Source organism: Streptomyces sp. NPDC001219 (genome assembly GCF_053597915.1).
In genome coordinates, this window is record NZ_JBSFJF010000012.1 from 112,038 (window position 1) to 159,105 (window position 47,068).

At 71.5% G+C, this 47,068-nt stretch carries 42 protein-coding genes and 4 pseudogenes (1 of these 46 running past the window's edge); 21 read left to right on the plus strand and 25 right to left on the minus strand.

The features are described from left to right. The 3 genes and pseudogenes from ACWC9R_RS10560 to ACWC9R_RS10570 form a co-directional block, all read right to left on the minus strand. Positions 1-609: the 5' portion of a phosphotransferase family protein gene (locus ACWC9R_RS10560; RefSeq protein ID WP_450730333.1), read on the minus strand. The gene continues 420 nt to the left of window position 1, outside the view; the window shows 609 of its 1,029 coding nt (coding positions 1-609); its start codon is at positions 607-609; its stop codon lies beyond the left edge, outside the window. Between the two features lie 251 nt (positions 610-860). After that, positions 861-1,319, minus strand: coding sequence for a hypothetical protein (locus ACWC9R_RS10565; protein WP_450730335.1), 459 nt, complete (start codon positions 1,317-1,319; stop codon positions 861-863). Positions 1,320-1,334: 15 nt separating this feature from the next. Beyond that, positions 1,335-1,517: pseudogene (locus tag ACWC9R_RS10570) on the minus strand (hypothetical protein); the annotation flags it as partial. Between the two features lie 452 nt (positions 1,518-1,969). Between ACWC9R_RS10570 and ACWC9R_RS10575 the strand changes: the two are divergent. Beyond that, complete coding sequence (locus ACWC9R_RS10575) at positions 1,970-2,491, plus strand: putative immunity protein (RefSeq protein ID WP_450730337.1); 522 nt, start codon at positions 1,970-1,972, stop codon at positions 2,489-2,491. 158 nt (positions 2,492-2,649) lie between these two features. Beyond that, positions 2,650-3,006 (plus strand): hypothetical protein, encoded by a 357-nt coding sequence (locus ACWC9R_RS10580; RefSeq protein WP_450730410.1) that lies wholly within the window; start codon positions 2,650-2,652, stop codon positions 3,004-3,006. A gap of 257 nt (positions 3,007-3,263) precedes the next feature. Here the strand turns inward: ACWC9R_RS10580 and ACWC9R_RS10585 are convergent, their stop codons facing one another. Beyond that, positions 3,264-3,920, minus strand: coding sequence for a TetR/AcrR family transcriptional regulator (locus ACWC9R_RS10585; protein WP_450730339.1), 657 nt, complete (start codon positions 3,918-3,920; stop codon positions 3,264-3,266). Between the two features lie 135 nt (positions 3,921-4,055). On the opposite strand from ACWC9R_RS10585, the gene ACWC9R_RS10590 reads away from it, so the two are divergent. The 3 genes from ACWC9R_RS10590 to ACWC9R_RS10600 all read left to right on the plus strand — a co-directional run bounded on the left by ACWC9R_RS10590 (position 4,056) and on the right by ACWC9R_RS10600 (position 6,495). Further along, entirely contained in the window at positions 4,056-4,691 is a 636-nt protein-coding gene (locus tag ACWC9R_RS10590; RefSeq protein WP_450730341.1) for an MSMEG_1061 family FMN-dependent PPOX-type flavoprotein, read from the plus strand. 2 nt (positions 4,692-4,693) lie between these two features. Beyond that, positions 4,694-5,602, plus strand: coding sequence for a PDR/VanB family oxidoreductase (locus ACWC9R_RS10595; RefSeq protein ID WP_450730343.1), 909 nt, complete (start codon positions 4,694-4,696; stop codon positions 5,600-5,602). Positions 5,603-5,970: 368 nt separating this feature from the next. Next, on the plus strand, positions 5,971-6,495 hold the full coding sequence (locus ACWC9R_RS10600; protein ID WP_450730344.1) for a hypothetical protein: 525 nt from the start codon (positions 5,971-5,973) through the stop codon (positions 6,493-6,495). A gap of 19 nt (positions 6,496-6,514) precedes the next feature. Here the strand turns inward: ACWC9R_RS10600 and ACWC9R_RS10605 are convergent, their stop codons facing one another. Further along, entirely contained in the window at positions 6,515-7,462 is a 948-nt protein-coding gene (locus ACWC9R_RS10605; protein WP_450730346.1) for a hypothetical protein, read from the minus strand. A gap of 701 nt (positions 7,463-8,163) precedes the next feature. On the opposite strand from ACWC9R_RS10605, the gene ACWC9R_RS10610 reads away from it, so the two are divergent. After that, positions 8,164-9,204: an NADP-dependent oxidoreductase gene (locus tag ACWC9R_RS10610; protein ID WP_450730348.1), complete on the plus strand. Its 1,041-nt coding sequence runs from the start codon at positions 8,164-8,166 to the stop codon at positions 9,202-9,204. Positions 9,205-9,216: 12 nt separating this feature from the next. Here ACWC9R_RS10610 and ACWC9R_RS10615 read toward each other — a convergent pair whose 3' ends face one another. Both ACWC9R_RS10615 and ACWC9R_RS10620 read right to left on the minus strand, forming a co-directional pair. Further along, the gene (locus tag ACWC9R_RS10615) at positions 9,217-9,579 is read right to left on the minus strand and encodes a DoxX family protein (protein WP_450730350.1); all 363 of its coding nucleotides are present in this window, start codon (positions 9,577-9,579) and stop codon (positions 9,217-9,219) included. 134 nt (positions 9,580-9,713) lie between these two features. Next, positions 9,714-10,712, minus strand: coding sequence for a DUF5937 family protein (locus tag ACWC9R_RS10620; RefSeq protein WP_450730352.1), 999 nt, complete (start codon positions 10,710-10,712; stop codon positions 9,714-9,716). Between the two features lie 65 nt (positions 10,713-10,777). Between ACWC9R_RS10620 and ACWC9R_RS10625 the strand changes: the two genes are divergently transcribed. The 6 genes and pseudogenes from ACWC9R_RS10625 to fes all read left to right on the plus strand — a co-directional run bounded on the left by ACWC9R_RS10625 (position 10,778) and on the right by fes (position 19,118). Further along, on the plus strand, positions 10,778-12,028 hold the full coding sequence (locus tag ACWC9R_RS10625) for an MFS transporter (RefSeq protein WP_450730354.1): 1,251 nt from the start codon (positions 10,778-10,780) through the stop codon (positions 12,026-12,028). An 82-nt stretch (positions 12,029-12,110) separates the two neighbouring features. Then, positions 12,111-13,607 (plus strand): M28 family peptidase, encoded by a 1,497-nt coding sequence (locus ACWC9R_RS10630; RefSeq protein ID WP_450730356.1) that lies wholly within the window; start codon positions 12,111-12,113, stop codon positions 13,605-13,607. Positions 13,608-14,000: 393 nt separating this feature from the next. Then, on the plus strand, positions 14,001-15,158 hold the full coding sequence (locus tag ACWC9R_RS10635) for a cytochrome P450 (protein WP_450730358.1): 1,158 nt from the start codon (positions 14,001-14,003) through the stop codon (positions 15,156-15,158). A gap of 189 nt (positions 15,159-15,347) precedes the next feature. After that, positions 15,348-16,041, plus strand: a pseudogene (locus ACWC9R_RS10640) (YncE family protein). Positions 16,042-16,393: 352 nt separating this feature from the next. Then, positions 16,394-17,698: an enterochelin esterase domain-containing protein gene (locus ACWC9R_RS10645; protein ID WP_450730360.1), complete on the plus strand. Its 1,305-nt coding sequence runs from the start codon at positions 16,394-16,396 to the stop codon at positions 17,696-17,698. 142 nt (positions 17,699-17,840) lie between these two features. Beyond that, positions 17,841-19,118 carry an enterochelin esterase gene (fes, locus tag ACWC9R_RS10650; protein WP_450730362.1) on the plus strand — a complete coding sequence of 426 codons (1,278 nt, stop codon included), beginning with the start codon at positions 17,841-17,843 and terminating at the stop codon, positions 19,116-19,118. Positions 19,119-19,253: 135 nt separating this feature from the next. On the opposite strand, the gene ACWC9R_RS10655 is transcribed toward fes, so the two are convergent. The 7 genes from ACWC9R_RS10655 to ACWC9R_RS10685 form a co-directional block, all read right to left on the minus strand. Beyond that, positions 19,254-23,096: an amino acid adenylation domain-containing protein gene (locus ACWC9R_RS10655; protein ID WP_450730412.1), complete on the minus strand. Its 3,843-nt coding sequence runs from the start codon at positions 23,094-23,096 to the stop codon at positions 19,254-19,256. Between the two features lie 77 nt (positions 23,097-23,173). Continuing rightward, on the minus strand, positions 23,174-23,404 hold the full coding sequence (locus ACWC9R_RS10660; RefSeq protein ID WP_450730364.1) for a phosphopantetheine-binding protein: 231 nt from the start codon (positions 23,402-23,404) through the stop codon (positions 23,174-23,176). A gap of 6 nt (positions 23,405-23,410) precedes the next feature. Continuing rightward, the gene (locus ACWC9R_RS10665) at positions 23,411-24,043 is read right to left on the minus strand and encodes an isochorismatase family protein (RefSeq protein ID WP_450730366.1); all 633 of its coding nucleotides are present in this window, start codon (positions 24,041-24,043) and stop codon (positions 23,411-23,413) included. Between the two features lie 11 nt (positions 24,044-24,054). Further along, entirely contained in the window at positions 24,055-25,707 is a 1,653-nt protein-coding gene (locus ACWC9R_RS10670) for a (2,3-dihydroxybenzoyl)adenylate synthase (RefSeq protein ID WP_450730368.1), read from the minus strand. Beyond that, positions 25,704-26,918, minus strand: a complete 1,215-nt coding sequence (locus tag ACWC9R_RS10675) for an isochorismate synthase (protein ID WP_450730370.1) — start codon at positions 26,916-26,918, stop codon at positions 25,704-25,706. Before ACWC9R_RS10675 ends, ACWC9R_RS10670 begins: the two co-directional genes overlap by 4 nt. A 62-nt stretch (positions 26,919-26,980) precedes the next feature. Continuing rightward, positions 26,981-27,775, minus strand: a complete 795-nt coding sequence (locus ACWC9R_RS10680) for a 2,3-dihydro-2,3-dihydroxybenzoate dehydrogenase (protein WP_450730372.1) — start codon at positions 27,773-27,775, stop codon at positions 26,981-26,983. Then, entirely contained in the window at positions 27,772-28,746 is a 975-nt protein-coding gene (locus tag ACWC9R_RS10685) for an ABC transporter substrate-binding protein (protein WP_450730374.1), read from the minus strand. The genes ACWC9R_RS10680 and ACWC9R_RS10685 overlap by 4 nt, the downstream gene beginning before the upstream one ends. A 151-nt stretch (positions 28,747-28,897) precedes the next feature. On the opposite strand from ACWC9R_RS10685, the gene ACWC9R_RS10690 reads away from it, so the two are divergent. From ACWC9R_RS10690 to ACWC9R_RS10700, 3 genes are read left to right on the plus strand one after another with little or no spacing between them, the layout of a single operon-like run. Then, positions 28,898-29,983 carry a FecCD family ABC transporter permease gene (locus tag ACWC9R_RS10690; RefSeq protein ID WP_450730376.1) on the plus strand — a complete coding sequence of 362 codons (1,086 nt, stop codon included), beginning with the start codon at positions 28,898-28,900 and terminating at the stop codon, positions 29,981-29,983. Next, positions 29,980-31,047, plus strand: coding sequence for a FecCD family ABC transporter permease (locus ACWC9R_RS10695; protein ID WP_450730378.1), 1,068 nt, complete (start codon positions 29,980-29,982; stop codon positions 31,045-31,047). Before ACWC9R_RS10690 ends, ACWC9R_RS10695 begins: the two co-directional genes overlap by 4 nt. Further along, positions 31,044-31,847 (plus strand): ABC transporter ATP-binding protein, encoded by an 804-nt coding sequence (locus ACWC9R_RS10700; protein ID WP_450730380.1) that lies wholly within the window; start codon positions 31,044-31,046, stop codon positions 31,845-31,847. Before ACWC9R_RS10695 ends, ACWC9R_RS10700 begins: the two co-directional genes overlap by 4 nt. A gap of 96 nt (positions 31,848-31,943) precedes the next feature. Here the strand turns inward: ACWC9R_RS10700 and ACWC9R_RS10705 are convergent, their stop codons facing one another. Beyond that, the gene (locus ACWC9R_RS10705) at positions 31,944-32,156 is read right to left on the minus strand and encodes a hypothetical protein (RefSeq protein ID WP_450730382.1); all 213 of its coding nucleotides are present in this window, start codon (positions 32,154-32,156) and stop codon (positions 31,944-31,946) included. A gap of 821 nt (positions 32,157-32,977) precedes the next feature. On the opposite strand from ACWC9R_RS10705, the gene melC1 reads away from it, so the two are divergent. Continuing rightward, positions 32,978-33,454, plus strand: a complete 477-nt coding sequence (gene melC1 / locus ACWC9R_RS10710) for an apotyrosinase chaperone MelC1 (protein ID WP_450730384.1) — start codon at positions 32,978-32,980, stop codon at positions 33,452-33,454. A gap of 40 nt (positions 33,455-33,494) precedes the next feature. Further along, positions 33,495-34,313: a tyrosinase MelC2 gene (melC2, locus tag ACWC9R_RS10715; RefSeq protein ID WP_450730386.1), complete on the plus strand. Its 819-nt coding sequence runs from the start codon at positions 33,495-33,497 to the stop codon at positions 34,311-34,313. A 244-nt stretch (positions 34,314-34,557) separates the two neighbouring features. Here the strand turns inward: melC2 and ACWC9R_RS10720 are convergent, their stop codons facing one another. From ACWC9R_RS10720 to ACWC9R_RS10745, 6 genes are all read right to left on the minus strand, one after another. After that, positions 34,558-36,117 carry an alpha/beta hydrolase gene (locus ACWC9R_RS10720; RefSeq protein WP_450730388.1) on the minus strand — a complete coding sequence of 520 codons (1,560 nt, stop codon included), beginning with the start codon at positions 36,115-36,117 and terminating at the stop codon, positions 34,558-34,560. A gap of 243 nt (positions 36,118-36,360) precedes the next feature. Then, positions 36,361-37,014: a response regulator transcription factor gene (locus ACWC9R_RS10725; RefSeq protein WP_362606155.1), complete on the minus strand. Its 654-nt coding sequence runs from the start codon at positions 37,012-37,014 to the stop codon at positions 36,361-36,363. Positions 37,015-37,111: 97 nt separating this feature from the next. Beyond that, complete coding sequence (locus tag ACWC9R_RS10730; protein WP_450730414.1) at positions 37,112-38,848, minus strand: sensor histidine kinase; 1,737 nt, start codon at positions 38,846-38,848, stop codon at positions 37,112-37,114. A 214-nt stretch (positions 38,849-39,062) separates the two neighbouring features. Next, positions 39,063-39,641 carry a TetR/AcrR family transcriptional regulator gene (locus ACWC9R_RS10735; RefSeq protein WP_450730390.1) on the minus strand — a complete coding sequence of 193 codons (579 nt, stop codon included), beginning with the start codon at positions 39,639-39,641 and terminating at the stop codon, positions 39,063-39,065. Positions 39,642-39,705: 64 nt separating this feature from the next. Next, on the minus strand, positions 39,706-41,103 hold the full coding sequence (locus ACWC9R_RS10740) for an amidase (protein ID WP_450730392.1): 1,398 nt from the start codon (positions 41,101-41,103) through the stop codon (positions 39,706-39,708). Next, positions 41,090-41,296: a hypothetical protein gene (locus ACWC9R_RS10745; RefSeq protein ID WP_450730394.1), complete on the minus strand. Its 207-nt coding sequence runs from the start codon at positions 41,294-41,296 to the stop codon at positions 41,090-41,092. Before ACWC9R_RS10745 ends, ACWC9R_RS10740 begins: the two co-directional genes overlap by 14 nt. A 223-nt stretch (positions 41,297-41,519) precedes the next feature. On the opposite strand from ACWC9R_RS10745, the gene ACWC9R_RS10750 reads away from it, so the two are divergent. Next, positions 41,520-42,467 carry an MBL fold metallo-hydrolase gene (locus ACWC9R_RS10750; protein WP_450730396.1) on the plus strand — a complete coding sequence of 316 codons (948 nt, stop codon included), beginning with the start codon at positions 41,520-41,522 and terminating at the stop codon, positions 42,465-42,467. A gap of 55 nt (positions 42,468-42,522) precedes the next feature. Next, positions 42,523-42,753 carry a hypothetical protein gene (locus ACWC9R_RS10755; protein ID WP_450730398.1) on the plus strand — a complete coding sequence of 77 codons (231 nt, stop codon included), beginning with the start codon at positions 42,523-42,525 and terminating at the stop codon, positions 42,751-42,753. A gap of 48 nt (positions 42,754-42,801) precedes the next feature. On the opposite strand, the pseudogene ACWC9R_RS10760 reads toward ACWC9R_RS10755, so the two are convergent. Continuing rightward, positions 42,802-43,185, minus strand: a pseudogene (locus ACWC9R_RS10760) (VOC family protein). A 128-nt stretch (positions 43,186-43,313) separates the two neighbouring features. Here ACWC9R_RS10760 and ACWC9R_RS10765 point away from each other — a divergent pair. Further along, positions 43,314-43,964, plus strand: a complete 651-nt coding sequence (locus tag ACWC9R_RS10765; RefSeq protein WP_450730400.1) for a class I SAM-dependent methyltransferase — start codon at positions 43,314-43,316, stop codon at positions 43,962-43,964. A gap of 354 nt (positions 43,965-44,318) precedes the next feature. Here the strand turns inward: ACWC9R_RS10765 and ACWC9R_RS10770 are convergent, their stop codons facing one another. Continuing rightward, the gene (locus ACWC9R_RS10770; RefSeq protein ID WP_450730402.1) at positions 44,319-44,771 is read right to left on the minus strand and encodes a hypothetical protein; all 453 of its coding nucleotides are present in this window, start codon (positions 44,769-44,771) and stop codon (positions 44,319-44,321) included. Between the two features lie 626 nt (positions 44,772-45,397). On the opposite strand from ACWC9R_RS10770, the pseudogene ACWC9R_RS10775 reads away from it, so the two are divergent. Continuing rightward, positions 45,398-45,625: pseudogene (locus ACWC9R_RS10775) on the plus strand (AbgT family transporter); the annotation flags it as partial. A gap of 40 nt (positions 45,626-45,665) precedes the next feature. Here the strand turns inward: ACWC9R_RS10775 and ACWC9R_RS10780 are convergent. Together ACWC9R_RS10780 and ACWC9R_RS10785 are read right to left on the minus strand one after the other, a co-directional pair. Continuing rightward, a complete protein-coding gene (locus tag ACWC9R_RS10780) occupies positions 45,666-45,797 on the minus strand; it encodes a hypothetical protein (RefSeq protein ID WP_450730416.1) in 132 nt (43 codons plus the stop codon). A gap of 130 nt (positions 45,798-45,927) precedes the next feature. Then, the gene (locus tag ACWC9R_RS10785; protein WP_450730404.1) at positions 45,928-46,755 is read right to left on the minus strand and encodes a DUF3159 domain-containing protein; all 828 of its coding nucleotides are present in this window, start codon (positions 46,753-46,755) and stop codon (positions 45,928-45,930) included. Positions 46,756-47,068 lie beyond the last annotated feature (313 nt).

Below are 47,068 nucleotides of genomic sequence, written 5' to 3' on the forward strand. Positions count from 1 at the left end.
TCCGCTGCCGAGCGACGCTTGCTCGAAGTCGATGAATCTGATTCCGGTGGCGGTGTGGAGATCGTTACCGGGACAGGGATCGCCATGGAGAAGGGCATGCCCGGGTGCCTGGTCGAGCCGGTTCACCAGGTCCTGGAGTTCGCCGGACACGCCAGGCGTGACAGGGGCCTCCAGCGCCGCGGCAAGCCGTAGGAAAGCGTCGGCATCGGCCTGGCTCGGGCCCTGCCACCGGGGAAGTACCCCGGCGTCCTCGGGCCGGGCGGTGGCATGCAGCCGTGCCAGCGCGTCTGCGTAGTCGACGATCCAGTCGGCGGCGGGGCGTCGGTGCTCCAGATGTTCCAGCACCAGCACCCGCCGGCCGGGATCGGTGGCCAGCACCGCGGGTACCACGGGAGACTCGGCTCGGGCGGCGCACCGCAGCGCGGCCACCTCGCGGGCGAATCGCTCGTCGGCATCAGCACCGCCGACGCTCTGCTTCACCACCGCCATCGCCGTCGGCAACTCGACGCGCCACACACGCGAGCGCGGACTGCTGTCCAGCCTGCGAGAGCTTCTGGGCGCTCCCAACTCATCCCGTAGCCTGTCCCCGAACGGCAGCCGCAGCAACATGAGTTCATCCTGGCACGCGGCCGAACGGGCATGTCGGCCAGGCGTGGACCGGCCGTCCGGAATCGGCCGCCCGCCCACGCCAGGGACTGGCGGCGTGGGCAGCCTCATTCGGCCGCTACGTGAACGCGCCGCCGCATTTCGCCTTCATCTGGGATAGGCAGGAAAGGCCGGTTGCTTGTATTCCCGGTCACGTGACGACGCTCCGTCAGTCCAGGGACTGACGGAGCGTCGTCACGTCTCGCTAAGTTGCTTCAGCCGGCACGGAAGCTGCCCATGGCTGCCTTACCCGTGCTGGCACTGCCGACGGCGACCCCGATTTGAGTACCCTTGCGGAAGGACATGTGCCAGTCCTCGGTGTCACCAGGGGTGAGCACCTGATCCACTGAGGTGTGGGCTTTCCCGGAGCTGTCCTTCCACTGCAGCAGGTAGCGAATCTTGCGATCCGTGTAGTTGAAGACTTCGAGCGTCCCGCTCTTGTAGTTGAAATATGCCATGGCCCGCCACTCGGAGTTGTCCTCCATATTGATCTGCACCCTGCCTGTGTGATTGTCGCCGAAGTGGCGGCTGCAGACCGAGTAGTAGCCGCTCTTCATCTGGCTGACATCGCAGTTGATGTTGTCAGCGTGAGCGGCGGGCGCCATGGCGAGACCGGCGAGGGCGGCGGCCGAGACGGCCGCGCCAAGGGTGGCGCTACGCCTGGAGTTTTTCATGTAAACATCCCCCTGTTATACGGTACTTGCGGTCATGCCCCTGAAGCACAAGAGCATGATCATCCTATCCGATCGGCATGTACTCGTCCTCCGGAAGTCATCCTCGCGCAGGCTGATCCGCGGGTTGACGTGGCGCAGAAGGCCACGTGCGCGGTGATGGGCGGTCACGTACGCCTGGTCCAGGTCGCTCTGTTCGTCACGAGAGCCTCCGCCGGCCTGACGTTCTTGCGCACCCGTTCTTGTGCCAGGGCGCGTCTACCGTTCTGCACCCCAGGAGTTATCTCCTGGACGAACTCAAAACCGATGGACGACAGCCCCTTGCGTTTGCGCCAGTAGATCCAGCCCCGCGCTTCCATCCATAACAGGACGCGGCCCGCGAGGAACACGGCCATGCCCAGTCCACCGACAATCCCAGCGATATGCCACGCCGTGCTTACCATGCCCAGTGAACTGATCAGGGGTGCGCACGGCGTTCCGTCCTCACCGCTTTCGTCCTCGCAGGTCTCGCCCTCGCATGTCTCGGTGCTTCCTGGGAGAAAGCTGTCGCGAAGTCGGCGACGGCTGACCTGCGTCGCGTAGTGTCTCCCGCGCCTTCGCGGCCAGTGGATGCCCTCAGGTGTGGGCGGATTACAGCAGAAGGAGCGCCAACCATGATCCTCCCGAAGGTCCGGGACCCTCGCTTCGTGACGATCCGCCGTGGTGGGACCCTCGCTGACGCGGATCACCATCTCCTCGCTCTCTGGGCGGCCTCCTGCGCCGAGCACGTCCTTGACCTCTTCGAGTCGGCTCGGCCCGAGGACCCACGGCCGCGTCAAGCGATCGAGCAGGCCCGTGCCTGGGTGCGCGGCGAGGTCAAGATGATGCAGGCTCGTGCGGCGGGCGGCCATGCCATGGGCGCGGCCCGGGAGCTGCGGGGCGCGGCACGGCATGCCGCGTACGCCGCCGGCCAGGCCGCGGTCGTCGCACACGTCGCCGCGCACGAGCTGGGTGCGGCCGCCTATGCGATCAAGGCCGTACGTGCTGCCGCTCCGGACGGCGAGGGCGAGACCGCGGGCCGACGCGAGTGCCGGTGGCAGCGTGACCAGCTCCCGGAGGAGATCCGCGAACTCGTACTCGACGATCAGCGACTGCGGAACGACATCTGCTGGTCGGTGTTCGACGTCGACTGCTGAGCGCGCGCCCGGGGCGGCCCGCCTCCACGCCGCCCCGGCCACACGGCCCGTACGGACAAGAGGCAGGTGCAGCTCACTGGTCAACTCGCCTGAAATGGCTGTCCGTTGACCCAACCCTGTGACATTGTCCGCAGGTGAATGACACCGCTGAGGGAGAGATGACCTCGGGGCGCCCCGACGACCGCGTCGCTTCCGCCGTGCGTTTCGCGACGGAACTTGTCGCGTGGGTGGCCACCCCGTGGGCCCTGTCCAGCCACTCATGGATGCTCGCCGGCCTGTCCGTGGTGGTCCTGATCGGGCTTCCGACGCTCTTGTCCACCCCGGGGGACAAGGCCCACGTGATCATCGCGGTGCCGGGCTGGGTCACGGTACTGCTGGTGCTCCTCCAGCTCGCTGCGGCCGTGACCTCCTCATGGCTGGCCTGGCCCGCTTGGGCGGCGGTCCCGGTGACCGTGCTGGCCACCACAGCTGTCCTCACGGAGCGCCGCCGCTGGCGCCGGCTGGCCTCCCACTGACGGAGCATCAGTTGAAGCGTCGCCCCATACTCCCGGCGGCGGCCGTCCACGTCAGTGCCGGTGGGTCAGGGCCGGCACGCGTCACATGATCACGGTCGTGGGTCCGCCGCCGTGGTACGAGCGTGGGAACTGGCCGGCCCGGCATAGGAGTAGACGGTGCCGTCGAGGTCGAGCATGACCCAGACTCGGCCGATCTTGGTTGCCGCGTACGGTGTGGTCAGGTAACGGAAGGCCAGCGGCTGGACCTCGAACGACCGTCAAGTGGAATGCGGTGTACGGGATTCGTGCTCCCCCGAACCGCCCTTGAGGTAGCGGGTGAGCATGGTGACCAGTTCGCTCTCCAGGCGCGTGGGGGCGAGGGGGTCGGGGGCGGCGATGAGTGGGTGCACGACCAGTTCGACCGTGGCGACGAGGAGCCGGGCGGCGACCTCCCTGTCCGCGACCCGGACCTCCGGGTGGTTCTCGATCAGCTCGCGGGCATGGGCGGTCCGTGTCTGCTGGTACTGGGACAACTTCGCCAGCAACTCCGAGGAACGCGGCGGCTGTTCGAGCATGACGCGGAGGAGCTGTGGGTCGTCCTGGTGATTGTCGATCGTGCGGCGCACATAGCGGCGGATGCCGTCTTCGAGGGAAGAGGGCGCCGTGTCGTCATCGTCGCGTGAGAGGGCGTTCATCCCGGCGTCGAGGTGCCGGGTCATCAGCTCGACGAGGATCGCGTCCTTGTTCGGGTAGTACTGGTACAGCGAACCGATGGAGATCCGCGCCTGCTCGGCGATCCGGTTGGTGGTCCCGGCGGCATGGCCGTACTCGGCGAAAACATGAGCAGCGGCGGCGAGGATGCGCTGCCGGGTCTGCTCGGCCCGGGCCTGACGGGGCTGTTTACGTGGCTGAAGTCCCCGGCGTTCCGACGTCATGAAGCCTCCTGGGCAGCACCGCGAAAGCGAGTAGCGCACAACCTGAGTATTTGCTCACAATACTGCCATGACCTGCGGCGGAGCGGTCCATGGGCTCTCCGGCGCGGTCTTCTGCCTGCCCCGGAAGGAGTCCCCTTGACGCAGACGCAGAGCGGTACGCGCCCCCGGCGGGTGTCGCCCGCCGAGGTCCTCGCCCGGCTCGGAGAGCCGGAAGCCATGACCAAGGCCAAGATCCTCGACCGTATCGACGAGCACTTCCATCGCTTCATCGCGCACTCCCCCTTCCTGACGATGGCCACCGCGGACGCGGCGGGCCGCGCCGACTGCTCGCCCCGGGGCGACTACCCCGGGTTCGTGAAGGTCCTGGACCCACACACGCTCGCGGTCCCCGACCGGCTCGGCAACAAGATCGCCGACTCGTTCCGCAACCTCGCCGAGAACGACGGAATCGGCCTGCTCTTCCTCATCCCCGGGCTGCGCGAGACGCTGCGGGTCAACGGCCACGCCTACCCCACCGACGAGCCCGAGGTGCTCGCCAGGATGCGGACCGAGGCCAGGGAACCGGAACTGGCGCTCATCGTGGAGGTGACGCAGGCGTACTTCCACTGCGGACGCGCCATCCTTCGCTCCCGGCTGTGGAACCCCACGAGCCAGGCCCTCGCCGAGGAAATCCCGACGCTGGGCGAAATGGCGACGGCCCAGTTCGGCCTCGACATCGACCCTGGCCTCATCGACCGCGGTCTCGAAGACACCTACCGGAAGCTCTACTGACCATGCAGCAGACCGTCGTCGACCGCATCGACCAGGCCGCCGAGGGCACCGTCTCCCTCGTCCTGCGCGGCGCCACCGGACCACTGGCGCCCTGGGAGCCCGGAGCACACATCGACATCACCCTCCCGAACTGGCTGACCCGGCAGTACTCGCTGTGCGGCGACCCGGCCGACCGCACCGCGTACCGCGTCGCCGTACGGTACGAGCGCCTCAGCCGGGGCGGGTCCGAGTACATCCACCGGTTCCTGCGCCAGGGACGCGTCCTCGACGTGTCCCTGCCCCGCAACCACTTCCCGCTCGTGCCCGCGCCCGCGTACCTCTTCCTCGCGGGCGGCATCGGCATCACCGCCGTCCTGCCGATGCTGCGTGCGGCGGCCGCGGCGGGGATACCGGCCTCACTCGTGTACGTGGGACCGTCGGCCGCGACCATGCCGTTCGCGGACGACCTGCGGGCCACGTACGGCGAGCACGTCCGCATCGTCGCCACCCGCGAACAGGGCAGGCCGGATCTCGGCGCCCTCGCGGCCGGGCTGGCCCCCGGCGCCCTCGTCTACTGCTGCGGCCCCGCACCGATGCTCACCGCGGCGTCGAACGTGTTCCCGCCCGGCCGGCTGCACACGGAATGGTTCCACCCGGTGGCCAAGTCCTTCGCACCGGAAGCGGAGTTCGAGGTGCGGTGCGCCAGGTCCGGACGGAAGGTCCGGGTACCGGCCGACGAGTCCCTGCTCGACGCCCTGGCCCACGCCGGGCATCCGCTGCCGTCCGGCTGCCGCGAGGGCGTCTGCGGCAGCTGCGAACTCACCGTCCTGGAGGGCGAGCCCGAGCACCGCGACGACATCGGCGCCCCCGAAGGCCGCATGTACGCCTGCGTGTCACGCGCGCTGAGCCGGCGTCTGGTGGTGGACCTCTGAGGCGCATCTGTTGATCACGAGGCTGTTGCGGCGTCGCTGCTGAGGAGAGGTCCCCGCCCCGGTGGGCCGTCCGGGCCGCCCATGCACTGTCGTGGCGGGTCACGGACGAAGCCGGAGGCGAAGGGCTACGACGACTCCGTGAAAGCTGGGGTCGTGGTCGTGACGCGAAGTGCACCCTCGCCGATGACCAACTGGCCATAATGCGACCAGGTTTGCTCCGGGGCCCCGGAGTCGCAAACCCACGACGACCACGACCACGACCACGCGAAGAAGTCAGAGACGACGGGGGCTACACCATCCTTTACCTCATTTTAGTTTGCGACGTTCTGTTCTGGGTGTTGCTGGCGGGCGGTCTGGCAGTCCGCTATGTGGCCGGCCGGCGAGGTCTTGGCGGTGCTCTTCTTCTCTGCGTCCCGCTACTCGACATCATCCTGCTGGCCGCGACCGTGATCAGCGTCCGGGAGGGAGCCGGGCCGAGTATCTGGCACGGACTGTCCGCCGCGTACCTGGGCCTCACCGTCGTCTACGGGCACCGCACGCTGCGCTGGGCGGACGCGAAGTTCGCGCACCGGTACGGCGGCGTGGCGAAGCCTGAGCGACCGAAGCTGTACGGGCGCCAGGCGATCGCCAATGCCTGGCGGTCCTGGTTCACGTTCCTGTTCGCGTACGTGCTCAGCGCCGCGCTGCTCATCGGCCTGGTCGTCCTGGCGGGAGGGCTGAGCAAGGGCGCGCCCATGCTGGTCTGGCTCAACCCGCTGACCAAGATTCTGCTCTACAGCCTGATCTGGCCCATCGTCACGACGATGTGGCCGGGCAAGGCACCGGAACCGGAGCAGGAGCCGGAGCCCTGGTCAACCGGCCAGGTATCAGGGCCGGAACCGGGCCCTCGGTAGCGGATGCCGGGCGCTGCCCCTACTGGATGTCCAGCAGGTGGGGGTGCGTCGGGTCGACGGGGCAGATGAAGATGCGTAGTTCGCCCCAGCGGCCGGGGGCCAAGTCGGTCGGCGTGCACGCGCCCACCGTGTTCGCCTCGGAATCCTCAAGGGGGCGCCAGCTCTTGGAGCCACCGTCCCATTCGCTGCTGTCGAAGCTGAGCAGCAGATCCATCGACGCTCCGCACCGGCAGTTCACGGGCGCCGGATCGGTCAGATGCCAGGATGCCCAGCCGCCGGCCTTGCAGCCGGGGGCGATCGACAGGTCGTATTGATACCCGAAGCCCGTCTCCTCCTCCCATTGTTCGTCCTGCGCGTCGAGGCGCTCGCGCAGTGCGTCGGGCAGCAGGTCCGCGTACTGGTACTCGGTCACCTGCTCGGGGTGCAGCACGCACGGGGTGGGCAGGTAGGAGTCGTGGGTGTCCCGGGGCTGCGGCGGCGTGCTGCCGGGCGCTGAGAAGACGTCGGAGGTGGCATCGGAGGAGGCGTCGGAAGGGATGCCTGAGGGGGTGTCTGAGGGGATGTCTGAGGAGACACCGGACCTGCGGCGCCAGATGAGGTGTACGAACGGGCCCCCGTAGAAGCGGGGCTGGCCGGGCAGATCCTGGTGGTCGGTGGGGCACCACAGCACCTGGAGGAGGTCGGTTCCTGAGGGGAAGGCGATGGTCGGGACATCGCGGGCGTGGAGCTGGGCGACGGCCACCAGGGGGTTCGGTTTCTCGTGCGCCTCGGACTCGTACCAGTGGGTGGTGTAGTGGACGAGGTCGAAGGACGCGCCGCGGCGGACGGTTGCCCGGTCGAGCAGGGCGAACTCCTCCGGGCTGCGCCGGCCACCGCGTCTCGCCCCCTGCCGTGCCTCCCGCTTGGCCTGAGCCTGCTGCAACGCGAGGACGAGCGCGGGGTCCATCGGCTCGCTGCGCCGCACCATATGGGGTGCGGTACACGTGGGCCACGGCTCACTGGCGGGCCACAGCAGCGGACCGCCGATCGAGCTTTCGGAGCGGGCCGGGGCGCCGGGCCTTGGGTGCAGCCGGGTCGTCTCCCGTGCGTGGGCTGCCAGTTCGGGCAGTACGGCGGTGACGTCGATGGGGCGTGGCGGTGTCGTTCGGGGCAAGGTGCTGCTCTCCCAGAGCTGTTGTGGCGTAGGGGCCTTGGTCGCTGTGATGCCGGGGCCTGGCTGTTGTGATGTGGGGGCCTCGGCCGCTGCGGTGCTGGGGCTGTCTGCGGGTGCTTCTCCCCCGCCCCGTCAACGCCTCTCAGCGCGGTGTGGGAGGCCTGGCCGGGGGCGGCTGGCGCAGCACGTTGACCATACGGTGACGCACCGGGTGGCCGAGGGCCTTGAACTGCTCGGGGGAGCGCAGCGCGAGGTGCTCCTGGCCGTCGCTGTGTCGCGGGCCCGATCGGCGTCGCTTCCGCGTGCGGGGAATTGTTCTGCTGGCATGGAGGAAAGTGTCCAGGAATCTCAACTGCTGCTCGCCTGTGACGTCAGCGAGGAGTGGACCGCGATCGGCCGCCCGTGGGCCTCGGACGTGCCCCGCCCCGTTCCCCGTCCGTCGGCGGGGAATTGTTCTCGGTCTCCGCGGGGTTGTGTCGGCTGGTTCGTTCCATCCCCCGAGGAGGACTGCGCTCATGTCCGTACTGCCGACGACCGGCTCCTTACCGCCCACGACAGGCCGCGAATGGCACCTCGTCGCCCGCCCGCACGGCCGGCCCACGCCGGAGGACTTCGCGCTGCGTGAGGCCCCGGTGCCCGAGCTGGGCGAGGGGCAGATCCTCGTCCGCAACACGTACTTCTCCGTCGATCCGTACATGCGCCTGCGGATGAACGAGGTGGCGTCCTACCTCCCGCCCTTCGCGCTCGACCGGCCGATGGACGGCCGCGCGGTCGGCGAGGTCATCGCCTCGCGCGACGGCTCCCGCCCGGTGGGTGACCATGTCCTGCACTTCACCGGCTGGCGTGAGTACGGGGTCATGGATGGCAAGGACGCCACCCCGGTGGACCCGTCGCTCGCCCCTCTGAGCACCTACCTCGGTGTGCTGGGCACTACGGGGCTGAGCGCGTACGCGGGGCTGCTGGAGGTCGGGGCGCTCAAGGAGGGCGACGCCGTCTTCGTGTCCGGGGCGGCCGGTGCGGTGGGCGGCGTGGCCGGTCAGATCGCCCGGATCAAGGGCGCCTCCCGGGTCATCGGCTCGGCCGGCTCCGACGAGAAGGTCAGGCTGCTGGTCGAGGAGTACGGCTTCGACGCCGCCTTCAACTACAAGAACGGCGAGGTCACCCGGCTGCTCAAGGAGGCCGCGCCGGACGGGATCGACCTCTACTTCGACAATGTCGGCGGCGACCACCTCGAAGCGGCCCTCGACTCCCTCAACATGTACGGCAGAGCGGTCATCTGCGGCCTGATCTCGAAGTACAACGCCGCCGAGCCGAGCCCCGGCCCGCGCAACCTCGAAGAGATGATGTTCAAGCGGCTGCGGCTGCTCGGCATGATGACCTACGACCACTCCCACCTCCGGCCGCGGTTCGTCGAGGAGGTCTCCGGCTGGCTCCGCTCCGGCGAGCTGACGTACCACGAGACCACGGTGGCCGGCATCGAGAACGGCGTCGAGGCGTTCCTGGGCATGCTCCGCGGCGACAACACCGGAAAGATGATCGTGAGCCTCAGGGAGTGACGAGGGCGGGGGCTACGTGAAGTACCGGCCGTGAGCGGTCAGATTGAGTACCAGGGCCGCCACGGCCAGGGAGAAGAAGACGGCCCAGCCACCGAAGTGGTGGTCACCGGCCCGCAGATGGGCTCCGAACGCACCGAGGAAGTACAGCACCAGCCCCCCGGCGGCGAGCGCCCCCACCCACGGCACGGCGATCCCCACCACCAGCCCGACGGCCCCCGCACCCAGCAGGACGCCCAGCGGCCGCACCCAGGACCGCGGCACCCCCATCTTGTCCGCCTGGCTCCGGGGGTAGTCGTGGCCCGTCAGGTTCGCGACGGCCGCCACACCATGGACGAGCGAGGCCGCGAGGGTGACCGCGAGGTAGGTGATGAACACGCAGGGCTCCTGTTCCGTCAGGACGAGGTGGATGTGCACCTCACTGACGGGACGGGAGCCCGGGACGTGACATGGCCGGTGCCGTACGGGCATCACGGCCGATGCCCGTCCCGGGGGCCGGTGCCCTGGTCACGTCACCCGCCCTCCGCGCACCCGGTCCCCCCGGCCAGCGCGTCGCCCAGTGGAGTGCGGTAGTAGAGCACCGACCGGCCGGACCGGGCGCGGCACAGGAGACCGGCGGTGCGCAGGACGGCCAGGTGGTCGCCGACGGCTCCGGGGGCCAGGCGCAGGGTCTGGGCGAGTTGTGTGGTGCTCGCGGGCCGGCCGAGGGCGGTGAGGATGCGCGACCGGGAGCGGCCGAGGAGGGCCGGCAGGGCGTCGTGTGTGGTGGGGCCGGAGGACTCCCACAGGGCGGCGATGCCACGGGCGGGGTAGATGAGGGACTTCGGCCAGGGGGCGTCGGTGTGGGTGGCGATCCCGGGCCAGACGAAAATGGAGGGGATGAGGAGGAGCCCCTCCCCCTGGAGTGCGACGGTGCGGTCCGTGGCGGAGTGCACGACGTCGATTCCACCGTCGCGCCACCGCAGCCCGGGGTGCAGACCGTCGAGGACCGACGCCCACCCCGAGCGGCCGAGCCTGCCGGTGCGGTGGACGACGTCGCGTTCGCAGATGGCCTGCAACTGCGGCCAGTCCCGGGCCAGCAGCCCGTGCCAGGCCTGATCGAGGGCGTCGGCGATCGCGTGGACGGCACCGTCGTCGTGCAGCACGGACAGTACGTGCGGGTCGGTGACCGGACGCGCGGCGAGGCAGCGCGCGATCTCCCTGCGGGCGTCGGACAGGGGGGTCGCGCGTAGCGCCGCCACGTCCTCCTCCCAGGTCCGGTCGAGGCTGCTGGGGGGCGCGGTGATGCACGAGGCGCCGAAGGTGCGGTGGTGGAGTGCGAGAGCCGCGTCGAGCGCCGTGGTGCGGCGCAGTTCCTGGAATGCCGGTATAAGCCGCCCCGGCCAGGTGGCGGGAAGGCGTCGTGGGGTGAGTCCGCTCAGGATGCGCAGCAGGCCGCCGAGTTCGAAGGCCGGTGACAGCGCGAAGCGGCTGCGCAGCACGTCGTCCGTCCCGGCCTCGAAGCGGAGCATGGCGGGAGCTTACGCCGCTGGACGTAACAGTCGACATCCCCGCGGCCCCGCCCCAGGCTCCTGCCATGACGTCCACAGGCGCCCCGCGGCGGCGTACCACCTATCGGGAGGTGCTGGCGGACCGCCGCTACCGCCTGCTCTTCCTCACCCGGGCGGCGGCGATCACGGCCGACTCCCTGCGGATCATGACCCTGTCGGTGTTCGTCTTCGCGGCGACCGGTTCGCCGTTGCTGGGCTCGCTGACGTTCGGTGCCGGTTTCCTGCCGCAGCTGGCCGGTTCGGTGCTGCTGGGGTCGCTCGCCGACCGGGTGCGTCCCCGGCGGCTGATCGTCGCGGGCTACCTGCTGGAGTGCGGCGCGGCGGCGGCGCTCGCGCTGGCGGACCTGCCGGTCGCGTGGATTCTGGTCCTGGTGGCCGTCGTGGCCTGTCTGACCCCGGTCTTCGGGGGCGCGTCCAGCCGGCTCGTCGCGGAGACCCTGACCGGTGACGCTTATGTGCTGGGGCGCTCCCTGTTCAGCATGTCCTCGTCGGGAGCCCAGCTGCTGGGTCTCGCGGGGGGCGGCGCCGCCCTCACCGTGCTCGGCCCGCGGCATGCGTTGTTGCTCAGTGCGGGGGCGTATCTCGCCGCCGCACTGGCCGTACGCCTCCGGCTTCCCGACCTGCCGACGCCTCAGCCGGCGGACTCCGGGCCACCGGAGCGGGCGGCCTCGGGTTCCGTGCTGCGCCACAGCTGGTCGGGGATCGCCGGGCTGCTCGGCGCGCGCCGGGTGCGGCAGTTGCTCCTCGCGCAGTGGCTGCCGTCGTCGTTCGCGGCCGGCGCGGAGAGCCTCATCGTGCCGTTCTGCGGTCAGCGCGGCTTTCCCGCCGGTTCGGCCGGGCCGCTGCTCGCCTGTCTGCCGGTCGGGATGCTGCTCGGCAATCTGCTCGTCGGCCGCTTTCTGTCCCCGGGAGCGCGGGAGCGCCTGGTGGCTCCGCTGGCGGCGGTCCTCGGTCTGCCGCTGGTCGTCTTCGCGCTGCGCCCGCCGTGGGTGGTCTGTGCGGTGCTGCTGCTGATCAGCGGGGTCGGCTTCGCCTATGGCCTGGGGCTGCAGCGGGCGTTCCTCGACGCGGTGCCGGAAGCGAGCCGCGGCCAGGCTTTCGGGCTGCTCACCTCGGGCCTGATGACCGTGCAGGGCGTCGGTCCCGCCGTCTTCGGCTCGGTGGCCGAGGCGTCGAGCACCGGTGTGGCCATGGCATGCGCCGGAGGCGCGACGGTGTGCGTGGCCGGCTTCCTGACGCGGGTGCCGGTCCGGCCGTTGGCCGCCGGAACACCGTGACGTCGCCCGATGCGCGGCGGAATCCGGCCGCCGCGGTGGCGTACGTATCCGAAGTGCTCCGCATCCAGCGAAGGAGAAGACCGTGAACGATCCATCGAGGCGGCGGACGATGCCGCCGCGTCCGGCCCGCGGGGGGCGTGCCTCCCGCCCGAGGTCCGCCGCCCTCGCCCGTGTCACCGGCATCGGCGTCGCGCTGGTGAGCGCCGCCGCCCTGCTGACGCCCGCCGCCGCGGCGGACGACGGGGCCGGGGACTCCTCCGCCCGGGCCGCCGGGGACTGGCTGGCGGGCCAGGTCACCGGGCGGCGGGTGTACGACGAGTTGCGGCACTTCCAACGCCTGGCGGACGAGAACGGCGGGTCACGGGCCGCGGGCGAGCCGGGTGAGGCGGCGACGGCCGCCCATGTCGCCGACCGGTTACGGGCCGGCGGGTACCGGGTGACCGTGCAGTCCGTGCCGATCACCTATGTCGCCTTCGGCACGGAGGAGGCCACCGAGTCCTCCCCGGGCGGCGGCGCGCTGAAGGTCCTCATGACCCGGTACGCGCCGTCCACGCCGGCCGGCGGCCTCGCCGCGCCGGTCGCCGCCATGGAACCGTCCCGTACGGGCTGCACGGTCGCCGACTACCCCGCCGAACGCTTCGACGGCGCCCTCGCGTTGGTGGCCCGCACCTCCGCCTGTCCGCTCGCGCAGCAGGAGAAGGCCGCCGCCGACGTCGGTGCCCGGGCGCTCCTGGTGTGGCAGCCGACGCCGTCTCCGGAGCACATCTGGCGCTATCAGGCGCCCGCCACCGGGTTCCGCATCCCCGTCGCCTCGGTGACCCAGAAGGCGGCCGAGCGACTCGCGGACCAGGCGGCGGACGGCCGGGTGGAGCTCCATCTGACCCTGCGCGCCCGTCGCATGGCGCGGTTCTCGCAGAACGTGCTGGCCGAGACCTCCGGCGGCCGGCCGGACCGGGTCGTCATGACAGGCGCGCACCTCGACAGCGTCACCGAGGGCGCGGGCATGAACGACAACGCCACGGCCGCGGCCACCGTGCTGCAGACCGCGCTGCGGCTCGCCCCGCGCCAGAGCCAGGTGACGCAGAAGGTACGGTTCGCGTTCTGGGGCGCGGAGGAGTTGCAGAGCGTCGGCTCCGCGTCCTACCTGTCCCGGCTCTCCGAGGCCGAACGCCGCCGCATCCGCGTGCTCCTCAACGGCGAACTGCTGGGCTCGCCCAACGACGTCCGTCGTGTGTGGCGGGGCGCGTCCCCCGGCAGCGACGCGGTGTCCGCGCTCTTCCAGGACTGGTTCACCCGCCGGGGCCTGCCGTTCGACACGGTCCCCTCGACGTCGCTCGGCTCCGACCATCTCGTCTTCGACGAGGCCGGCATCGCGGTGGGCGGTCTCGACGCCGGGCTACGCGCCGTCAAGACGGAGGAGGAACAGGCCCGCTACGGCGGACGGGCGGGGCAGCTGTACGACCCCTGCTACCACCAGCCGTGCGATGACCTGGGGAACGTGAACGCGCGTGCGCTGGGGCAGAACGCGCCCGCGCTCGCCTACGCACTCGGGTACGCGGCCCACGCCGCCGTTCCGTGACCGGATCGGCCACACCGCGATGACGATGCGTAGGCCCTGCCCCTGAACACGCCTGTCCACAAATGTCCTTGAGCGGGTGGCTGACCGGCCGAACACGACAAGGAAGCCGAACAGCCTCCTCCATTAATATCGCTCGACGTAAGGGCGCCACCCGCCTATTTGGCCAATCTGATCTATCCGCCTCCCTCCCTTCACAACGGCCTTGCGGGGACTGTCACGGCACGGCATAGTCGGCAATTAATCGCATGAATTCCATGCGAAGAAAAGCCATCCGAAATCGGGGGGAGGGGTCGACCATGCTTTACGACTACTGACACGCAGGCGTGGCCCGGGAATTACACCCGGGCCACGCGTTCATGTGCCGAGGCCATAAAGCGAGTCGCGGGAGCACGCGTGTCTGACTATGACCCCTTGTCGCCGGTCATGGTGGAGAATCCCTATCCCGCCTACGCGCAATTGCGGGCGACGGAGCCGGTTTTCTGGAGCGAACGGCTCGACTCGTGGGTACTGACGCGATACCGCGACTGCCGGGCGGTTCTGAGCGACGCGCACACCTTCGCCAGCGACCGGCGCCGGGCCGGGTTCGAGCGCCCCACCGCGTCGAGCATGCAGAATCTCGACCCCCCTGAGCACACGCCCCTTCGCCGGCTTTTCACCACCACGTTCAGGGAACAGGACCTCGACGGCATCGGGGACGCCGTCGTGGCCGACACCCGTGAGCTGGTGGCCAAGTACGCCGATGCGCCGGAGTTCGACTTCACCGCGGACGTGGCGCGCCCCGTCGCGCTCTTCGCGGTGTGCCGGCTGCTGGGAGTCGATCCCCCGCCCGTCGCCCGGTTCGCGGCGCTCTCCGACGCACTGGTCCGCGGAATGGACGCGGGCCTGCGCCCCGAGGTCCGCGAGCCGGCGCTCGCGGCCCGGGAGAAGGTCAGCGACCTCATCTCCGGCTGGTACCACGCCACTCGCCGTCCCGGGCTGCTCTCCCAGGTGCTCGCCGGGGCGGAGCGTGCGGGTGTTCGGGAGCCGGAGATCTGGAACAGCGCGCGGGTGCTGTTCCTCGCCGGTTACAGCACCACCGTCGGTGCGGCGGCGAACGCGGTGCACACCCTGCTGACGCACCCCGGCACAGTGGAGCGGATGAGGGACCCGCAGCTGCTGGCGAGCGGGGTCGATGAACTCCTGCGGTTCGACGGCCCGGTGCAGGGCACCAGCCGTACCTGCGTGGAGCGGACCGGACTCGGCGGCGTCACCATCGAGCGCGGCGAGCTCGTCCTGATGCTGTTCGGGGCGGCCAACCGCGATCCCGAGCAGTTCGCCTCCCCCGACGACCTGGTGCTCGACCGCAGCCCCAACCGCCATCTCTCCTTCGGCTGGGGGCCGCACGCGTGCACCGGCGCGACGCTCGCCCGGATCGTCGTCCGGGCCCTGGTGACCGGGCTGCTCACCGGGCCGCGGCCGCCCCGGCCCGCCGGGCCGCCCTGGCGGGAACGCCGCGCGACCCTGCGGTACCCCGACCGGCTGCCGCTGACCTTCCGGCCCGAGCGGCCCTGAACCGTCCACCGGCAACGGCCACCTCGGGGCGGTGCCGCCCGCCCGGCCGCCCTCGGCGCCCCTCGCCCACCACCGCGACAGGTCACGGAACCCGGCGACCGAATCGGAGTGCATGTTAGGTAAGCCTAAGCTAAGTTAGTCGGCGATCGCCTCTCCGGGGGGCGCTTCCGCTAAGGAGACTGACGCCGCATGACCTCACTCGCCTACCGCATCCGCCGTACTGCCGCGATCGCGGTGAGCCTCGCCGCCGGCAGCACGCTCGCGCTGGCCGGCACCGCGACCGCGCACCCGGGCCCGCAGTCCGCGCCGGTCGCCAAAGGGCTGTACCAGTCCGCGTACTCCGAGCGAAACCACGTGCTCTGGGCCACCTCCGCGGTGGGCAGGCCGCCGGTCGGGGTCGAGCCCCGCGGGTCTCGCGGTCAACGAGCGGTCCGGCACCGCCTACGCCACCGACCTCGCCAACGACCGGATCATCGAGATCGCCCCGGGTGCCGCCGGACCACGGCTGATCCCGACGGGGGACGGCCCGCTCTCGATAGCCCTCTCCGCGGACGGCCGCACCGCCTACTCCGCCGATCAGGCCGCCGGCACCGTCTCGGTGATCAACCTGCGCAAGGGGGCGGTCACCAGGACCGTGCCGACCGGGGCGGGCGCGCTGCCCGTCGCCGCCGACCCGCGCTCGGGCCGGGTCCTGGTCGCCAACCGCAGCACGGCCGGTGTCTCGGTCGTCGACCCCCGTAAGGGCACCGTCGTCGACACCCTGAACACCGGGGCCAACCCCAACCATGTGCGGGTGGCCCACGGCGCGGCGTTCGTGGTCGCCAAGTCCGGCTCCGGCCCCGAGGGCGAGGACGTGCTGCACCGCTTCCCCCTCGGGCGCTGACGCCCGGCCCCGGGCCCGGCCCGGTCCGGAGCCGCACCGCGTCCCGCCCGCCTCGCCCGAGCGCGGGCGGGACCCCGGCGCCGAGCCACCACCGCATCCGTACGGGGACAGCCTGCCGCCGCCCTGCCCGAACTGCCCGCACCACGCGGTACCGAGCGCGCATCGCCCGCGTACCGCGCGCTCCGATCAGAAACGCCCTTCCCCACATGACGCATCGATTCGCCCTCCCGCCCCTTCGCCCCTCGCTCCGACAACTCCCCCGTCGGGACCGGGCCGTTCCCGACGGTTCCGTGGTCCGGCCGGCGGCCGGTCCGCGGACCGGGGAGCCGCACCGCATACCGGGCGCGCTCGCATGAGCCGCACCGTCTCCGCCGCGGTCCCGGCGCCCGCGGACGCCCCCGACCCCGTGCCGCACACCGTCACCAGTCCGCTCCTCACCCGCCTCGCCCGGCGCATCGAGCAGGCCGGTCAGGCCGAACGCGGCGCGCTGACCGCCGCGTTCTGGGCCACGGTCGAGCGGGACGGCACGCCGCTCATCGAACCGCTCGACGACGATCCGCACCACCGGGCGGTGACATTTCTGTGGCGCGGCCACCGCGCCACCCGCCAGGTGCTGTTGCTCGCCCACGGGCTCACCGACCCCGACGACCTCACCGGTTCGCTCCTCACGCCCCTGCCCGGCACCGAGATCTGGTACCTGACCCGCCGCCTGCGGGCCGATCACCGCGGCTCGTACCGCATGGTCGCGGATATCTCGACCGGTCCGCTGCCCGGCGCGGAGGAACCGCTGCGGGCCCGGCTGCGGGGACTGGCCGCCCACGCGGCCCCCGACCCGCACAACCGGACCCCGCTGCGCGAAGGCGCCGGATCGGCCGGGAGTTCGCTCTTCGAGCTGCCGTTATCCCCGCCGCAACCCTGGCGGGAGCCACGCCCGGACGCCCCGCGCGGCACCGTGGAGCGCCTCCGCAGCCCCGGCCTCACCCTGGGCGACCAGCACGCGGTCCGGGTCTACCACCCGCCGTCCGGGACCGCGTCCGGGCCGCTGGACGTGCTCGTACTGCCCGGCGGGGAGCGGTGGTTCGGGGCGCTCGGCCTGGCCGCCACGCTCGACGCGCTGCTGGCCGAACGGAGGATTCCGCCGCTGCTGGCACTGGCGCCCGAGGTGGCCGGCCCGGCCGGCTGGTGGCGCGAGCCCGGCACCCACGACCGCTACGCCGACTTCCTCGCCGACGAGTTACTGCCCTGGGCGGCCGCGCTCCGGCCGGTCACCACGGACCCACGGCGCACCGTCGTGGCCGGGCAGGGCCTGGGCGGCACCGCCGCGCTGCACACCTGTCTGCGGCGGCCCGAGCGGTTCGGTGGCGCGCTGGTCCAGTCCCCCGCCGCCGCCCGGCCCTCGGACGGCCGGCACGCCGGGAACGGTCACGGCCGGCCGTCCTGGCCGTCGCAGTGGTTCGCCGCACCGCACGGGGTCCCCGTCCGGGTCCACCTCAACGTAGCCCGGCGGGAAGCGGCGGCGGAGCCGGGGTCCGGCCTCCCTGACCTCCTGCGCCGCCACGGTCACACCGTCACCCGGCAGGAGTTCAGCGGCGGCGCCGACTACGCCTGCTGGCGCGGCGGGCTGGCCGACGGCCTGATCGCCCTGCTCGGCGGCTGACCGGCAGTTGACCGGCAGCCGTGCCGTGGGGTGCCGTCCGTCGTGGGCGGCGGGCGGTCCACGGGGCAGGGACCGGGAGACACCCCGGAGGCTGAAGTAAGGTGACCCTAAGTCCATTGCCCAGTTGTCCGGAGTGCCTTCCATGCCCGTGCCGCCGCAGGACACCCCGAACCACCCGCCCCGACTGGCGCGCCCCGATGCGCTGCCGCGGCTCCCCGGGCCGGGCTTCGCGCTGCCCGCGCCGGACGGGACCGGGGACTTCTGGGCCGGGGTCCGCCGCCGCGGCACCCCGCTCGTCGCGCCGGACCCCGCGGCCGGCGCCGAGCACGTCGCCGTGACGTTCCTGTGGCGCGGCACCGACCGGACCCGCGCCGTCCAGGTACTGCCGAACAAACTGGCCGACCCACGGGACCCCGGGGCCAATCTCATGGAGCGCGCCCCCGGCACCGACATCTGGCACTGGACGGTCCGCCTGCGGCACGACTGGCGCGGCACCTACGACCTCTTCGTCGACGAGGGCGGCGGTCCCGAGCCGGGCGGCGCCGACTACTGGCGCTGGCTGCGCACCCAGCGCCGCACCGATCCGCACAACACCCGTCTGCTGCCGCGCCGTTGGGGCGGTGAGCCGGTCCCCTACGCCGAACTGTCCGGGGCCCCGGCCGCGGTGGACTGGGAGCCCAGGCCGGGCATCCCGCGGGGCACCGTCAGCGAGCACACGGTGCACAGCGGGCACCTCGGCACCGACCGCCGGTTCTGGCTGTACCAACCGCCCGGCACGGCACGGGAGACGGCGGAGCTGCCCGTCCTCGTCCTGCTCGACGGAGAGCACTGGCAGCCCCGGCTCGGTGTCGCGCACCTCCTGGACAATCTGATCGCCGACGGGCGCGTCCCGCAGCTCGCCGCCGTCCTGCCGGATTCCGTCGACTCCGGCACCCGGTGGGCGGATCTGACGTGCCGTCCCGAGTACGTCGGTTTCCTCACGGACGAGCTGCTGCCCTGGGTCGCCGGACGGCTGCCGGTGACCGGCGACCCGGCCCGTACCGTGATCGCCGGGCAGAGCCTGGGCGGACTCACCGCGGCCTACGCGGCGTTCGCGGCACCGCACCGTTTCGGGAACGCCCTGGCCCAGTCGGGCTCGTTCTGGTGGCCCGAGGGTCCGGAGCCCGAGTGGCTGACCGCCCGGCTCGCGGAGTCGCCCCGGCTGCCCGTGCGCTTCTGGCTCTCCTTCGGCCAGCAGGAGTGGGTGGCCCTCCCGGCCGCCCGGCGGCTGCGCGCGACCCTCGCCGCCGCCGGCTACGACGACGCCGTCTACCGCGAGTTCAACGGCGGCCACGACTACCTGTGCTGGCGCACCGAACTGGCCGACGGGCTGGTGGGCCTGCTCTCCCCCGGCAGAGCCGCCGCCCGGACCGCCGCCTAGCCACCGTCCCCACCGGCCTGCCGGACGTCGCCCTCCGGCAGGCCGGCCGTACCGCGGCCCCGTGCGCCCGTCAGGGCCGGCCCGCCGCCACGAACCGGGTGCGGGCGTCGTACGGGGCCGGGCCGTAGTGGGCGGTCATGTGTCCAGCTCCTTCAGGCGGGTGGCCAGGACGGCGGCGATCTCGTCGAGCCGGCGGTCCTGCATCAGCTGCGGGTGGGTGCAGTCCAGGTCGCGGTTGATGATCGCGCCGGTCACATGCGGCCGCCAGGCCTCCCGGGTGAGCCAGTCCTCGGCGCGCGGCGCGGCGGCGGTGAAGAACAGCAGGTCGCCCTGGTAGGTGAGGTGGTGGTGGGCGCGCATCATCCGCGCGTGGTTGGGCACGATATCGACGATCTTCGACAGGGTGTGGTCCGTGAGGCCCGCGAGCGGGCTGCCCGCGCGGCGCAGGGTGGCCAGGACCTCGTCCCGGGTGCGCTCGTCGGTGCGGTCGAAGCCGGCCATGCGCAGCACCGCGGTGAGTGCGTCGCCCTCCTCGGGCGCGGGCCGCTCCCGCCACTGTTCGGCGGGGAACGCGTCGAGCAGCGCGAGCAGTTCGACCGTCTCCCCCGCCTCCTGGAGCAGCACCGCGACGGTGTGCGCGAGGATGCCGCCGACGGACCAGCCCAGCAGCCGGTAGGGGCCGTGCGGCTGGACCGTGCGCAGATGGTGCACATAGTCCTCGGCCTGCTCCGCCAGCGCGCGGGGCAGCGGTGCGTCCCCGGCCAGGCCGCGGGCCTGGATGCCGTACACCGGCTGGTCGGGTCCGAGGCGGGCGGCCAGGCCCGCGTAGCACCAGGCGAGACCGCCGGCGGGGTGGAAGGCGAAGAGCGCGGGCCGGTCGCCGGTGGTGCGCAGCGGCAGCACGACGTCCAGGGCGTCCCCGGACGCCGGTCCGGAGCTGTCCAGGCGGGCGGCCAGCGCGGCCGGGGTGGGCGCCTCGAAGAGCGAGCCGATCGTCAGCGCGCAGCCGAACGCCGCACGGACGCGCGCCACCAGCCGCACCGCGAGCAGCGAGGTGCCGCCCAGGTCGAAGAACGCGTCGTCGGGACCGGCCTGTTCGAGGCCCAGCACCTCGGCGAAGAGCCGGGTCAGGGTCTCCTCGCGGGGGTCGGCCGGGCGGCGCGCGCCGCGGCCGCCGGTGAAGACCGGGGCGGGCAGGGCACGGCGGTCCAGCTTGCCGTTGGGGGTCAGCGGCAGGGCGTCCAGCGCGATGACGCTCGCCGGGACCATGTGCTCCGGCAGCGTACGGGCCAGCCCGGCCCGTACGGCGTCGGGTGCGGCGCCGCCGGTGACATAGCCGACGAGCCGCTGTTCGCCGGCGCCGTCCTCGTGGACCAGCGCGCAGGCGCCGTCCACCCCGTCCTGTGCGGTCAACACCGCCTCGATCTCGCCGAGTTCGATGCGCTGGCCGCGCAGCTTCACCTGGTGGTCGGTGCGGCCGAGGTACTCCACCTCGGCCTGTTCCGTCCAGCGGGCGAGGTCGCCGGTGCGGTACATGCGGCTGCCGGGCGGCCCGAAGGGGTCGGCGACGAACCGGGAGGCGGTGAGCGCGGGGCGGTTCAGGTAGCCGTCGGCGAGTTGCCGGCCGGCCAGGTAGAGCTCGCCGGGGACACCCGGCGGGCAGGGCCGGAGCGCGGCGTCGAGGACGTACAGCCGGGTGTTCCACACCGGCCGCCCGATGGGCACCGGGCCGCTGTCGTCCGCCGCGCACGCGTGGTACGTGACGTCGACGGCGGCCTCCGTCGGCCCGTAGAGGTTGTGCAGCTCGGTGTCCGGCAGGGTGCGGGCGAAGGTGTGCGCGGTGTCGCGGGGCAGGGCCTCTCCGCTGCAGAAGACGCGGCGCAGCGCCCCGCATCCGGCGGGGTCCGCCGCGGTGAGGAAGACCTGGAGCATCGACGGCACGAAGTGGCAGGTGGTGACGGCCTGTTCGCGCAGGAGCCGGGCCAGGTAGTGGGGGTCCTTGTGGCCGCCGGGCTCGGCGACGACGAGCACCGCGCCCTCGCGCAGCGGCCAGAAGAACTCCCACACCGACACGTCGAAGGTCGCGGGGGTCTTCTGGAGCACCCGGTCGGCGGCGGTCAGCGGGTAGCTGTCCTGCATCCAGCGCAGCCGGTTGTCGATCGCCCCGTGGGACACCACGACGCCCTTGGGGCGGCCGGTCGAACCGGAGGTGTAGAGGACGTAGGCGGGGTGCGCGGGGGTGAGCGGCCGTCCCGGGTCGACCGGGAGGTAGCCGGAGAGGTCGAGTCCTTCCAGGACGGCCAGCGGGGTGCCGGTGTCCTGGGGCAGCCGGGCCGTGTGGTCGGTGACGGCGCACACCGGCGCGGCGTCGTCCAGCATGCCGGCCAGCCGTGGCGCCGGGTGGTCCGGGTCGAGCGGCAGGTACGCGGCGCCGGACTTCAGCACGGCGAGCAGGGCGACGACCAGCTCCACCGACCGCGGCACCGCGACCGCCACCACCGTTCCGGGCCGGGCGCCGAGGGTCTGCAGATGGCGGGCCAGCCGGTTGGCGCGGGTGTTGAGGTCCGCGTAGCTGAGCGTGGTGTCGCCGTGGACCAGTGCGGGGGCGGTCGGGGTGCGGGCGGCGCGGGCCTCGATGGGGCCGATGAGGGTGGTCGGCGGGAGCCGGCGGTCCGTGCGGTTGAACTCGTCGACGACCAGGGCGTGTTCGGCGGGGGTGGCGATGCCGTGGGTGGCCATGGGGGTGTGCGGGTCGGCGGCGGTGAGCCGGTCCAGCAGGCGCAGGAACCGCTCCTGGTGGGCGTCGAGACCGGTGTCCTCGTAGAGGGCGGGGTTGCCGTCGTGGTCGATGCGCAGGCCCCTGCCGTCGGCCCGGTCGTAGACGTTGAGGGTCAGGTCGTCGACGGGCCCGGCGGAGAGGTTGCGGGCGCGGGCGGGTGCGCCGGCGAACGCCACGCCGTAGTCGAACGGCATGATGTTGACGAGCGGCCCCACCAGGGCGCGGCTCTCCCCGAGCAGTCCCAGGTCGCGGCGGATGTCCTCGTAGCGGTAGCGCTGGTGGCGGCGGGCCGCGCGGATGCCGAGCACGACCTGCCGGACCAGTTCAGCGAAGGTCGCGTCGGGGGAGACGGTCAGCCGCAGCGGCAGCACGTTCATGACCATGCCGGGCACCCGCAGGGCGGCCGAGCCCATGCGGCCCATCATCGGCAGTCCCAGCACGACATCGGACCGGTCCGTGGCGCGGGAGGTGTAGAGGGCCTTCGCCGCGATCAGGACGTCGGGCCAGGTGGCACGGAGCCGGGCGGCGAGTGCGTGGACGCCCTCGGTGGTCTCCGGCGGCAGGAAGGCGGTGCGGCGGCGGAAGGTCCGGGCGGGCAGCGCGCCGCGGCCCGCGAGCCGCGGCGCCTCGGGACGGTCGGCGAAGGCCTCGGCCCAGTGGTCGCGGTCGGCGGTGAAGTCCGGTGAGGCGCGGTAGGCGGCGTCCTGGGCGACCAGGTCGGTGAGGCTGCCGAAGGTCCGGGGGCCGGGCTCCTCACCCCGGACGAGGGCGGTGTACACCTCGGCGGTACGGCGCACCAGGAGGGAGTATCCGAAACCGTCCATGACGAGGTGGTGGATGCACTGGTACCACAGCCAGCGCCGCTCCCCGACGCGGAACAGGGCGTGCCGGAAGAGCGGACCGGCCGCCAGGTCGAAGGGCTCGGCGAGGTCGTCGCGCATCCACCGCCCGGCGGCCTCCGCACCGTCGTCGGCGTCCCGCATGTCGCGCACGGTGAGCGGCGGTTCGACCCGGTCCAGGACGTGCTGTCGCGGGCCGTCCGGGGTGTCCTCGATCCGTACGCGCAGCGCGTCGGCCTCGTCGGCCACCCGGCGCAGGGCGTGGGCGAAGAGGTCCGGGTCGAGTGCGCCGTCGATCTCCAGGCACTCGGCGGTGTTCTGGGCGGGGCTGAGCGGGTCGAGGGCCTGCGCGTACCACATGCCCGACTGTGCCGCCGTCAGCGGCAGGACGGCCTGCGGGGTCCCGGTGCCGGGCCCGCCGCCGGTGAGGAGGACCGTCACGAGGTGGCTCCCAGCAAGGGGGCCCAGGACTCGATGGCGGGCTGTTCGGCGAGGTCCACGAAGGCGGCCTCGACGCCGTGTTCGCGGCGCCAGCGCTCGACGAGCGCCATGAGGCGGACCGAGTCCAGTCCGTAGTCCACGAGGTTCTCGTCGAACGGTATGTCGCTGGGGTCCTCGCCGAGGGAGTCGGCGACGTCCCGGCGGATCTGCTCCAGGGTGAGCGCCATGGCGGCTCAGGCCTCCTTGAAGAGGGCGTCGGTGGTGGTGACGACCGCGCAGCGGCCGGCGGCCCAGCGCAGGGCCATGTCGTGGTCCGCGCGGGAGAAGTCGGCGACGGCGTCCGCGACGACGAACGCCTGGATGTCCCGCGACCAGGCGTCGCAGGCGCTCATCAGCACGCCGATGTGGGCGTACACCCCGACGACGACGAGCTGGTCGCGGCCCGCCGCGCGCAGCAGTTCCTCCAGCTCGGTGCGGGCGAAGGCGCTGTACTTCCACTTGGTGAGGACGGTGTCGCCGGGCGCGGGCGCGACGGCCTCGGGTGTGGCGAGGGCCTCCGGGTCGTCCGCGACGCCGGGGCCCCAGAAGTCGAGTTGCAGGCCGCGTTCCTCGGGGGTCTGGCCGCCGCGCTGGGCGGAGTAGACGACCGGCACACCGAGCCGGCGGCACTGTTCGAGGAGCCGGGCCGTGTTGTCGAGCATGCCGGTGAGCGGCGGTTCGCCGGGCGGGAAGGCGCCGAGGAAGTGCTGTTGCAGGTCGTGGACGAGCAGCACGGCGCGCGCGGGGTCCGCCGTCCAGGCGACGCGGTTGGCCGGCAGCTCGTCCCCGGCCGGCAGGGGGTAGGACGCGATGGCGGGAAGTGCCATGGGGGGGCCTTTCAGTGCTGCGGTGCGGTGGCCGCGGCGGACCGCAGCCCCTTCTTGCTGACCTTGCCGATCCCGGTCTGCGGGAAGGCGTCGACGAACTCGACGCGGTCGGGGACCTTGTAGGCGGCGAGGCCGCGTTCCCGGACGAAGCGTTTGACGGCGACGGGCTTCAGCGGCTCGGCGCCGGGGCGCAGGATGACGTAGGCGAGGGTGCGTTCGCCCAGGTACTCGTCGGGCACGGCGACGACGGACACGTCGTGCACGGCGGGGTGGGCGAGGATGACGTTCTCGACCTCCTCCGGCGCGATCTTCTCGCCGCCCCGGTTGATCTGGTCCTTGGCCCGCCCCTCCACGACGAGGTGACCGGTGGCGGTGCGGCGCACGATGTCTCCGGTGCGGTAGAAGCCGTCCTCCGTGAAGGCCGTCGTCTGGTGCTCCGGGGCGCGCCAGTAGCCGCGGATGGTGTACGGCCCGCGGGTGAGCAGATGGCCGAACCCGTCCTCCGTGACCTCGTGTCCGGCGTCGTCGACGATCCGGATCTCGTCGTCCGGGGAAATCGGCCGTCCCTGGGTGGTGACGACGGTCTCGGGGTCGTCGTCGAGCCGGGTGTAGTTGACCAGTCCCTCGGCCATGCCGAAGACCTGCTGGAGCCGGCAGCCCAGGGCGGGCGCCAGCCTCCGGGCGGCCTCCTCGCTGTACTTCGCGCCGCCGACGAGCACCACGTCCAGGCTCGACAGGTCGCTCTGCGTCTCCGCGGCGGCCGTCGTCCACACGAGGGCGAGCGGCGGCACCAGCCCGGTCAGGGTGATCCGTTCCCGTTCGATCAGCGGGAAGGCGGTCGCCGGGTCCGGTGCGGGGCACAGGACGACGGTGCCCCCGGCGTACAGCGCGCCGAGCCACCCGGGGGAGCTCATCGGGAAGTTGTGCGCGGCCGGCAGCACCACGAGGAACCGGGTACCGGCGTCGACCCCGCAGATCTCGTTGGAGCCCCGCACCGAGTAGAGGTAGTCGTCGTGGGTGCGGGGAATGAGCTTCGGCACGCCCGTGGTGCCGCCGGACAGCTGGAGGAAGGCCAGCTCGTGCGGCTCGGGCCCGTCGGGCGGGCCGGCCGGGTCGCAGGGGACGTCGGAGAGCGCGGTGTGCTCGCCCGGTTCGCCGGCGACGAAGACGTGCCGCAGGCTCGGCGTCCGCGCCCGGACCTTGGTGGCCAGGGCACGGTGGTCGAAGCCGGCGTGGCGGTCGGGGATGACGTAGGCGGTGGCCTCGGTGAAGGAGCAGAAGTAGCCGATCTCCGTCTCCCGGTGCGCGGGCAGCGCGTAGACGGGCAGCGCGCCGATCCGGAAGAGCGCGAAGACCACCTCGAAGAACTCGCCGGTGTTGGGCAGTTGCACCACGACCCGGTCGCCCTTGGCGATCCCGCGGGCCGCGAACCCGCCGGCCAGCCGGTCGGCGCGCTGGTCGAGCTGCCGGTAGGTCCAGGTGCGGCGCCCGGGGGCCGGATCGACGAGGGCGGTCCGGTCGGGGTGGGCGGCGGCGCGCTCGCGCAGCATGCCGCCGAGCGTCTCACCGCGCCAGTACCCGGCGGCCCGGTAGCGGGCGGCGAACTCGGCGGGCCAGGTGGGGGCGTCGAGCCCCGGGGTGGTGGCGAGGGCGTCGGTGCTCACAGCGAGGCTCCCACGGCGCTCAGGAAGGTACGGAACTTCGCTCCGGTCTCGGCGGTCTCGGCCTCCGCAGAGGAGGCGGCCACCACACCGGCGCCCGCGAACAGCCGCAGGCCGCGGCCCTCGGCCTCGGCGCAGCGGATCGTCACCACCCATTCGCCGTCGCCGTCCGCGTCCTGCCAGCCGACCATGCCGGTGTACGGGCCCCGGTCGAAGGGCTCGGACTCGCCGATCACGGACCGGGCCACCTCGGTCGGGGTGCCGCACACCGCGGGTGTCGGGTGCAGCGCGGACGCCAGCTCCAGGGCGCAGACGCCCGGATCGGCCGGTTCGCCGGTGAGGGTGGTCGACAGGTGCCACATGGCCGCGGTGCGCACCAGCGTCGGGCGGGCGGGCACCTCCAGCTTCCTGGCGTACGGGGCGAGTGCCTCGCGTACGGCGTCGACGACGACGGCGTGCTCGTGCAGGTCCTTGGCCGACTCCAGGAGGGCGGCCGCGCGCCGGACGTCCTCGGCCAGGTCGGCGCTGCGCGGCGCGGAGCCGGCCAGCGGGTTGGCGACGATCCTGCCGTTCCGGCGGGCCACCAGCAGTTCGGGGCTGGCGCCGATCAGGGTGCGGCCGGGGCCGCTGGGCACGGCGAAGGTGTAGCCGGACGGGTCGCGGCGCGCCAGGCGGCGCAGCATCGCGGTCAGGTCCGGCTCCCGCCGGGCCGTCAGCTCCAGCGTCCGGGCGAGCACGACCTTGTCGAACTCCCCGGCCCGCATCCGGCGGACCGCGGCGGCGACCGCCGCGCCGTACCGCTCGGCCGACGGCACCTCCCGCAGCTGCCAGCCGTTGTCCTCGGCGGCCGCCACGGGCAGGGCGATGAGCGGGTCCTCGTGCAGCGGCGGCGCCCAGCGCACGGAGTCCGGGACGGCGAGTGCGTGCGGGGCGTCCGCGGCGAAGGGCAACGAGCCGACGACGACCGGTGCGGGGTGGCCCGCGTGCCGCCGCGCGTCGAGGGTCTCCCGGACCCGGCGGGTCAACGGCCTTGCGTCGTGGGGTATTCCGACGGCGGTGCCGTGGCCGAGCAGGGTCTGCCGGGGTGTGGCGAGGAAGCGGTCCGTGCCGGGGCGGTAGGCGTCGAGCAGGGCGGTCGCGGCACCGGGGGCGAGCAGGGTGGGCGGCGCGGGGTCCGGGGGCGGCGCGGTGGGTTCGCACAGGGAGGCGGACATGACTGTCTCCAAGGGGAAGGGGCGCGAGCGACGTCGCAGGGGGTGGCGGGGGCGGGTCCGGTTCAGGCCCGCAGCGTCGCGCCGCCGTCGACATACAGGTCGTGCATGGTGATGTGGCGGGCGCGGTCGGAGACCAGGAAGACGACGGCGTCGGCGATGTCGGCCGGGTCGGCGATCCGGCCGAGCGGGATGCCGGTGCGGTGCGTCGCGAGGTCGCCCGTGATGACGCGCTGTGCGGCCGCCGTCTCGCTCTCCGCGGCGTTCCACAGGGCGCGCTGCATGTCGGTGAGCGTCGAGCCGGGAGAGACGGTGTTGCAGCGGACGCCGCGCGCGGCCACCTCCAGGCCCAGGCACTTGGTGAACATCACGACCGCCGCCTTCGACGCCGCGTAGGCGGACATGCCCGCGCGGGGGATGCCGGCCGCGTTGGAGGCCACGGTGACGATGCTGCCGGAACCCCGCGCGGCCATGCGGCGGGCGGCCGCCCGCGAGACGTGGAAGACGCCGTGGGTGTTGACGGCGAAGGTGGCCGCCCAGTCCTCGTCGGTGAGGTCGGTGACGGCGGAACTGCGCAGTATTCCGGCGACGTTGACCACGATGTCCAGCGGTCCGAGGGAGTCCTCGGTCCCGGCGACGAGGGTGTCGACGGCGGCCGTGTCGGTGACGTCGAGGCGGCGGGCGGTGACGTGCTCCGGGTGCTCCTGGGCGAGCTTGTCGACGCCCTCGGGAGTCAGGTCGGTGGCGACGACCCGGGCACCACTCGCGACGAGGGCCCGGACCACCGCCTCACCGATGCCCCGGCCCGCCCCCGTCACGAGGGCCAGCCGCCCCGTGAGTTCCAGGCCGGTGGCGCTCACTTGACCATGGCCTTCCGGATGTCGCCGAGCACCGAGACGGCGGCCTCGGCGCCGCCCAGGCTCGTCCACTTCGAGCCGTCGATCATGGTGGCGTGCTTGTCGTGCACGGCCTTCAGCTGCCGGTAGGCGGGCTTGGTGGCCAGCTTGTCCAGGAGGCCGGCGTCCGGGCCGGCGGTGGAGAGGGTGCCGATGAACAGCCAGTCGCCGTCGATCTCGTGGAGGTTCTCGTCGCTGAGCGGCGTGGAGTGGCCCTGGCCCGGCTTGTTCTGTACGCCGGGCCGCCGGAAGCCCAGGTCCTTCAGGACGTCGCTGATGAACACGCCCTGCTGCATGACGGCGGTGCCCTTGGCCGAGTAGCGGGCCACCGACACGCTCGTGCCGGCCCGTGCGCCGAGGTCCTTCTTCAGCGCGGCGGCCTTGGTGTCGTATCCGGCGAGGACCTTCTTGGCCTCGTTGTCCTTGCCCAGCGCCTTGCCGGTGAGGGCGAGGGACTTCTTCCAGTCCTTGGTGCGGCCGATGGTGACCACGGTGGGCGCGATCCGCCGCAGCTGTTCGAGGATCTGGGTGTCGGTCGTCTGCCCGGCGAGGATGACGTCGGGTCTGGACCGGACGACCTTCTCGATGTCCGGTCCGGTCACCGCACCCACGACCGGTATGCCCTTCGCCCGGTCCGCGAGGTATCCGGGGGCGCCGTGCTGGCCGCGGCCGGCGGTCAGCCCGATGGGCTTGACGCCGAGGGCGAGCGCCGAGTCCAGGTCCATCTCGCTGAGCGCCAGGACCCGTTCGGGCGCGGCGGGCACCTTGACCTTCGTGCCGGTCGCGTCGGTGATCCGGGTGACCTTGTCCGCCGCGCCGTCCGTGCCGTCGCCGGCCTCGGGCGCGCCGCACGCGGTCACGGTCAGGGCACAGGCGGCGAGGAGGGCGGCCGCGGCGGCGGGGCGGGAAGGTTGGCGGGAAGAGGCTTGCAACATGGCCTGAGATCTCCGTAGTTCGATAAGACGGCGAGTCCGGAAAATGCGCAGATTTTCCGGCCGCACCGAGAAAATCCGCATGACAAAGAAGGCCTTTGTCGGCATACGAGCGGTCAAGCCCACAGCGCGAAGCTTAGGTTAGGCTAACCATATGTCAATCACGCAAGGAGACCGGACGGAAGCGGAACGTATCCGTCCGTGCCGGCGGCCGCCCTTCCGGGCCCGCCCCGTCGCCTGGGCGGCCGCCGGACTCGTCGCCGTGCTGCTGGGGTTCGTCCTGCTCTCGCTCCTCATCGGCACCGGTTCCAGCTCCGCCGGCCACGCCTGGGAGTACCTGCGCGGCGACCCGGCCGCGCGCGCCGACGCCCAACTGCGGCTCGCGGTAGTGGACGTACGCCTGCCGCGGACGCTCGCCGCCGTGCTCGTCGGCGTCTGCCTGGGCACGGCCGGCTGTCTGCTCCAGGCCGCGACCCGCAACCCGCTCGCCGAGACCGGACTGCTCGGCGTCAACTCGGGTGCGGCGTTCGCGGTCGTCCTCGGACTGACCTTCTTCGGCGCCACCTCCTCGTCCGCACTGCTGCTGTGGGCCCTGCTCGGCGGGATGGCCGCCAGTGCGGTCGTCCTCCTCTTCGCCGCGTCGGGACGGACCGCCGGTTCCCCGCTGCGGCTCGTCCTCGCCGGATCGGCGCTCGGCGCCACCTTCCACGGCCTGACCTCGTATGTGCTGCTGGGCACCCAGTCGACCTACGACACCTACCGCTACTGGACGATCGGCTCCCTCGCCGGCGTCGAGACCGCCGACCTGCTGCCCCTGCTGCCGGTGGTGACCTTCGGCCTGCTCATCGCGCTCGGCTGCGCCCGCCCCCTGTCGGCCCTCGGCCTCGGCGACGACAGCGCCCGCTCACTGGGCCACCACCCCGGGCGGATTCGCCTGCTCGTCGCGGCCGCCGTCTCGCTGCTGGCGGGCTGCGCGGTCGCGGTGGCCGGCCCCATCGCCTTCCTCGGACTGCTCGCCCCCTACACCGCCCGCACCCTGGCCGGGGCCCGGATGACCGTTCAACTGGCCCTGTCCGCGCTGATCGCGGCCGATGTCATGCTGCTCGCCGACATCCTCGCCCGGATCGTCATCCGGCCCTGGGAGACACCGGTCAGCGTGCTGCTCGCCTTCGTCGGCGGGCCCTTGCTCGTCTGGATCGCCCGCTCGTCCCGACTGTCCACGGCAGGAGCCTCGGCATGACGGCCCCCGGCACCCACCCGCCGCTCACCCCGCCGGACAGCACCGTGCTGCGCGCCGGCACCCTGTCCTGGCTCTTCCCGCGCCGCAGCGCCCTGGCCGCCGCCTTCCTCGTTCCGCTGATCCTGCTCCTCATCGCCCTGGCGGTCGCGGCGAGTTCGACCGGCATGCCGTTGTCGCAGACCCTCTCCGGGCTGCTCGGCACCGGCGACCCCGGAACAGTCATGATCGTGCGGGACTTCCGGCTGCCCCGGGTGGTCGTCGGCATCATGGTCGGTGGCGCCCTGGGGCTCTCCGGCTGCCTCACCCAGACCCTGGCCGGCAACCGCCTCGCCACCCCCGACCTCGTCGGGGTCAACGAGGGCGCCACCGCGGCCGTCGTGGCCGCGGCCGCCGGATCGGCGACCGGGATGGTCGGCGGCTGGTGGCTCGGCCCGCTCGGCGCCGTCGCCGCCGCCGCGCTGGTGGTGCTCTGCGCGGGCGGCGCGGGCAGCGGCGGCTACCGCCTCCTGGTGGTCGGCATCGGCGTCTCCACCTTCGTCGGGGCGGTGAGCGACCTGATCATGTCGCGGGAGAACGACAACACCGCCGGCGGCGTGTTCCTGTGGGCCGTCGGCAGCCTCAACGGCCGTGACTGGCACGTCGGCACCCCGCTGCTGACCGCCCTGCTCTTCCTGGTGCCGCTCGCCCTCATCGCCGGGCACCGGCTGCAACTGCTGCGCTTCGACGACGACATGGCCGCCTGCCTCGGCGTCGACCTGCGACGGGTACGGGCCGTGGCCCTCGCGCTCGCCGTCGCCCTCGCCGGCCTCGCGGTCGGCGTCGGCGGGCCCATCGCGTTCGTCGCGCTCGCCGCCCCGATCCTCGCCCAGCGGCTGAGCGGCCCCACCCGCGTCCCGGTCCTCGGCTCCGCGCTGACCGGCGCCGCCCTCATCGCCGCGGCCGACGCGCTGGGCCGGGTCGCCGCCCCCGTCGAACTCCCCGTCGGCGTCGTCACCAGCGTCCTCGGCGGACCCTTCCTCCTCTGGGTCCTCCTCCGCTCGGACCGGACCACCGGAAAGGCATGACCAGCATGACCGCAACTCCCGGGCTCGCCGTACGCGCACTGCGGGCCGGCTACTCCGGCCGCACCGTCGTCGAGGGAGCCGAGTTCACCCTGCCCGCCGGCCAGGTCGCCGCCATCGTCGGACCCAACGGCTGCGGCAAGTCCACCCTGCTGCGGACCATCGCCCGGCTCCACCGCCCGGAGTCCGGCGAGGTCCACGCCGACGGCGCCGACATCTGGCAGCTCAGCCAACGGCAGGCCGCCCGCCGGGTCGCCCTGCTGCCCCAGTCCCCGCGCGCACCCGAAGCCGTCACGGTCGCCGGGCTCGTCCGCTACGGCCGCCACCCCCACCAGGGACTGCTGCGCCAGTGGTCACGCGAGGACGAACACGCCGTACGCGAGGCGCTGGAGGCCACCGGCACCACCCAGCTCGCCGACGAACGCCTCGACCGGCTCTCCGGCGGGCAGCGCCAGCGCTGCTGGCTCGCGATGGTGCTCGCCCAGCACACCCCCGTGGTGCTGCTCGACGAGCCCACCAGCGCGCTCGACCTCGGCCATGTCGTCGATGTCCTGGAACTCGTCCGCGAGGTCGCCGCCGCCGGCCGCACCGTCGTCATGGTGCAGCACGACCTGGCCTCCGCCGCCCGCTACGCCGACACCCTCATCGCGATGAAGGCAGGCCGCATCATCGCCCAGGGCACCCCCCGCGACACGGTCGACGAGGCCCTGGTCAAGGACCTCTACGCCCTGGACGCCGACATCCTGCGGGCACCGGGCGACGCGTCGCCGGTTGTCGTTCCCCGGGCACGGAGCAGCAGTTGACGCGGGGTTGGATTCCGGGGAGGGGGTGGGGGTGGGGTGGGGTGGGGTCTGTCCGCCCCCTCCTCCCCTGGCGCGGTTCCCCGCCCCCGCACACCCTCAGGGCCCGGCGGGCGGCTCTAGGCAACCGGTCTCCATGAAGGGGCCGTTGGTCTTCACTTCATAGTTGGTCTTCTGCACGAACGCCGTGACGCAGGCGTCCCCACGGCCCCAGAGCCCGATCTGTGCGCCCTCGGACGTGACGGAGTGGCCGGCCTCGTCGCGCGGACGGCGGGCCTCCTTCTTCGCGTCCCGCGCACCGGCGGGTGACATCTCGCGGGGCGGCGATGGGCGTTGTTGTCGCCGCTGTGCGGAGCGCCGTCGACAACTCCGGGCTCCACGTAGGGGGAAGCGCCGGGTGGACTGGGGCTGGAACTCGAAGCGGGGCTCGGGGAGATGCCCGCGGAGGTGCTCGGGGAGGTGCTCGGGGCGTCGGCCGTCGCCGCACCCGTGCCGCGCTGCGTACCGCACGCGGTCAGCGAGAGGGCGGCGCCCAGGAGGAGAGCGCCCGCGGCGACGCGTCTGCGCCGTCCAAACATCAGGGTCACCATGGACTGACCGTGTCATGACAGGAGTGCCTTTACCGGCGCATACCGCATAACATTGCCGTGCTCCCGCTTTGCGGGACGGGGCCGCGACACCGTGGCCCGCGGCGATATTCCCGCTGAGCACCGGCCGCTCAACTGCCCGACGTTCATGGCTGATTCACATCCATGCCGTGGCCACGCCGCGCGGAGCCTCAAACCCCGCCCTCCCGAAGCCCCCTGCATTCACGCCGAGTTCCGGCCGTGGGGGGACTCATGGTTTCGATGCCGTGAGTAAAGGATCTGCGGCGGAGAGTGGCCGAGATCGCGGAATATCCGGTTCCGCGGCACACTCCGCCGGGCCATGAGCACGATCGCCGCCGTTGAATCCTGCACCTCCGCGCCCGTGTTGACTCGTTCCCGACCTCCCCGGCCGGTGCGACTTGATGATCCGTTCGTCCCTGCCAGCATGTGGCGGCGCGGGCCGACGGCGGGCGCCGCCGTCCCGACACACCGCCTCCTCCCCGGGCCCACCCGGAGGAGAAGCCGAGACGAACAGAGGAGTGCAACATGTCGCGTCCCACCCGACGACAGGTGCTGTACAGCAGCGCCGCGGCCCTGACGGGGGCGGCGCTCGCCGCCCCCGCCGCCTTCGCCGACACCACGGCAGCCCGCCCCGCCAACGGACACGCGGCCGGGCACGGCCACATGGCCGGGCACGGGCAGTCCGGCGACCACCAGATGCCGGAGCCGTTCGACGAGACGTACCAGGGCCGTCACATCGAGGGCTGGCCGGCCGCCGACGAAGGCGAGCCGGGTGGAGGAGGCCACGGAGGCCACCACGCCGGCGGGGCAGCCGGTCCCCACGAGGGCATGGACTTCGTCGTCCGCATCGACAACGACGACCTCCATGTGATGCGGAACGCGGACGGCACCTGGATAAGCCTGGTGAACCACTACGAGACGTTCACCACGCCGCGGGCCCTGGCGCGCGCCGCCGTTCGCGAACTCCAGGGCGCTGACCTGGTCCCCGTCGTCACCGGCTGAGACCTGCCCCTGCTTGTCCCCCCACCGAGGAGTCCTCGACATGGCAGTCCGGAAGAACCAGGCGGATCTCACCGCCACCGAAAAGCGGAACTTCATCGACGCGGTGCTGGAACTCAAGCGCAGCGGCCGCTACGACGAGTTCATCAGCACCCACAACGCCTTCATCATCGGTGACACCGACAACGGCGAGCGGACCGGCCACCGGTCGCCGTCCTTCCTCCCCTGGCACCGCAGGTTCCTGATCCAGTTCGAAGAGGCCCTGCAGACCATCACGCCCTCGGTCACGCTCCCCTACTGGGACTGGACCGTCGACCGCTCACCCCGCAGCTCGCTCTGGGCCGAGGACTTCCTCGGCGGCGACGGGCGGACCGGCGACGGCCGGGTGACCTCGGGGTCGTTCGCCTTCGGCAACGGCAAGTGGCCGATGAACATCCGGGTGGACGGCCGGACGTTCCTGCGCCGCTCCCTCGGCTCAGGGGTCCGCGAGCTGCCGACCCGGGCCGAGGTCGACCGCGTCCTCGCGATGACGGTCTACGACGCCGCCCCCTGGAACAGCTCCTCCGACGGCTTCCGCAACAACATCGAGGGCTGGCGCGGCCCGAACCTGCACAACCGGGTACACGTCTGGGTCGGCGGACAGATGACCACCGGCGCCTCGCCCAACGACCCGGTCTTCTGGCTGCACCACTGCTTCATCGACAAGCTCTGGGCCGACTGGCAGCGCATGCACCCCAAGTCGGGCTATCTGCCGACCGGCAACACCCCCGATGTCGTCGACCTCCACGACACGATGAAGCCATGGAACGACGTCACTCCCGCGGACCTGCTGGACCACACCAAGTTCTACACGTATGGATGACAGGTACCTGACATCCGCGCTCCTGGCATCGATGCCCTGAGGGGCAGGGCCTGGTGGTAGCACCACCCAGGGCCGGGGAACGGTCAGCCTGCTGAGCGTTCCCCGGCCCTGCGACGGGCCATATCGCAGCCGTGGACTTGGCCGTGGCTGTGGCGCCGTGGTTGTGGCCGTGGCGCCGTGGCCCGTGGCCGTTGCGCGGGACTCCGGCGCCTCGCGGCGCGCGGGCCTTCGCGCTATGCCGTGCTCACGAACAGACGGTGCCGTCCGCCGGGACCTTGCCGTCCAGCAGATGCCTGTTCACAGCCTTGGTGGCGCACTGGTTGACGCCATACGTGCCATGGCCCTCGCCCTTGACCGTGAGCAGCTTCCCCACTCCCTTCCCGAGCTTCTCGGCCATCTTCCGGGCGCCCGCGACGGGAGTCGCCGGGTCGCCCGCGTTGCCTATGACCACGATGGGGGCGGCGCCGGGCGCCGAGACCTCCGGGGTGTCGGCCTTGCCGGTGACCGGCCAGCCGGTGCAGCCCAGCAGGCCTGTGGCGGTCAGCTCACCGAAGACCGGGGACGCCTTGCGGAACTCCGGCAGCCTGGCCTGCACTTCCTCGGGAGTGGCGCGCCGCCTGGTGTCGGCGCAGTTGATCGCGATGCTGGCGGACTCCGTGTTGCTGTAGTGCCCCTTGTCGTCCCGGCTCAGGTAGCTGTCGGCCAGCGTCAGGAGGTTGTCGCCGCTGCCCTGCTCCGCGTGGGAGAGCGAGACCGACAGGGCAGGCCAGGCCTCCTTGGTGTAGAGCGTCGCGGCGATGCCTATGACCATCTGCTCCTTGGTGAGCTTGCGTCCGCTCTTGGTCGGCATCGGGTGCTTACCGGTCTTCGCCAGGAGCTGGGCGATCCGCCGGCGTCCGTCCTCGGGGCTCCGGTACGGGCAGGTGCCGGGGGTCTTGACGCAGTGGGCGAGGTAGTTGTCCAGCGCCAGCTGGAAGCCCTTCGCCTGGCCCAGAGCCTCCTGTACGGCATCCTGGGTCGGGTCCACGACGGCGTCCAGAACGGTGCGGCCCACATGCTTCGGGAACAAGTGGGCGTAGACGCCACCCAGTTTGGTCCCGTAGGAGATGCCGAAGTAGTGGAGCTTGGCATCGCCGAGTACCTGGCGCATGAGATCCATGTCGCGGGCGGCGTTCTCGGTGCCGACATGCGGCAGCACCTTCCCGGACTTCTTCGCGCAGGCCGCCGCGGTCTGCTTGTTCTGCTCGGCCGTCCCGGCCAGATCGTGGGTCTCGCCGCGCTGCTTGTCGAGCTCCTTGCCGCTCAGGCAGGCCACCCCCGCGCTGTCACCGACGCCGCGCGGGTCGAAGCTGACCAGGTCGTACTGCGAGTGCAGGGACCGGGCCTGGGGGTAGCCCGGCAGGGTGGCCACACCGGACGCTCCCGGCCCGCCGAAGTTGAAGACCAGCGAGCCGATGCGCTTGTCGCCACCCTTGGACTGGGCGCGGATCATCGCGAGGTCGATGGTGTCGCCGGCGGGCTTGGCGTAGTCCAGGGGCGCCTTCAGGTTCGCGCACTCCCATGCCGTGCCGTCCGGCAGCTTGCCGGGCGCTGCGCCACCGCCCTGGGCGGTGGACGGTGCCCGGCAGGGCTGCCAGTTGAGCTTCTGGGAGGTGAGGGAGGCGGGGAGTTTGGCGGCGGCCGAGGGGGTGGACTCTGTGTCGCCGGCGTCGTCCTTGCCGGGGCTGCAGGCGGTGGCGCCGAGCGTGAGCAGAAGGGAGGCGGAGAGCAGTGAGATGGTGCGAAGAGCAAGAATTCTGGGCATGACGGTCTTCCTGTTGGTGAGTGAATTGCACTTGAAGTGGGCGGAGTGCAGGGAGAGTTGGACGTGGGTGTTGTTGGCGGGGCGTGCTGACTTCTTGCGGTTGCTACGCCAGAACGGCACGCCTCGGCGCGAGCCCGCTACGGACCCGTCATGAGGTGTGACTGCAGCGGCCCACCGACCGGGAGCCGGCTTCGCCGGCGCGGTCTACGTCGCGCTACTCAGCCTTCGGCTGCGGGTGGGGGCTCAGATTCCCAGGCCGGCGTCTCGTGCCAGCAGGGCGGCCTGTACACGGTTGTCGCAGCCGAGCTTGGCGAGAATCCGGCTCACATAGGTCTTGACCGTGGCCTCGCTCATATGGAGCCGCTGACCGGTATCCGCATTGGACAGGCCCTCGCCCAGCAGCGCCAGGACCTGCACCTCGCGCTCCGACAGGGCCTCCAGCCGACGGCGGGCCTGCGCGGCGCGGCGGACACTCTGGCCGGATGCCAGCGAGTCCACGACATGACGGGTGGCGCCCGGCGACAGATACGCGTCTCCGGCCGCGGCGGCCCGCACCGCACGCATCAGCTCCGCAGGCGCCGAGTCCTTGAGCAGAAAGCCCGCACTGCCCTCGGCCAGGGCGCGCAGCACGTTCTGCTGCTCCCCGAAGGTGGTGAGGATCAGCACCCGTGCATCGGGGACGGCACGGCGGAGTTCGGCCAGGGCCGTCAGCCCGTCCATGACCGGCATCTGGATGTCGAGCAGCACCACATCCACGCGCTGCGCCCGGGCCAGTTCGACCGCCTCGCGGCCGTTCGCCGCCTCCGCGACGACGTCGATGTCATCGGCCGAGGTGAGAATCATCCTGATACCCGCCCGAATGAGCGGCTCGTCATCGGTGACGAGAACCTTGATCACGATTCTCCTGCGCCCTCTTGAACGGTCATAGCTGCGGCCGTTCGCCATCATCCCCGATCAGGCGGCCCGACGGGACATCACGGCGAGCGTTCCCCCTTTACGTCCTGATCTCGAAGGACTTCTTCTCGATCAACTTGCCGTCCTTGAAGCAGAACCGGAAGACAGGGTCTCTCTCCCAGCTGCTGCCGAACTCACTGGAATTCAGGCTGAGGCACTTCGCCCCCTTGGGTATGGGAGGTGCGCCCTTTTCCAGGCCATCGAGCAGGAACGAGGAGCCGTCGGGCAACCGCTTGCGCACCTCGGACTCGGGCTGGCCCACCTTCACCGCCTCGTACTCCTTCGGTTCGATCATGGCTTCGTCCAGCTCCATCACGACGAAGGCCCCAGCGACCGCCACAATGATCACCAGCAGCAGGGCGATCAGTGCCGCCGCTCCGCAACCGATGGCAATGCCACTGCTTCTCTTCCGCGTGCTCATGGCCTTCGCCAGCTCCTTCGGCAAACCGTTCCCGTCGATGACAGGACCACCTTCGCCGAACGAACCCGCCGGAATCTGCTGCCGAAAGTCGCCGGTTGGATCAACGAACGTCGCCGTTGCCCTGCTGGGCGAGGAACTCGTGGCACCGGCGTCCGACGCGGTGTACGGCAGCACACCCGCCAGCCGGAAGCCGCCGTCCGCCGTCGGGCCCGCATGCACCATGCCTCCGACGACCCGGGCCCGCTCCCCGAGCCCGGTCAGCCCCTGGCCGCCGCTCACCACGCTCCGGCCGTCGTCCGCGGTCCCGGGCGCCGGACCGTTCGCGACCTCCACGACCAACGAGTCCGGTTCATAGCGCAGTTCGATGGTGATCGAGGCGTCCGGGGCGTGCTTGTGGGCGTTGGTCAGGCCCTCCTGGGCTATCCGGTACGCCGCGTGATCGGCGGTCGGGGCGAGCGGGCGCACCTCGCCCGAGCGCCGCAGCTCCACGGCCGTACCGGCGCTCCGGGACACCTCCACCAAGCGCTCGATGCCTGCCACCCCTCGCGCAGACGCCTGGGCGTTCTCCTCCCCCATGGCCTCAAGGGCAGGGGTGGGGGTGCCCCCGGTGGTCGCCGAGGGAGCGGTCCCGTCCTCCGGATCGTGGGTGCCGTCCCGCAGCAGCCCCACCACCTCGCGCAGCTCGTGCATCGCGCCCACCGACGCCTCCCGCAGCACCCCCACGGCCTCCCGCTGTCGCCCGGTCAGCTCGCGGTCCACCTCCAGCGCTCCGGTGTGCACCGATATGAGCGCGAGCTGATGGCCGAGGCTGTCGTGCATGTCCTGCGCGATGCGCTGGCGCTCGCGCATCCGGGCCTGTCCGGCGATCATCGCGCGCTCGCGCAGCAGCTGGGCGTTGTACTCCCGCAGGGTGTCCAGCAGCGTGCGCCGCTGCGACCAGTAGCGGCCGGCGAGGCCGGGAACGACGGTCGCGACCAGCGTCACCAGGACGCCTATGACCAGGATCACCGGCGTGACACGGGGCAACTCCTGCAGCAGTTCCAGGCCGAAGCTGAGGGCATACGCAAAGGCGAAGGTGCCGGTCGCCCTGCCGACCCCGACGATCCGGCGGCCGGCCGACCAGCCGACGACGGGGGTCAGCGGGGCGAGACCGCCGAACGCGGCCGCACACACGATGGTCACCAGCAGTACGGTCCCGGGCAGCACCCGGCGCAGCTGCAACAGCAGTCCGGCAGCCAGAGCCACGGCAATGATCTGTACCACGCCACCGTCGCGCAGGGCCTCGATCCCCGCCGCCAGCGTCCCCAGCACCAGGCTCAGCAGCAGTTCGCCCACAATGCGCCCGAGCGGCCACATCCCGGGATCGAAGAGAGCCCTGCCCGGATCGGCCAGCCGCCGGAACACCCCACGCAGCCTCGCCGCCGGCACCTGGCGAGCGCGCCTCACCCGCTCCATACCTTCCACACCTGTCACGGAGCCACGTTAAGCAACCTCTCCCGCCGCCGACACCACCTTTCGTCGCGACGTACAGCAACCAAAGTCGTGCCGATTCCCCCGGCGTCTCGCTCCGTCAGTCGGGCGAGACGGGTGACGTAAGGACGGCGCGTACGAGGTGATCCGCGTAGGAAGCGGTCAGTTGGCCCGGCCGGAACAGGATGCGGTACATCATCGGGGCCACGACGTGGTCCACGACTGCTTCGACGTCGACGTCGGGAACGGCCTCGCCGCGCCCCCTCGCCCGGCCGAGGATGACCTCGATCTGCTCGGCGGCGTAAGCCGAGCACTGGCCGGCATTGCTGCCGTCCGGGTCACCGAGAAGCGCGTCACGGATATAGGCACGTCCCGACGGGGAGACCATCTCGTCGAGGAACTGCCTGGCCCAGGACTCCAGATCCGTGTGGAGGCTCCCGTGGTCGGCGGGCGGCTCCTCGGGGCGCAGTCGCTCGACCGCCACATCGGACAGCAGCTCATGGAGGTCGCCCCAGCGACGGTAGATCGTCGAGGGGGTGACACCCGCACGGGCCGCGACCGCGGGCACGGTCAGTGCCGCGCGGCCCTGTTCGGCTTCGAGTTCCCGCACCGCGGCGTGCACCGACTCCTGGACGCGGGCGCTGCGCCCGCCGGGGCGCGCCATGGGCTTGGGACTCATGACTCCACCTTAAAGCAAAATCATTGCTTCTGGAGAGGCCCTTCCCCCCTCGCCCCTCAGCCCGTCAGCCCGTCACCGCCGCCGGTTCGCCACGCTGGCCCCGGTCTGTCTCATAGGCATGGCCGGCACGCAGCACGAGGGCTTCCCCCATGGGCGGCCCCATCAGCTGCATCCCTATGGGCAGGCCCGCGTGATCGCGGCCGACCGGGAGAGTCAGCGCCGGAATCCCGGTGATGTTCGCGGGAGCGGACAGCCGGACATAGGCGTCGGAGACGCTCTCCGTCGTACCGTCCGGCCATTCCACGGCGTCCTGGCCGGTCACGACGGCCGTCATCGGCACCGTGGGCGCAGCGATCACATCGACCTCGTCGAGCAGCCGCCCCCACGCCTCGCGCATGAGGGTACGAGCCCGCTGGGCCCGCAGGTAGTCACCGGCCGACATCAGCTCGCCGGCCTCCAGCAGCACCCGGATGTCCGGTCCGTACAGCTCGGGGACCGATCGCAGCGCACGTTCGTGGTAGGCGGTCGCCTCCGGGACCATCAGGCCCCATTGGACCGCCTGGACGTAGCGGGCCATCGGGATCTCGACCTCGACGAGTTCGGCCCCGAGGTCCGACATCCTGGCTAGGGCACGCCGTACCGCGGCTTCGACGTCGGGGCTGACCCGGTCGAAGTAGTAGTTGGCCGGCACTCCGATCCGCAGCCCCGCCAAGTCCCCTTCCTGGGGGAGGGCGTAGTCGGGCCGCGCCCCACCGGGACCAGCCGGGCCCGCGGAGTCCCGGCCCGTCAGCGCGGAGAGCACCAGCGCCGCGTCCCGCACCGTGCGGGCGAGGGGCCCGACATGGTCCAGCGACCAGGACAGCGAGGTCACGCCCTGCCGGGAGATGAGGTCATAGGTCGGCTTGAGCCCGACGACGCCGTTGAGCGCCGCGGGCACCCGGATGGAACCTCCGGTGTCCGTTCCCAAAGCGAAGATGGCCGCTCCGGCGGCCACGGCGACCGCCGACCCACCACTCGACCCGCCCGCGATGCGGCCCGGGTCCCAGGCGTTGCGCGTCTGGGGTGTCGTCAGCCCGTAAGCGAATTCATGCGTGTGTGTCTTCCCCAGGAGGACCGCGCCGGCGTCGAAAAGCCGCTTGGTCACCGCGCTGTCGGTCTGCGCGACATGGCCCGCCCGCACCCGGGAACTGGCCGTGGTCGGCAGGCCGGCGACATCGATGAGGTCCTTCAGCCCGAACGGGATGCCGTGCAGCGGGCCGCGGTGCCGGCCGGCCGCGATCTCGCGCTCGGCGAGCGTGGCGGCCTCGTGCGCCGCCTCGCCCGCCACGGCGGCGTAGGCCCCGAGCCGCTCCTCGACCGCGTCGATGCGTTCCAGCACGGAGGCGGTCAGCTCCACCGGGGACAGTGCCCCCTTCGCCAAGGCGTCGGCCGCCTCGGCGAGGGTCAGTTCAAAGGGACGCATCGGCGGCCTCCCCTGCGTCGGTGTGGGTGGCGGGCTGCGTCTCCCCGAAGTCCAGCTCACGCAGCGTGCGCACCACGGCGTGGATGTGGTTGGCGGCGGCGGCCACCTCGGCGTGACGCTCGCTCTCCAGCGGGAGTCCCGCGCGGAGCGCGCCCCGGGCGGCCTCCGCGGCGGTGAGTTCGACGGCGCTCATGAATCCCCTTCGTGTGCGTGCAGGGTGTGTTGCGGTGCGGCGGTCCGGCGACCACCGCACCGCAAAAGCAAAATTTTCGCCTTAGTCGACGGTAAGGGCTGGCGTCGACTAAGGCAAATATGTAGCGTTTAGAGCGGAGGGGTTGCTGGTGACGATCAGCGCCGACTCCTCCATCTCCCTGACAGCGGGCGCCCGTTGCCCGCCCCTCTCACCCATACGAGCAATGGAACGGAATCACCGGATGCACCACCACTCGACACCCTCTTCTCACGGCAAGTCCCCGGCCTGGGACCTCGGAGACCTCACCATCCACCGCATCGACGAGGTGCCCCTGCCCCCACAGACCGGCCCCTGGCTGCTGCCGGCGGCCACGCCCGACGTGGTGGCCCAAGCCCCCTGGCTCCGGCCCGAGTTCGCCGACGAGGCCGGCATCCTGCGGCTGAGCAGCCACAGCTTCGCATTCTCCGTCGACGGACTGCGCGTCCTCGTCGACACCGGTATCGGCAACGGAAAGACCCGCGCCAACCCCGCCTGGGACAACCTCGACAGCGACTACCTCGCGCGCCTCGACGCCGCCGACTTCCCGCCGCAGACCATTGACCTCGTGATCCTCACCCACCTCCACACCGACCATGTCGGATGGAACACCTACGCCGACGGGGCCAACTGGAAGCCCACCTTCCCCAACGCCCGCTATCTGACAGCCCGGAAGGAGTGGGACTACTGGGCGTCCGCCGATATGGACGAAGCCCGCACGCAGATGTTCCGGGACTCCGTGTACCCGATCAAGGACGCCGGCCTCCTCGACCTCATCGAGGTCCCGGAAGAAGGCACCGACATCGCACCGGGCATCCGCCTGATCCCCACCCCCGGCCACACCCCCGGCCACCTCGCCGTGGAGGTGCGCGGCCGCACGGCCACCGCCCTGGTCACCGGGGACTGCATCCATCACCCCGTACAGCTGCTCCAGCCGGGCATCGGCAGCTGCGTGGACATCGACCCGCAGCAGTCAGCCGCCACCCGGCGCCGCCTGCTCGCCTCCCTGGCAGACACCGGCACCCTGATGCTCGGCACCCACTTCCCCTCCCCCACCGGCGGCCTGGTGCAGTCCCACGGCGACTCCTATCAGCTCACCCCCCTCCCCGAAGCCTCGAAGCACGACCTCCCCTGACGCCCTGGCGCACCGTTCCCCTTACGGGGCAGCCCCGGCAAGCCCCTCCCTGCTCATGGCCTCCTTCGCCGCTCGGACGGCCCGCGGCCGCCGCCGCTCGTATCTCCGACTGCGCCTGGCCTCCGGCATCATGCTGGTGGCCATCGCGGTCATCATCGTGCTGCCGGGCGCCTTCCCCGTGTGGCTGAAGATAGAACAGGGCGTCTGCGGAGCCCTTTTGACCGGTGTGGTCGCCATCGTCAACGGCAAGCAGCTGCGCTCCGCGTTCGCCCCCACCCCGAGATGAACTGACTCCGAGCAACCTCCGTGAGGCTCCTGCCCCGAGCCCCGAGCGTCAGGAAGTCGTCGCAGCGCGGTCGGACTCACTGCGAAGGACACAGAACTCGTTGCCTTCGGGGTCCGAGAGAACAGCCCAGCCCGCGCCGTCGGGTTCCCGGCGGTCGGTGACGAGGGTGGCTCCGAGGTTCAGCAACCGCTCGATCTCCTCCTCGCGCGAGGCCGTCGGTCACAGACACAGGTGAATCCGGTTCTTGGTCGTCTTCGGTTCCGGCACCTGGTTGAAGTACAGCATCGGGCCCTCCGACAGCATCACCTGCGTCTCGCGGTCGCCCGGCCTGTCCTGCGGATGCAGCGGACAACCGGTCACCTCACTCCAGAACCGAGCCAACCCATAGGCATCTACACAGTCGATCGCCACGTTCTGCAATACCGAGATCATGCACATGAGCCTGCCTGAGCACCGCCCGGCCCGCTACCACCTTGCGCCCGGCCCCCACCCACAGACCATGGAAGGTCAGATGCCACAGGACAGCAGCACTTCCACAACAGGCTTTAGTCTCCTGGCTTGTGACAGAATTTTCCGCGCACCTCCGCACGACAACAGATGCCTACGATGCCGTCGCCGACCTCTACGCGGAGCTCGCCCGCGATGCGCTTGACGCACTTCCGCTGGACCGTGCGGTGCTGGCTGCCTTCGCCGAGCTGGCGCCCCGCTCAGGTGCCGGGCCCGTCGCCGAGCTGGGATGTGGCCCGGGATATGTGACCGCGCACCTGCGGGACCTGGGGCTGGAGGTCTTCGGCATCGATCTGTCGCCGGTGATGATCGATATCGCCCGCGAGGCCTACCCCGACCTGCGATTCGAGGTCGGCTCCATGGATGCCCTGGACCTGGCCGACGGAACGCTGGGCGGCATCGTTTCCTGGTATTCGGTCATTCACACCCCACCAGAGGAGGTGCCGTCGTACTTCGCCGAGTTCCGGCGGGTGCTGGCCCATGACGGCCCGCTGCTGCTGGCGTTCTTCGAGTCCGAGGGGGAGCCGGTCACGGCGTTCGACCACAAGGTGGCGACGGCCTACCGGTGGCCGGTCGACGACCTCGCACGGCTGGCCGCCGAAGCCGACTTCCTCGAAGTCGGCCGAATGCTGCGTGAACCGCACGAGGGCGAACGGTTCCGCCGGGGCCACCTGCTGATGCGCAAAGGCGGGGAAGAAAGCTGATCGCCTGATGTGAGGGCGTGGGTGAGCGGCCGGTCGGCCGGCCGAGCGGTCGGGAGCGGAGCGCAGGCCGGCCAGCAGGCATTCAGGGCATGGGACCGGCCCCGGCCGCTGATCACCGACCGCCACCGGTCAGAGTGCTCCACTGCGGATCGATACAGCACAGCCAAGCGTCCTGTCCGTCGGCCAGTGGTTGTGTCAGAGGAAGGGGCAGGAACCGGCGTCCGCGAGACCCGCGCCGGTTCCGCCCGCGTGCTGCGCATGCCCCGGTCACGGACCGCGCGGCCCGCCCAGCGCCCAGGGAACGGATTGATCCGCGCGGACGAGAGTCGCGCGGATCGATCCATCGACCAGGCGTCAGTCGAGATCCTCCGAGTAGTCGGTGGTGAAGCAGCCGTCGATCACGCCGTCGTCCGCCGACTTGCCCTCGGGGGCCTCGAAGTTCGGAGTGCAGTTCAGGAACTGCATACCGGCCTCGAGGAGTCGACGCCGTTGATCGTCGCTGCCCGGGTCTACGACGAAGTCGTCGCCGATCATGAGTTCGTCCTGCTGGTCGTCGTCGCCCCGGATGACGGTCTGGAACGCCTCCATGTCCTCGACGGTGAAGAAGTCGACGTCACCGCCGCCGCCCGCCGGGTCGTCACACTCGCCGCCGCCGTTGATGCCCGTCATCCCCATGGCTTCCACCCGCTGCACCTCATGGGGCGCGGCGATGTCGATGCTCCGACAGCGGAGCGCCGACTTGAGGAAGTCCCCGGCTTCCTCGGACGAACCCGCGGAGGGCAGGCCGCAGGCGGAGACCGATGCCAAAGCGGCAACGGTTCCCACGGTGGCAAGTATTCGATGGAAACGCATGACGTCCCTTTGCAGTTGTGGCTTTGAGCCGGGCGCACACCGCCTGGATACGGCGGGCGGCGCCTCGACTGCGGGGTGAAGAAAGCCAACTGCCCTCTCCCCCGTTCCCCGCCATGATCAGTTGACCGGGACATGGTAGTTGGATCAAGGCGTAAGGGACGCACGGTCATGCTGCGGGCCGGGCTGCCACGAAGCGGGCCATCGGCCCCAACCGCCAAGAGACACCGCAGACTTCCGGTAGGCGGCCACGATGTCTCGCCGCCACGGCCACGGCTGCCCCGGGGCCGGGCCGGCCCAGGGCCAGGTCCGGGTCCGGACCCGACGACACGACCGGCGCCAAGCCGGGTGCGGTCGGCGAAACCGACTACGACCCACCACGCCGGCCACAGCCGCCGGAAACCCACAGCCGACGACCGACAGCCGACGACTGACGGCCGACAGCTGAATGACCGATGGCCGCTTTCCTGCGAATTCAGGGCCCCGATAGACATTCCGCTACACCTCTCCAGACCTTTGCACCACCCCCTCGATAGTGGCGCGCACGCACCGCCGACACGCACCGGGACGAGAGGCAGACAGCAATGAAGGCACTGGAACGGAATCCGCTCCCGCTGGACGGACTGCTGGGACGCGTCGAGCGTGTGGTCAACCGGCTGCCCAACCCGTTCGTGCTCTTCGCCGGCATCTTCGGCCTGGTCGCTGTGGTGTCAACGGTGATCGCCGCCTTCGCCGTCTCGGTGCAGGTCCCAGGGGAGAAGAGCCCGACCCCGGTGCTCGGCGCACTGACGCCGGAGGGCCTCAGCCATCTCCTCGCCACGGCCCTGAGCCGCTCCCACCGGCGGGCCAGCGTCACCGCATCCTGTGCGAGCACCGTTCCCAGTTCACTCCAGCTCGCCCGGGCGCGGCCTGGAGTGCGTTGGCCAGCAGCAGATCGTCCTCGCCCAACTGCTCCGGAAGCGGCACCTCGGCTTCGCTGCTCACGGGACGATTCTATGAAGAAGCCACCTCCCTCTCCAGACTGCTGCCGCCCCGCATTTCCGTATGACGGTAGGCGGTAGGCGGTAGGCGGTAGGAGCACCGTCCGACTCGACGAATGCGCGGGGCTGTGAATTCACCCATGGTGTTGTCCGTTCCGGGCCTCGCCATTCTCCGCAGCCTTGGCCGTCGCGAAGTCCACCGAGCCGTTCTCCCCGCCATCCGCCTTCTGTCGGGCGCCCTTGTAATGGGGGTCGTGGAGTTTGCGCCGTGCGTCCACTTTACGGACCGCCCACATGCTGGTCATCACGGCGAAGAAGGTCAGTGGCCACCCCATGACCAGCCGCGCAATGCCGAGCCAGGTGGTCTCGTCCATGTCGTAGAGCCACCGCTCCACCGCGAAACGGGAGAAGCTCAGCAGCGCCCAGAGCACGGTGGCCACGTCGTAGTAGAAAAGCGACTTCCGGTCCGTGCGCCAAAACGTGCCCTGAAGGTTCGCTGCCGCCCAGACCTGGCCGATCAGCGGCCGACGTATCAGGACGGACAGCAGCAGAATGCTGCCGATTCCGACCGTTATCCAGTTCCCGAGCAGGTAGTAGCCCTTGGCCTCACCGACGAACGCGGCGACGCCGGAGGTGATGAGCACCGTACCGAGACCGAGGAGTGCGGCAGCCGGTTTCTCCTTGCGCAGCAATTGAAAGATCCCCACCAGGACCGCCGTCCCGATCGAGGCCCAGATCCCCGGCCACATGCCGGCCAGCGCATTGACCACGATGTACGTGATGACCGGAAGAATGGTCAGGATCGTCCCGTAGACCCCGCCGATGTACCCCCACGCGAAAGCCAACTGCTCCTGGAAATTCTCCGGGACCTTCTTCGGCTCTTCCTTGGCATCCGCTTCCGGCCGGCCGGTCATGGACCCGGAAGGCGATCCACCCGAGTCCGAGCCGTTCATTTCGTACATGGTTCGCTCTCCCCCTGGTTCGTCAACATGCTTCATCCTGACGGGAGATGAGCCACGAGACATCCCAGCGAGGTCCCAGGAATGACTAGAGCTACCTCTACCCGGAGCGACACGTCAGACGATGCACTCGACTCCACTCACGCGGCGACCGACCACGCCGCCTCCTCTGCAGACTGCCGGCAGATGGGTCCCGACCGCTCTCACCGCCGACAGGCGCACTAGGACCTGTCGTCAAACTCCCGTCGTTCGCCCGAAGGGCGGCCCCGCGGGGTCTGGTGCGTGCGATCGCAAGGCGGAGGGTCGCCCCGATACT

Bases quoted from the DNA above. Each gene is read 5' to 3' on its own strand.
- ACWC9R_RS10745 (WP_450730394.1), bottom strand. From the start codon at position 41,296: ATGAGCGCCGTCGAACTCACCGCCGCGGAGGCCGCCCGGGGCGCGCTC.
- ACWC9R_RS10690 (WP_450730376.1), top strand. From the start codon at position 28,898: ATGTCAATCACGCAAGGAGACCGGACGGAAGCGGAACGTATCCGTCCG.
- melC2 (WP_450730386.1), top strand. From the start codon at position 33,495: ATGGCAGTCCGGAAGAACCAGGCGGATCTCACCGCCACCGAAAAGCGG.
- ACWC9R_RS10685 (WP_450730374.1), bottom strand. From the start codon at position 28,746: ATGTTGCAAGCCTCTTCCCGCCAACCTTCCCGCCCCGCCGCCGCGGCC.
- ACWC9R_RS10610 (WP_450730348.1), top strand. From the start codon at position 8,164: ATGTCCGTACTGCCGACGACCGGCTCCTTACCGCCCACGACAGGCCGC.
- ACWC9R_RS10695 (WP_450730378.1), top strand. From the start codon at position 29,980: ATGACGGCCCCCGGCACCCACCCGCCGCTCACCCCGCCGGACAGCACC.
- ACWC9R_RS10735 (WP_450730390.1), bottom strand. From the start codon at position 39,641: ATGAGTCCCAAGCCCATGGCGCGCCCCGGCGGGCGCAGCGCCCGCGTC.
- ACWC9R_RS10665 (WP_450730366.1), bottom strand. From the start codon at position 24,043: ATGGCACTTCCCGCCATCGCGTCCTACCCCCTGCCGGCCGGGGACGAG.
- ACWC9R_RS10750 (WP_450730396.1), top strand. From the start codon at position 41,520: ATGGAACGGAATCACCGGATGCACCACCACTCGACACCCTCTTCTCAC.
- ACWC9R_RS10580 (WP_450730410.1), top strand. From the start codon at position 2,650: ATGACCTCGGGGCGCCCCGACGACCGCGTCGCTTCCGCCGTGCGTTTC.
- ACWC9R_RS10605 (WP_450730346.1), bottom strand. From the start codon at position 7,462: ATGGTGCGGCGCAGCGAGCCGATGGACCCCGCGCTCGTCCTCGCGTTG.
- ACWC9R_RS10705 (WP_450730382.1), bottom strand. From the start codon at position 32,156: ATGTCACCCGCCGGTGCGCGGGACGCGAAGAAGGAGGCCCGCCGTCCG.
- ACWC9R_RS10740 (WP_450730392.1), bottom strand. From the start codon at position 41,103: ATGCGTCCCTTTGAACTGACCCTCGCCGAGGCGGCCGACGCCTTGGCG.
- ACWC9R_RS10730 (WP_450730414.1), bottom strand. From the start codon at position 38,848: ATGTGGCCGCTCGGGCGCATTGTGGGCGAACTGCTGCTGAGCCTGGTG.
- ACWC9R_RS10700 (WP_450730380.1), top strand. From the start codon at position 31,044: ATGACCAGCATGACCGCAACTCCCGGGCTCGCCGTACGCGCACTGCGG.
- ACWC9R_RS10720 (WP_450730388.1), bottom strand. From the start codon at position 36,117: ATGCCCAGAATTCTTGCTCTTCGCACCATCTCACTGCTCTCCGCCTCC.
- ACWC9R_RS10785 (WP_450730404.1), bottom strand. From the start codon at position 46,755: ATGTACGAAATGAACGGCTCGGACTCGGGTGGATCGCCTTCCGGGTCC.
- ACWC9R_RS10660 (WP_450730364.1), bottom strand. From the start codon at position 23,404: ATGGCGCTCACCCTGGAGCAGATCCGCCGGGACGTCGCCGACTCCCTC.
- ACWC9R_RS10755 (WP_450730398.1), top strand. From the start codon at position 42,523: ATGGCCTCCTTCGCCGCTCGGACGGCCCGCGGCCGCCGCCGCTCGTAT.
- melC1 (WP_450730384.1), top strand. From the start codon at position 32,978: ATGTCGCGTCCCACCCGACGACAGGTGCTGTACAGCAGCGCCGCGGCC.
- ACWC9R_RS10675 (WP_450730370.1), bottom strand. From the start codon at position 26,918: ATGTCCGCCTCCCTGTGCGAACCCACCGCGCCGCCCCCGGACCCCGCG.
- ACWC9R_RS10575 (WP_450730337.1), top strand. From the start codon at position 1,970: ATGATCCTCCCGAAGGTCCGGGACCCTCGCTTCGTGACGATCCGCCGT.
- ACWC9R_RS10620 (WP_450730352.1), bottom strand. From the start codon at position 10,712: ATGCTCCGCTTCGAGGCCGGGACGGACGACGTGCTGCGCAGCCGCTTC.
- ACWC9R_RS10565 (WP_450730335.1), bottom strand. From the start codon at position 1,319: ATGAAAAACTCCAGGCGTAGCGCCACCCTTGGCGCGGCCGTCTCGGCC.
- ACWC9R_RS10655 (WP_450730412.1), bottom strand. From the start codon at position 23,096: ATGTGGTACGCGCAGGCCCTCGACCCGCTCAGCCCCGCCCAGAACACC.
- ACWC9R_RS10645 (WP_450730360.1), top strand. From the start codon at position 16,394: ATGAGCCGCACCGTCTCCGCCGCGGTCCCGGCGCCCGCGGACGCCCCC.
- ACWC9R_RS10625 (WP_450730354.1), top strand. From the start codon at position 10,778: ATGACGTCCACAGGCGCCCCGCGGCGGCGTACCACCTATCGGGAGGTG.
- ACWC9R_RS10585 (WP_450730339.1), bottom strand. From the start codon at position 3,920: ATGACGTCGGAACGCCGGGGACTTCAGCCACGTAAACAGCCCCGTCAG.
- fes (WP_450730362.1), top strand. From the start codon at position 17,841: ATGCCCGTGCCGCCGCAGGACACCCCGAACCACCCGCCCCGACTGGCG.
- ACWC9R_RS10595 (WP_450730343.1), top strand. From the start codon at position 4,694: ATGCAGCAGACCGTCGTCGACCGCATCGACCAGGCCGCCGAGGGCACC.